Below are 57,671 nucleotides of genomic sequence, written 5' to 3'. Positions count from 1 at the left end.
GTTCGCCGCGGATGATCTCGCGGCGCAGTTGGTCGGCCAGGCGCTCGCCCAGGGACGCGTGCCGCACGGTCTGCCTCATGCGCTTTCCCTTCCCCTCGCATGATCGATGTCCGTCCCATTCTGCCGCGCCGCCCGGTCGCGCTCGACGCGCGCGAGACCGATTTCATGCCTAGTACCCTGAGGGCGTCGAAAGGAATCGCATGAGCATCGCCGTCGTGGGCAGCGCGAACATGGATCTGGTCGTGCGGCAGCCCCGTCCCGTGCGCCCGGGGGAGACCATGTCTGGCACGGACTTCTCCACGGGGGCGGGTGGCAAGGGCCTCAATCAGGCGGTCGCATGCGCGCGCGCCGGCGGCAGGGTGCAGTTCATCGGCGCCGTCGGCGCGGACGACTTCGGCGCGCGGCTGGAAGCGACACTGCGCGCGGAGGGCGTCGACGTCTCACTGCTGCGGTGCGTCGCCGCGCCCACGGGCATCGCCGCGATCACCGTCACCGACGACGGGGAGAACTCGATCGTGGTCGTGCCGGGTGCCAACGCCGACGCCGAGTTCTCCGACGCCGACCTGGCGGCGATCCGTTCGGCCTCCCATTTGGTCGTACAGCTGGAGCGCCCGGTCGACCTGCTCGTGCAGACGATGCGCGCGGCGCGCGAAGCCGGCACGACGACGGTGCTGACGCCGGCGCCGGTGCGCACGGACCTCGACGACCTCGTCGCGCTGAGCGACGTCCTCGTGCCCAACGAGGGCGAGGCCATGCAGCTGAGCGGCGCCCCCGACGCCGAGCAGGCGGCGATCGCGCTCAGCGGGCTCGCGGGCACCGTGGTCGTGACGCTGGGCGCCCGCGGGGCCCTCGTCGCACGCGGCGGGGCGATCGTCGCGCGCGTGGCGCCGCGCTTCGTGCAGCCGGTCGACACGACCGCGGCGGGGGACACGTTCGTGGGGGTGATGGTCGCCTGGCTCGCCGCGGGCGAGCCGTGGGAGGCGGCGCTGGAGGCCGCCACGGTCGCGGCCTCGCTCGCGGTGACGCGGCGGGGTGCGGCCGAGTCGATGCCGCGGCATGACGATATCGTGCACGTCCTGCGACAGGCCTGAGGCGACGGGGCGCGCATGGCGACCATCTACGACGTGGCGAAACTGGCCGGGGTGTCCCCGGCGACGGTGTCGCGTGTGTTCAACGGAGCCAGCGTCTCGGAGGAGAAGGCGGCCGCCGTGCGCCAGGCGGCAGCCGAGCTCAAATTCGTCCCGAACCGCACGGCCCGGTCACTGCGCCGGCAGAGTTCCGAGGTGATCGCGCTGGTGATCCCCGACATCGAGAACCCGTACTTCACCGAGATGGCCCGCGGCGTGGAGGATGTGGCCTCCGAGGCCGGCTACTCCGTCGTGCTGTGCAATTCCGACGCCCGGATCGACAAGGAGCAGGCCTACCTGCGCATCGCGATCCTCGAGCAGATGTCAGGGGTCATCCTCGCCGCATCCTCCGATCGCACCGATCTCGAGGACCTCCTCAGGGCGGGCCGGCCGGTGGTCGCCGTGGATCGCGGGACGAGTTATGACATCGACCGTGTGGTGATGGCGAATCGCGACGCCGGACGCGCCGCGACGCAGCAACTGATCGACGCCGGCTGCACGCGCATCGCGCACATCGCCGGCCCGGAGCACATCGAGACGGCGGCCGAGCGCGTCGGCGGCTGGCGCGACGCCCTGGAGGCGCACGGGATGCCGGTCCCTACCGAGCTGCTGCGCTTCTCGTCCTTCCGCGTGGACGGTGGCCGCGAGGCGATGGCGGAGCTGCTCGCCCTGCCTGAGCCCCCGGACGCGGTGGTCGCGGGCAACAACCTCCTGGGCGTCGGTGCGCTCCAGGTGCTCACCGAGCGGGGGTTGACCCCGCCCGCCGTCGGTGTCAGCGTGATCGGTTCCCTGCCGTTCACGACGTTGTCGCCGGATGTCGTGACCGTGGTGCGGCTGCCGGCGCGGGACATGGGGATCACCGCGGCGCGGATGCTGCTGGAGCGGATCGGCGGCGTCGACGAGCCCGCGCGCACGGTCACGCTGCAGGGTGAACTGCAGCCGGCCATCGCGCGCTGAGCTGCCCGGCCGGACCTCGGCCGGCTCTGCGCAATTGCGCATGAAATCGATTTCGCGTAACCTGATCGCCGACCGGCCGATCCGTGTGTGCGCGGTCTTCGATCGAGGAGGATGCCCGTGCGGTGCACCATCGGCGTCGATGTCGGCACGTCCAGCAGCAAGGGCGTGCTCGTCGACGAGAGCGGCTCGATCCTGGCCCAGGCGACGCGCGGCCACGAGGTGAGCCGCCCCCGCACCGGCTGGGTCGAGATGGACGGCGCGGTGTGGTGGGAGGAGTTCGTCTCGATCACGCGCGAACTCCTCGCCGAGGTTCCCGACGCCGAGGTGACCGGGGTCGGGGTGAGCGGCATGGGGCCGTGCGTCCTGCTCGGCGACGCCGACGGCACCCCGGTGCGCCCCGCGATCCTGTACGGCGTGGACACCCGCGCGGGCGCGCAGATCACTGCGATGACCGACGAGCTCGGAGTCCCGGAGCTCACCCGCGTAGGCGGATCCGTGCTCACCTCCCAGGCCGGCGGCCCCAAGATCGTCTGGATTCGCGAGGAGGATCCGGAGGCCTGGGCGCGCGCCCGGCGGCTGTTCATGCCCGCGTCGTTCCTCGCGCTCCGCCTCACCGGCGCGTACGTGCTCGACCACCAGTCCGCCAGCCAGGTCTCGCCGCTCTACGACATCGAGGCAGAGCGCTGGCATGCGCCGTGGTGGGAGCGCTTCGCGGCGCCCCTGGAGGCGCCCGCGCTGCAGTGGGCCGGCGACATCGCCGGCACGGTGACCGCGGCCGCTGCCGCGCAGACCGGCATCCCGGAGGGCGTGCCGGTGATCACCGGCACGATCGACGCCTGGACCGAGGCTGTCAGCGTCGGCGCGCACGGGGCGGGCGATCTCATGCTGATGTACGGCACGACGATGTTCCTGGTCGCGACGGTCGAGGAGACCCTGCGCACCCCGTCGATGTGGACGACCGCCGGTGCCTTCGCCGGCACCCGCAACCTCGCGGGCGGCCTGTCGACCTCCGGCGCGCTCACCGCCTGGCTCAAGGACGTCACCGGATCCGACTATCCGCAGCTGCTGGCCGAGGCGGAGACGTCCGGCCCCGGCGCGCGCGGGCTCCTGATGCTGCCGTACTTCGCGGGGGAGCGCACCCCGATCCAGGATCCGGACGCACGCGGCGTCATCGCAGGGCTCACGCTCGAGCACGGCCGCGGTGACCTGTACCGGGCGGCGCTGGAGGCCACCGCACTCGGCGTGCGGCACAACGTGGAGACCATGCGCCAGGCGGGGGCGGACATCCGCCGGATCGTCGCCGTCGGCGGCGGCACGCAGGGGCGGCTGTGGCTGCAGGTGGTGTCCGATGTCACCGGCCTGGTACAGGAGGTGCCCGCGATCACGATCGGCGCGAGCTACGGCGCCGCGTTCCTCGCCGCGGGCGCCGTCGCGGACACGCCTCCGGCCATCGCCGACTGGAACCCGGTCACCGACACGATCGCACCGGATCCGGCCCTGCGCGACACCTACGACGCGCTGTTCGACCGGTACCTGCGGCTGTACGCGGGCACCGCCGACGTCGCGCACGAGCTCGCGGCCGCGCAGAAGCACACCGCGCCGGACCTCGCCCAGCCCTGACCCGGTCCGCCGCTCGGCGGCCCCGGACCCCCTCACCACGACCGGAGGACCCCATGACCTACACGCTCCCCGCCCTGGCCGCGCGCCCCGCGTCGGCCCCCAAGACCGCCTATCTGATCGCCTCGGGCGACCTGCGCGAATCCGCGAACACCGCAGGCTGGCCCACCCAGGTCGAGCTCGAGGCGGCCGTCACCCGCGTGCTGAACGATCTCGGGTGGACGGTGATCCGGGCGAATGAGGTGGATCCGGCCACGGGCCACGGCTTCATCTCCAGCCAGCGCATGGGCATAGAGGTGTTCCAGAGCATCCCGGTCGATGCTCCGCTCATCGTCGCCGAGGCGGTCTGGCAGTACTCGCACCACGTGCTCGCGGGGCTGCGCACGCACCAGGGGCCGATCCTCACGGTCGCGAACTTCGCAGGCGATTGGCCGGGTCTCGTGGGCCTGCTCGGCCTGAACGCCGGACTGACCAAGATGGGCACGCCGTATGCGACGATCTGGTCGGTCGACTTCACAGACGAGTGGTTCACCGCCGGGATCCGCGAGTGGACCGAGACCGGCCGCATCACGCACGATGCCTCGCACGTGCGCCCCCTGCCCGAGCTGCCCGACTCTGCGGAGAAGCAGCTCGGTGAGGCGCTCGCCGCCCAGCTGCTCGCGGACAAAGCCATCATCGGCGTGTTCGACGAGGGCTGCATGGGCATGTACAACGCGATCTTCGACGACGAGCTGCTGAACCGGACCGGCATCTACAAGGAGCGCCTCTCGCAGTCCGCGCTCTACGCCGAGATGCTGAACGTCGCCGACGCCGAGGCCGACGCCGCTCACGACTGGCTGATCGAGCACGGTATGACGTTCGTCTACGGCTCCGACGCCGCCACCGAGCTCACTCGGGAGCAGGTGCAGTGGCAGCTGAAGATGTACATCGCCGCGCTCCGCATCGCCGACGACTTCGGCCTGGACGCGGTCGGCATCCAGTACCAGCAGGGGCTCAAGGACCTCGTGCCGGCGTCCGATCTCGCGGAGGGGATCCTGAACTCCACCGAGCGCCCGCCCGTGACGTCGCGCGACGGATCCCGGATCCTGCACGAGGGCCGGGCCTTCCCGCACTTCAACGAGGCCGACGAGGGCGTCGCGGTCGACGCGCTCGTGACCGACCGTGTCTGGCGGGCGATGGGCCTCGTACCCGACAACACCCTGCACGATGTGCGCTGGGGCGAGGAGTTCGACGGCGAGTTCGTCTGGGTGTACGAGATCTCCGGATCCGTGCCCGCCTCGCATCTCGGAGGCTGGCAGAATGCGGAGGGCTGGCGGCAGGGACATGTCTTCTTCCCCGCGGGCGGGTCGACGATCAACGGCGTCTCGAAGCCCGGTGAAGTGGTGCTCTCGCGCGTGTTCATCGCGGACGGAGTGCTGCAGGCCGACATCTTCCGCGGAACGGTCGTCGAGCTGCCGGCGGAGGAGACGCAGCGCCGCAAGGACGCCACGAACCCGGAGTGGCCGATCGCGCATGTCGTGCTGCACGGCCAGAGCCGCGACCAGTTCATGGCCCGGCACAAGGCCAATCATGCCCAGCTGGTCTACGCCCCGGACGCGGAGACGGCGGACAAGGCGCTCGTCGCCAAGGCCGCGATGCTGGACGGGATGGGGATCAGGGTCAACCTCGTGGGGGACGTGAACGTCTGATCGGATCCGGATGACAGGGGATCCCGTCGCGCTGGTCGTCATCGACTCGGCGGCGGGATCCTCCGTGTTTCGGGCGACTTGACGCGGAAGGGAGTTCTCGGCGTAGTCTGTGCAACAAAATTGTTAACTGTCAGACGAAACGGGGGCGCGGTGAACGCACGTCCGCTGGGCATGGGTGAGCAGATCGCCCACCGGCTGCGGGTCGAGATCCTCACCGGCGGCGTCGAGGACGGGACGCACCTCGCCGAGGACGCGCTCGCCGCGCGCTTCGACGTCAGTCGCGGTCCGGTCCGCGACGCCCTGCGCCAGCTGGAGACCGAGGGGCTCGTGGAGAACCGGCGCAAGCGCCTCTACACCCGGGTGCTCGGCCTGGAGGGCATCGAGGAGCTGTACGAGCTGCGCGAGGCCCTCGAATCGCTCGCGATCCGTCTGGCGATCGCACGAGCCAGCGCGAAGGACTGGGATCGGGTGCAGGAGATCGTCGACCGCATGCGCGCGGCCGGCGAGCTCGGGGATGTGGAGATGTTCGCGGACGCCGACATGCAGTTCCACACGGCCTTTTACACGCTCTCCCGCAACCGCCGTCTCATCGAGGCCTGGCGTCCTTATCAGCACACCTTCGAGATCCTTTTCGAGATGAGCGACACTCCGGACATCCCGGCGGCGACGGCCGACCACCAGGGCTTCCTCGAGATCATCCGCACCGGCGATGCCGATGCGGCCGTGCGGCGGCTGCACCTGCACCTCACACTCGCGAAGGGGCACATCCGTGACGTGCTCCGCAAGACGGCGGATCCGTCGGACGCGGTCGCCGAGGACTGACCGGGGCGAAGCAGCGTTCGGGCGGTCGCGGCGCAGCCTTCAGGCGTTCGCGTCGGGATCAGGCGAGTTCGCCGTCGGCGACCGCGACGACGACCTTTCCGACGATAGCGGCGTCGGCGACGGCGGCGAACGCGGCTGCGACGTGCCGTAGCGGCACTACGGTGCGGACGATCTCTGCGGCCTCCGGCATCGCCTCCAGCAGCGCGAGTGCCGCGTCCAGCTCGCCGGCGAAGCGGTGGGAACCGACGACGGACAGCTCCTTCGTCACGATGCCGGAAAGAGCGACGGGGCGGGGATCGCGCGGCAGCATCCCGAGCTGCACGATCGTGCCGCCCGCTCGTGCGGCGGCGACCGCGGCCTCCAGCGCGGCGGGCACCCCGCTGGCCTCGAGGGCGAGGTCCGCGGAGACGGCGACGGAGTCGCGCGACACGTCGACAGCGGCGTCCGCTCCCAGCTCCTGGGCGAGCGCGAGCGCGGCGGGGCGCACGTCGGACACGGTGATCCGGCCGGCCCCGGCGGCGCGGAGGGCCAGCAACCCGAGTAGGCCGATGGGACCGGCGCCGCAGATCAGCGCGTCCTTGCCGCGCACGTCGCCCGCTCGGGAGAGCGCGTGCAGCACGACCGCGGTGGGCTCGGCCAGCACCGCGGCCCGCAGTGGCAGCCTGTCGGGCAGGACCCGCAGCTGCTCGGTGCGCACCGACAGGTACTCCTGCAGTCCGCCGTCGGTGTGCGGGCTGGTGGAAGCCGAGCCGAGGAACGATGCTGGCTCGTCGCGCCAGCGGGCGGACACGGCGTCCTCGCCCGGACCCGGTGACGGCCACGCCGGATGCACGGCGACGCGCGTCCCGACGCGCAGCGACGCGGGGGTCGGATCCGCGTCCAGCTCGACAACCGTGCCTGTCACCTCGTGGCCGAGGATGAGGGGTGCGCGCACGACGAAATCGCCGTTGGCGCCCTTGGAGAAGTAGCTCAGGTCGGAGCCGCAGAGGCCGACCGCCTCGACGCGGATGAGGGCCTGCCCGGGGACGCGGAGCGGACGTGCCCTCGTGGTCAATTCGATGGCGCCGACCCCGGTGAGCGTGGCAGCGAGCATGTTTCCCCGATTCTCCGGATCCGGCTTGACGATGGCCACAGTCTGCCATATGTTGACTGTTAACAGTTTTACAGTTCGATCAAAGGTGACGAACGGGATGATCCCGGCCCACCTTCAGGAAGGCAGCAGGATGAGCGGGACATCGGAGCCGATCGGCGCTGGACGCACGGTGATCGTCGGAGCGGTGCGATACGCCGAGCTCTGCGGACGAGGGCGGCAGCTGCTCGTCGACAACGGCTTCACTCTCGTGGAGAACGAGACGACGGTGCCCTGGGCGGCCGACGAGTTGCAGGCGCTGATCGGCGCGGCGGACGCCGCGGTCGCCGGGGTCGAAGTCTTCGACGCCGACGCCCTCGCGCGCACGGAGTCGCTGCGCATCATCTCGCGCCTCGGCGTGGGCCTCGACAACGTCGACCTGCCGTTCGCCCGCAAGCGCGGCGTCGACGTCGTGAACGTGCCGGGCGGCAATGCGGCGGCGGTCGCCGAGCTCGTGATCGGGTTCGTGCAGTCGCTGTTGCGTCGGCTGCCGCAGATGGACGATGCGGCACGCACCGGGCGCTGGGACCGATACGTCGGCCGTGAGCTCGCAGGCAAGACCGTCGGACTGATCGGCTTCGGCGCGATCGCCCGCGTCCTGACGAAGCGTCTTTCGGGTTTCGACGTGACGGTCAAGGCGCACGACCCCTATGCCGACCCGACCGTCGCCGTCGAACTCGGCGTCGAGCTGGTCTCGCTGGAGGAGGCTGTGGCCGACGCCGACGTGGTCAGCGTGCACGTGCCGCACCTGCCCAGCACCCACCACCTCGTCGACGATGCTCTGATCGCCCGGATGCGCCGCGGCGTGATCCTGGTCAACACCAGCCGTGGCGGCCTGGTCGACGAGGCGGCGCTCGTGCGCGGCCTCGACTCCGGCCACGTGGGCGGCGCCGCCCTCGACGTGTTCGAGGTGGAGCCGGTCGATCCTGCGAACCCGCTGTTCGGGCGGGAGAACGTCGTCACCGCGCCGCACGCGGGGGCCGACACCCTCGAGGCGTACGACCGCATCGGCCTTGCCACCGCACAGGCCATCGTCGACGTCTTCTCCGGCCGCCGGCCGGTCAACATCGCCAACTGACCCACCCTCTGCATCAGCACCCTAGAAAGGAACAACGATGTTCAGCAGCACACGTGCCAAGCGCATCGCGCTCGCCGCCCCCATCGCCGGCGCGCTCGTCATCTCCCTCGCCGCCTGCGGCGGCGCCTCCGGGACCAGCGCCGGCTCGGACAAGGCCGGCGACGGCAAGAAGGTCACAGACCTGACCATCATCGCCGCCAACAGCCCCTGGACCGCGGGCTTGAAGACGCTCGCCGCCGATTACAAGAAGGAGACCGGCGTCACTGTCAACATCCAGGCCTACGGCAACGAGCAGCTCAACGACACTCTCAAAGTCAAGCTCAACGCCAAGTCCTCCGACTTCGACATCCTCGGATACCAGGTGCAGGACGTGATGCGCGAGTTCTCCCGCAACGGGTGGCTCGAGGACATGACCAAGGACGTGACCTCCGACTCGTCCTGGAACTGGAAGGACTTCCAGCCTGCGGCACGCGACGCCGTGCAGCTGGACGGCAAGGTCTACGGCGTGCCCGTGATGACCGAGCGTCAGATCGTGTACTACCGGACGGATCTGCTCAAGGCTGCGGGCCTCGAGGCGCCGAAGACGCTCGAAGAGCTCGAGGCGGACGTCGCCAAGCTGAACGATCCGGCGAACGGCGTCTACGGGATCGCGATGCGCGGCTCGCGCGTGCCGCTGGTCACGCAGCTGTCGTCGTTCCTGTACAGCTACGGCGCGGACTTCCAGGACAAGAAGGGCAAGGCCTCGCTCGACACCCCGCAGGCGATCAAGGCGATCCAGCTCTACGGTGACCTGCTGCACAAGTACGGCCCTCCCGGATCCACCAACATGGGCTGGGTCGAGGCGTCGGCGATCTTCGCGCAGGGCAAGGCGGCGTTCTACATCGACGCCGACAGCCAGGCCTACACGTTCCTGGACAAGCAGAAGTCCTCGGTCGTCGACACGGTGGGCTTCGCGCAGTTCCCCGCGGGACCTGCCGGCTCGAAGTTCTACAACATCGTGCCGCAGACCATCGGCATCAATGCGTTCTCGACCAAGAAGGCGGCGGCCTGGGACTTCATCAAGTGGGTCAGCAACGAGAAGAACTCGAAGTGGCTGCTCTCCAAGGCCACGGTGCCGGTCGCGCGCCAGTCGGCGTGGGATGACAGCACCGCCGCGGCGAGCTTCCCGGCGGGGATCGTGAAGATCATCCGGACCGTCTCCGATCACGGCGTCGGCCACGACCGTCCGCAGCTCGAGCAGGTTGCGGCCGCCCGTGACATCGTCGGCGGTCCGGTCGTGACCGCCATCGAGGGCGGCGACGTCAAGGCGGACGCGAAGTCCGCCAACAGCAAGTTCCAGGACCTGCTGAACTCCGAGAAGTAGAAGCCGGTCGGGCTCCTGCGCGGCGTCGTCCGCGCGGGAGCCCAACCGTCGAGGCACGCCGGGAGGGCGAAGATGTCGAGTACCGCGCTGAAGCGCACCGGGCGCGCCGCGCCCCGTCGCACACCCCTGGACTGGGTCGACGCGAAGCTGAAGTGGATCCTGATCGCGCCGTCGATCGTGTTCATCGGGGCGCTCATCGCGTTCCCGATCGGGTACACGATCTTCCTTTCGCTCACCAACGCACAGGGCGCGGTGACGCGTCCTTTCGCCTTCGTCGGGTTCGCGAACTATGCCCACTACCTCGGCGACCTCGAGCGGTTCTGGCCGGCCGTGTGGCGCACCGCCTACTTCACCGTGACCGCTCTGGTGATCGAGCTCGTGCTGGGGCTCGGCGTCGCGCTGCTGCTGCGCAAGACGTTCCGCGGCCAGGGTCTCGTGCGGGTCCTCATCCTGCTGCCGCTGGTCGCCACGCCCGTCGCGGTCGGCATGATGTGGCTGGTCATCTTCGAGCCCACGATCGGGTTCGCCAACGCGCTGATGAAGATGATGGGCCTGCCCGCTCAGGGTTGGCTGTCCGACAAGGGCACGGCGCTGAACACCCTGATCTTCATCGACGTGTGGCAGTGGACGCCGATGGTGATCCTCATCCTCCTCGCCGGCCTGTCCACGCTCCCGGAGGAGCCGGATGAGGCCGCCCGCGTGGACGGCGCCAACGCCTGGCAGCGCTTCGTGCACATCACCCTGCCGCAGCTGTCGCCCGTGATCGCCGCCGCGGCGATGCTCCGCGCGATCGACGCGCTGAAGACCTTCGACATCATCTACGCCACCAAGGGGCGCGGCGGCGGATCCAATCACGAGGCGGAGACGCTGAACATCCTCGCCTACGGCGACGCGTTCGAGTACTCCCGGTACGGCCGTGCCGCCGCTCTGCTGATGCTGTTCTTCCTCCTCATCATCCTCGTCCTGCTCGTCCTGGCGATCCTGCGCAAGAAGGCGGCGAAACTGTGAACACCTCTGCGAACACCCTTGCCCGTCGCCGGCGTCGCCCCGCGACGATCCTCGGCGGGTGGACACGCGCGATCGGGATCGTCCTGGTCGTGCTGGCCTTCCTCGCCCCTCTGGTCTGGATGCTGCTGGCGAGCTTCAAGACCACTCGGGACGTCATCGACCCGAGCAGGACCTTCTCATTCGCGCCGACGCTGGCGAACTTCACCACCGTGTTCGACACGCAGGCGTTCGGGCCGATCATCGTGAACAGCGTGATCGTCGGCGCCGGGGCCACGGCGTTCGCCCTCGTGATCGGCGTGCCCGCGGCATACGGGATCGCGCGCTACCGGGTGAAGAGCACCACCGCCTTCCTGCTCATGGCACGCGTCATCCCCGGGGTGAGCCTGCTGATCCCGTGGTACTTCCTGTTCGCGCAGCTGCAGCTCGTCGGCACGTACACGGTGCTGATCCTCACGCACATCTTCGTGACCATGCCCCTGGTGGTGGCGATCATGTCGAGCTTCTTCGAGGGCATCCCGGAGGAGCTCGAGGAGGCCGCGCAGATCGACGGCGCCAGCCGCATCGGCGCGTTCCTGCGGGTCGTGCTGCCGCTGTCGGTGCCGGGGATCGCGACGGCGACGATCCTGTCGTTCATCTTCAGCTGGAACAACTTCCTGTTCGCGCTCGTGCTCTCCGACCAGTACACCCGGACGCTTCCCGTCGCGATCGTCAACTTCACCAGTTACGCGGCCGTGGACTGGGGCGGGCTGATGGCCGCGGCCGTGGTCATCACGGTCCCCGTCATGATCATCGCCCTGCTCGCGCAGCGCTACGTCGTCAGCGGGCTCACCGCCGGCGCCACGAAGGGATGACCGCCTTGTCCACCAAGCTCATCAACGCGCCCGAGGACTTCGTCGACGAGGTCATCGACGGCATCCTTGGGGCGCACGGTGACGGTCTGCGGGCGGCCTCCGGCGACGCCAGGGCGATCGTCCGCACGGCGCTGCCGGCCGGCACGGTGGGGATCGTGACGGGTGGCGGATCCGGGCATCTCCCGCTCTTCCTCGGCTACGTCGGCACCGGACTCTGCTCAGGCGTCGCCGTCGGCAACGTGTTCTCCTCGCCGTCGCCGGAGCAGATCCACGCGGCGACGGTCGCCTCCGACACCGGAGCGGGAGTGCTCTACCTCTACGGGAACTACGGGGGCGACGTGTTCAACTTCGACCTCGCTGCCGACCTCGCGGCGCTCGACGGGATCCGCACCGCTACGGTGCTCGGGGCCGACGACGTGGCAAGCGCGCCGCGGGAGAAGGCGCGGTCGCGCCGCGGCGTCGCGGGGATCTTCTTCGCATACAAGATCGCCGGGGCCTCCGCCGCCCGTGGCGACGACCTGGACACGGTCGCCTCCCTCGCGCAGCGGGCCGCGGATCGCACCGGGACGATGGGCGTGGGGCTCGCCCCCACCGTGCTGCCCACGACCGGCAAGCCCTCGTTCGACCTTGCGGAGGGGCAGATGGAGATCGGCGTCGGCATCCACGGCGAGCCGGGCCGACGAACGGGCCCGATCGCGCCGGCCGACGCCGTCGCCGACGAACTCGTGCAGACGATCGTGGCAGACCTGGGGATCGAGCGCGGCGCCCGCGTCGCCGTGCTCGTGAACGGCCTCGGGGCGACCCCGCTCGAAGAGCTCTACCTGCTGAGCCGCCGCACCCGGCAGCTGCTGGACGAGCGCGAGGTGCGGATCCATCGCGCCTATGTCGGCGAGTTCGCGACGAGCCTGGAGATGGCGGGCGCGTCGATCAGCATCCTCGCGCTGGATGACGAGCTGGCCGCCCTGCTGGACGCACCGGCGGACTCGCCGTTCTTCGCGCAGGGCGGGGTCGCCCCCGAGGCGGTGACTGCGGCCGCTCCCGTCCACGAGACCGGGGATCCGCAGACCACGCCGTCCGCCGACTCCGCGGCCGACTCCGGAACAGCCGTCGCGACAGCGGAGGCGACCGCGGCCGGCGCCGCCCTGGCCGCGGCGATCACGGCTGTGGCGCCGCGCTGGGCGGCGCACGCCGACGAGCTCCGCGACCTGGACGCCGCGCTCGGCGACGGCGACCTCGGCATCACAGTGTCGTCGGGGGTGGCGGCGATCCTCGTCGCGCTGGACGGCGTGACGGCGACCGACATCGCCGACCCCGTGCTGCGGGCCGGTCGCGCCTTCGCGACGGCCAACCCCTCCACGTTCGCCGCACTCGTCGGCGGCGGCCTGCTCGCCGCCGGCGGCAGCCTGCAGGGCCACGGGCCTCTCGACCGCGCCGCGCTGGTCGCGGCGATGCGCGCACTCGCCGCAAGGATCGCCGAGCGCGGCAAGGCGCAGGCCGGCGACAAGACCGTGCTGGACGCCCTGCTGCCGTCGATCGACGCGCTCGCCGCAGCGGACGCCGATCCGCGCGCCGCGGTCGCCGCGATGCGCGCCGCGGCCTGGGCGGGCGTGCGCGGCACCACGGAGCTGGTGTCGCAGCGCGGCCGCGCCGCCTGGGTCGGCGAGCGCAGCGCCGGTCGGCCCGACCCCGGGGCGACGGCGTACGCCCGGCTGCTGGACGAGGTCGCCGCCTGGTTGGACGAGACGGCATGACCCGGGTCGCGTGGATCGTCGGCGGCGGGTCCGGCATCGGCCGTGGCGCGGCGGTCGCCCTGGCGTCGCCGGAGACCCTCCTCGTCGTCTCTGGGCGTCGAGCGGACGAGCTCGCGGGCACGGTCGACGCTGTCCGCGCCGCGGGCGGGGTGGCGCACGCGCTGCCGCTGGACGTGTCGGATCCGGACGCCGTGCGGCGCGCGGAGGAGCGGATCTGTGCGGAGCACGGTCCGGTACGGCTGCTCGTGTACAGCGCCGGCACCAACGTCCCCAACCGCTTCTGGGAGGACACCACCCCGGAGGACTTCGCGCGCGTCGTCGACGTCAACCTCACCGGAGCGATGCGGACCGTGCACGCCGTGCTCCCCGGCATGCGCGAGGCCGGCGACGGTCTCGTCGTGCTGGTGTCCTCCTGGGCGGGCTGGCGGTTCGCCCCGGGCGTCGGCGCGGGCTACTCCACGAGCAAGTCCGCCCTCGGCGCCCTCGCGGAGACGATCAACGCCCAGGAACGGCTGAACGGCGTGCGGGCGACGCACTTCTGCCCTGGCGAGGTGGCCACCGAGATCCTGGACACCCGCCCGCAGCCACCGAGCCCGGCGGAACGCGCCCTCATGCTCACGGCCGACGACATCGGAACCGCAATCCGCTGGATCGCCGACCTCCCCGCACGCATCTGCATGAACGAGATCGTGCTCACGCCGACGAGCAACACGTCGTATGCGTGACCTCTTCCATCCCTGAAACCCCATCGAACACCCCTGGAGCTCCCATGTCCCGTCGTGACATCATCACCGCCGTTCCCGTCGCCTTCGCCGCGGACGGCGCACTCGACCTGGAGGGATCGCGCGAGATCCTCCGTTTCGTCGCGCAGTCCGGCAACGAGGGCGCGTTCGTGCTCGGCACGACCGGCGAGTTCCCTGCGCTCTCCTACGAAGAGCGCGTCGCGCTGACCCGGGCGAGCGTCGAGGAGCTCGGCAGCAGCATGCGCGTGATCGTGCACGTCGGTGCGCCCAGCCTGTACGAGGTGCTGCGGCTCATCGCCTCGGTGCGCGAGGCCGGCGCCACCGAGATCGCCGTGATCACGCCCTACTACCTCGCGGCGAGCGACGAGGGCCTGTACGAGTTCTACCAGCAGGTCTCGGCGGCGTCCGAGGGCCTGGACGTCTACGTGTACGTGTTCCGCGCGCGCACCGGGAACTTCGTCTCCGCCGAGCTCATGGCCCGGCTCGCCCAGCTGCCGAACATCGTCGGCGCGAAGATCAGCGACGAGCCGCTGAGCCAGATCGCCGCATACCGTGCCGTCGTCGCGGACGAGTTCCTCCTCTACACCGGTAGTGACCGCGACCTCGCCACGGCGGCCGAGGTCGGTGCGCAGGGTGTGGTCTCGGGGATCTCCTCGGTGCTGCCCAAGCCGTTCCGCGCGCTGCGCGACGCGGCCGAGTCCGGGGACGCCAACCGCATCGCCGACGCGCAGGTGGGCGTGGACGCGGCCGTCGACGCGATCCGGGGGGACATGGCGCGCATGAAGGCCGCGTACGCGCTGCTCGGCGTGGCGGCGGGTACGGTGCGGATGGCGATCGACGCCCCCGACGCCGACGGGCTCGCCGAGGTCGAGAACGCGGTGCGCACGCTGAGCTGATCCGGGGATCCCTCGGTCGTCCCCATCACCTACTACGCCCCGGCATACCTGCTCGGCGATCCCACCCCTGCTCGGCGATCCCACCCCTGCTCGCTGGTCGCGACACGCCCTCATTCGGCCGGTGTGGCGACGATTCGCGACCAGCGAGCAGGGGTGCGGCAGGGCGAGGGTGCCGCCGGGTCAGGCCGGCGGCAGCCGCAGCACGGGGCCGGATTCGCCGACGGACAGGTCGTCGGCGGTGCGCAGGGTGCGGGCGAGGTCGTCGACGTCCCGGATCACCGTGCCGAACCGCTCGCGGTCGGCGCACACCGCCTGCAGCGTGATCAGGTGGGTGCCGGTGTCCCAGGTGTAGGTCGCGAACGGCGGCGTGGATGCCCGCCCGTTCGCACCGGGCGGCGGCAGCGGCACGACGAGCCGCTCGCCCGTGCCGAGGTAGGGGTTCGCGAACTCCTCGGTGTCGTCGTACTCCATCGGCATCATCGCGCGCGCCGTGCGCAGCTGCGGGGTGAGCTCCTGCGCGCTCGCCATCGCGACGATGAGCTCGGGCTCGGCCTTCCAGGTCCACACGAGCACGCGGCCGTCGGCCCGGCGCATGAGGAACGGGGCCGCCTGGCTCAGCGCCCACGCGCCGAAGCCGGATCCGGGCCGTGCCTCGGCGCCGAACGCCGCGCCGGCCTGGCCGAGCAGCATCCGGATCGCCGCCTTGCGTTGGCGGCGTCCCTTGAAGCCCAGGGAACCGGTCACGGGGATCCAGCGTTCCGGGTCGGCGTCGGCGATCAGGCGCATGATCCGAGGGTACGGCGTGAACGTGGGCGCCGGCCGTGCACGGCCTCTGCGGATCCCGATTGATATGTACGTACGGTCTACTATTTGGTTGGGAAAGCGTATACCGTGGTCGTCGAATCCCCTTCCCCGAACGATCCGGAGGCCGATGATGTCCCCTCTCGACATGAACCGCCGTGCGCTGCTCGGACTGCTGGGCGCCGGCGCGCTCGTCGTCGCAGCCGGCGAATCCGCCAGTGCCGGCACCCGCCAGGGCGCCCGCACGACGACCGGCGGTGCGCTCGCCATGGGCCTGAGCCCGTTCGCCGCGACCGACGATCCGCTCTCCGTGCTCATCGCGCGCCGTCGGGTGATGCTCGCCGGCGACGGCAGTGCGGCGTCCGTGCCCGAGCTCGCCGGCGTGCTGAGCGGCATGAGCACGAAGGCCACCGACTCCTGGAACGCGATGGTCCGTCCCGCGGCGACCCCCGGCATCTGGGCCGACCTGCCCCTCGCGGGCGTCAGCGGCACGCTCCTCTCCGGGAACATGGGCGTCACGTTCAACCGGATCTTCGACCTCGCCCTCGCGTATTCGACCGCCGGCTGCGCGCAGCACGGCGACGCCGCGCTCGCCGCCGACCTCGTCGACGCACTCACCTGGCTCAGCGCGAACGTCTACAAGGCCGGCGCGTCGCCGGTCGGCAACTGGTGGTTCTGGGAGATCGGCGTGCCCCGCAAGGCCGCCGACATCTGCGTCCTGCTGCACGACGTCGTCCCGGCCGACCTGCGCACGGCGCTGATGGCGGCGGCCCGCTACTTCACCCCCGACCCGAACTGGCGCGGCCGCGGCACGAGCTTCGCCGAGACCGGCGCGAACCGCACCGACAAGGCGCTGTCGTGCGCGCTGCGCGGGATTCTCGACTCCCGTACCGACGAGATCGCACTCGCCCGCGACGCGCTCAGCGACACGGTCCGCGCCGGCCGCAACAGCGTGTTCGGCTATGTCACGAGCGGCGACGGCTTCTACGCCGACGGATCCTTCGTGCAGCACACGTACCTGCCGTACGTCGGCACGTACGGCGTGGTCACCCTCGGCGGCATCGCCGAGATCCTGAGCCTGCTCGGCGGCAGCGACTGGGACGTGACGGATCCGAAGAAGTCCGTGATCCTGGACGCCGTCGAAGCGACCTACGCGCCGTTCGTCTGGAACGGCCGGATGATGGAGGCCGTCCGCGGCCGCGCCGTCTCGCGCCAGGGCGAGCCCGACTTCGTCGACGGCGCCTCCGCGATCACCGCGATCCTGCTGCTCGCCCCGGGCGCGGGCGAGCCGTACCGCAGTCGCTACCTGTCGCTCGTGAAGGGCTGGCTGCTGCGCTGCACCGACGAGAAGCTGTACGGCCTGCCCACCCAGACCGTCGCCAAGTCGCTCCTGGTCACGTCGGCCCTCGCCGACTCCTCGATCACCCCGGCGGACGCCCCGGTGTACACCAGGGCGTTCGGCGACCAGGACCGCCTCGTGCACCACCGCCCGAACTTCAGCGCCGTGGTCAACCTCTCCTCGAAGCGGATCGGCCGCTACGAGTGGGGCAACAAGGAGAACAATCTCGGCTGGTATCAGGGCGACGGCCTGACCTTCTTCTACAGCTCGGCGGATCCGGCGCAGTACAGCGCCGACTTCTGGCCCACGATCGACCCGTACCGGCTGCCCGGAACGACCGTCACGGCGGCGCCGCGGGCGAACGGCGCGGCGGACGGCACCGGGATCCCGCGCGCGTTCCAGGCGTTCGGCGGCGGCCTCGCGCTCGAGGAGCGCTGGGGCATCCAGGGCATGGATCACCTGAACTTCGACAAGAGCCTGAGCGCCCGCAAGTCCTGGTTCTTCCTCGACGACAAGGTCGTCTGCCTCGGCGCGGCGATCACCTCGGCGTCCGGCTTCGACGTCTACACGACCGTCGACAACCGGTCGTTCGCGCCGGGGACCGTGCCGAACGTGCGCACCGACAACCGCAACCGGGTGCTCACCGCCGCCGACGGCGCGATCACCGTCAAGCGCAACGCGCACATCATGGGCCACGGCGGCTACGTCTTCCTCCGGGGCGAGAACGTCAGCGGCACGATCGACGTGCAGGTCGTGCCCCGCTCGGGCGACTGGCACAGCATCAACTCCGGATCCGACACGGGCGGGACGACCGACGTCAAGAACCGCGACTACGTCACCGTCACCCACCACCACGGCAAGGATCCGTCCGGCGGCGGCTACGCGTACATGGTGCTTCCGAACGTGGACCACTCGGTCACCTTCACCGAGTCCGACGCGCCGACCGTCGAGGTCCTGGCGAACAACGCGCAGGCCCAGGCGATCCGGGTCGCGAGCCTCGGCCTGACGCTCGCGAACTTCTTCCAGGCGACGCCGGCCGGCCAGACGCCGGCGTCGGGCGCCGCGGTGACCGGGCCGTGCTCGCTCGCGGTGCACACCGACTCCGGCCGCACCACGGTCGCGCTGTCCGACCCGAGCCGCACGCAGACGACGGCGCAGGTCGTGCTCGCCGGCGTCGCGGAGACGACGGTGATCGAGGGCGACGACGGCGTGCGGGTGGTGTCGACGTCGCCGCTGACCCTCGAGTTCGCACTCGACGGCCACGGGCATGCGAAGCGGGTCGTGCTCGGCGCCTGAGGCGTCGGCGAACGGGCGGCCCGGTCGATACCGGGCCGCCCGTCCGCGTCTCGAACTCAGGAGGAATCGGTCGGATCCGCGGAGAACCGGCGGGGTAGGGCGACATGGACTGAGTCCGGGACGGAAGGCCGTACCGGATCCGCCTCCGAAGGAAGTTCAGCCCCCTCCGGTAGAGTGGCGTCCGCCCGATCCAGGCCACCTCCGCGGCGCAGAACGAGCGGCCCGCGGCCCAGCAAAGGCAGCAAATCACGTGACTTCCCCCGGCGATCATCGCCCTTCGGACGCCCCCGAGCCCTCGACCGCCGACACCACCGGTGCCGACGGCGCCCCGGAGGGATCCGTCGCACCCGAGACGGACGGATCCGGATCCGCCCCGGCGAAGCGCCCGCTCACGATCGTCATCGGCGCAGACACCTTCTGGCCCGACGTCAACGGTGCGGCCCGGTTCACCGAGCGTCTCGCGGCCGGGCTCGTGCAGCGCGGGCACGACGTGCACGTCGTCGCCCCGAACCAGGCGTACCGCTCCGTCAAGCCCCGCATCGAGGTGATCGAGGGCGAGGCCATGACGCTGCACCGCCTGCCGTCGGTGCGCTGGGCGCCGCACGACTGGCTGCGGTTCATCTGGCCGTGGCGCTCCAAGCACTACGCGCGGAAGGTGCTCGACGAGGTCAGGCCCGACGTCGTGCACATCCAGTCGCACATCATCATCGGCCGCGGACTGTCCCGCATCGCGCACCAGCGCGGGATCCCGGTGATCGCGACCAACCACGTCATGGCCGAGAACATCCTCGACCACACCACGATGCCGAAGTTCATCGACGACATCATGCTGCACCTCGCCTGGGCCGACGCCAAGCGCACCTTCGACCTCACCCGCGCGGTGACCACGCCCACGCGCCGCGCCGCCGACTTCCTCGAGCGCACGGTCGACGTCGAGGGCGTCATCCCGATCAGCTGCGGCATCGACCGGACCCAGTACACGCCGGTCGTCGCGCCGCGGGAGAAGAACCGGATCGTGTTCGTCGGCCGGCTCACCGCCGAGAAGCAGGTCGACGTGATCCTGCGTGCGATGACGAAGCTCGATCCCGCCCTCGACGTCAGCTTCGACATCGTCGGCGGCGGCGACCAGCGCAAGATGCTGGAGGGGCTCACCCACCAGCTGGGGCTGCAGGACCGGGTCACGTTCCACGGCCGGATCTCCGACGCCGAGCTGCGAGGGCTGCTCTCGCGCGCGTCGCTGTTCGTGATCGCCTCGGTCGCCGAGCTGCAGTCGATCGCGACCATGGAGGCCATGGCCTCGGCGCTGCCGATCGTCGCGGCGGACGCCGTCGCGCTGCCGCACCTCGTGCACGACGGGCAGAACGGCTACCTGTTCGAGCCCGGCAACGTGGCCGAGCTCGCCGCGCGGCTCACCGACGTGCTCACAGCGGATCCGGCGGAGTACGAGCGGATGCAGCGCGCCTCCCTGGACGGGGTCGCCGTGCACGACATCAACCGCACCCTCGACACCTTCGAGGCGCTGTACCGCGGCGAAGCCCTGCCGGACTGAGAGGGCCGGACTGATGCACGTCGTCTTCTTCGGCGACCAGCACGCGGAGTCGCTGGGCGGGGCCCAGGTCTCGATGCGGCTGCAGCGGAAGTACCTCGAGCGCGCAGGGCACACGGTCACGATCGTCGCGCCGCGGATGCACTCGCACCGCCATGCAAGCGCGGCCGACCCCGGCTACCTCGATCTGCCGTCGATCCCGATCACGGCCGACCGCGAGTACGCGATGACCTGGCCGAGCCGGCGCACCGACCTCTTCCTCGACCGTGCGCTCGCGGGCCGCCCGCCCGTCGACGTCGTGCACGTGCAGGCCGACTTCTGGGGCGCGTTCATCGGGCACCGGTTCGCGCACCGGCACGGCATCCCCGCCGTGCACACCATGCACAACCGGGTCGACGTCGGGATCGCCGCGGTCACGCCGCTGCACCGGCCCGTGCTCGGCGCGCTGAACGCCTGGCGGCGCACGGCGCTGCGCGGGATCGGCGAGCAGCCCCGCGGCAACGACGGCTGGGCGTACCTCGCCGGGATCGCCGCCGAGTCGCGGGCCGTGACGGCCCCCTCGGGCCATTTCGCGCGCCGGCTCGAGCAGCACGGCGTGTTCGGATCCGTCGACGTGGTCTGGAACGGCATCGACGACGAGGTGCGCGAGAAGGTCCTGGCGGCGGCCCCCCTTCGACAGGCTCACGGAGCGGAGCGCTCGCCCGGCCGCCCGCGCTTCGTCTGGCTGGGCCGGATGAGCCCGGAGAAGCGGCTGCTGCCGTTTCTCGAGGCCGTGGTCGCGAGCGACATCGACGCCGACGTGGAGATCGTCGGCGGCGGGGCTCAGCGGCGCGCGGCCGAGCGGATCGCGGCGCGCGCCGGGCGGCCCCGGATCCACTTCGCCGGCCGGATCGGGTACGCCGACGTGCTCGCCCGGATCGCCGCCGCCGATGCGGTCGTGCAGACCTCGATCGGCTTCGAGACGCAGGGGATGACCCCGTTCGAGGCCGCCACGCTGGGCACCCCGACGGTCGTCAGCGACCCCGACATCGCGGCCGAGCTGCGCGGCGGGCTGTGGGCCGTGCCGGATGCGGCGGCCGACGAGAAGGCCCGGGTCGCCGCGCTCGCGGAGACCCTGCGGATCGCGGCCGCCGACATCGGGGCCGGCCGCGCGCCGGAACCGGATCCGCAGGTCGCAGCGGATTTCCGCCAGTCCTCGCGGACCGCAGCCATGCTCGGGATCTACGAGCGCGCCCTCGGCCGCTGACCGCGGATCCGCCCCGCGTTCAGCCGAGGAGGGCCGAGGTGAGCGCGTCCTCGACGTCGGCGCGGGAGACCGTCGGCGCCTCGACGAGCATCGTTCCGAACGTCCGAGGATCCCAGTCGAGCCCGAGCGCGGCGTTGGCCTCGGTGAGCACGGCGACGAAGCGGTCGACGGGGCCGAACGCGATCATCCCGCTGAGCAGGCGCGCGCCGCGGACCCCGCGCTGCGAGGTGCCGATGAGCTTCACGGACCCGCGGGCGTTGATGCTGTACTCGCCGGGGCAGTACTCGCCGGGCACCTCGCCCAGCCGGGCGTCGACGCCGAGCCCGCGCAGGGCGTCGGCGATGGTGTTGCCCGCCCGCGCGAAGAACGCGGAAGGGCCGGGGTGCGCGTCGTCGCGGTCGACGAGGTCGAACACGAGGCACGTCTCGTCGTAGGCGACGGCGCGGCCTCCGGTCGGGCGGATCGCGGGCCCGAACCCGAGCCGGTGCGCGGCGGCCACGGCGAGGTCGTAGCCCGGCATCCGGCTCTCGCGCCGGGTCAGTGCGAGCGTCGGTGCCGGTGCGTACAGGCGCAGCAGTCGCTCTGGTCCGTCGCCGGCTGCGACCAGGCGCAGCAGCTCGACCGATCGCTCGAGGTCGTCGGCGAGCGGGGCGGTCTGCCGGATCACGTGTCCGGGGACCCGGGCGAGGCGGTCGGAGGATGTGCCGGGCATCGGTTCAGCCCCAGCGTGCGGGGGAGGGGAGCGTGTGCCCGCGCACGTCGACCCCGACGGCGGTGACCTCGGCCGTGCAGTACAGCAGCGACTGCGTCGGGTAGCCGTGCGGGCGGTTGTCCCGGATGATCGCCCGATCGTCCGCCGGATCCAGCTCGGCGCTCTCCGCGAGCAGCGAGATCCACGCCTCCGGCCAGTCCTCGGACGGCGTCGGGTGCGCGCGGAACTCCGGCAGCCACCGCGCGATGCGGGCGGTCTCCGGATCGTCGAGGACGCTGTGCGCGATCATGTGCACGCCCGGGGGCACCTGCTGCTCCCGCAGCTCGACGCCGTCCCAGGACAGCACGCGGGCGCCGTCGGCGGAGACCTCGAGCAGGTTGAAGCCGTGCATCGGCAGGGGCGCGCTCGGCGGGCGCCCGGCGACGGACTCCAGAGCCAGGGCGCCGCGCGACACCACCCGGTCCTCGGGGAGGTCGAGCACGTCGGCGCGGTTGAGCAGCACCGCGAGCCGGGGCGACGCCGACGGTCCCTGTGCTCCGACGGGCGCGGCAACGGCTCGAAGGGCCGCCATCCAGGCGCCTCCGGCCCGGCGGTCCCGGATCCCGATCACGCCGGGGTAGCGGTCCGGCCACCAGGCGCCGAGCCCGTCCCATTCGCGTTGCGGATCCTCGTCCCGGACCGCGAGCAGCCGCGCTCCCGCCTCACCGACCTCGATCACGACCGTGCACACGCGACTCAGTCTAGGGAGCCGCCGGGGCCCGGGATCCGTCCGTCCGGCGACCGGCGCGAACCGGGTCCGGCCCCGAACGGCGGCGCGGTCGGGCAGAATCGAAGGATGGATATTGTCGTGGGCGTCTCCGGCGGCATCGCGGCGTACAAGTCGGTGCAGCTCGTGCGGCTCCTCATCAAGGCGGGGCACGCGGTCACCGTCGTCCCCACGGAGGACGCGCTGCGCTTCGTCGGCGCCCCCACCTGGGAGGCGATCAGCCGCAACCCGGTGACCACGAGCGTGCACGACGACGTCGCCAAGGTGCGCCATGTCGCGCTCGGCCAGGGCGCCGACCTCGTCGTCGTCGCGCCCGCCACGGCCAACACGATCGCCCGGATGGCGGCCGGCATCGCCGACAACCTCCTCGGCACCACGCTCCTCGCGACCACCGCGCCTGTACTCATCGCCCCGGCCATGCACGCCGAGATGTGGGCGCACCCGGCGACGCAGGCGAACATCCGCACCCTCGTCGCACGCGGCGTGCACCTGATCGGCCCGGACGACGGCGAGCTCGCGGGCGGCGACAGCGGCCCCGGCCGGATGAGCGAGCCCGAGCGGATCGCCGAGGCCGCGCTGAGCCTCCTCGCCCCGCAGGACCTCGCCGGCCGCCGGATCGCCGTGTCGGCGGGCGGCACCCGGGAGCCGATCGACCCGGTCCGCTATCTCGGCAACCGCTCCAGCGGGCGGCAGGGGGCGGCGATCGCCCGCGCGGCCGCCGATCGCGGGGCCGAGGTCGACCTCGTCGCCGCGAACGTGTCGGCCGAAGTGCTCGCCGTCGCCCGGCATCCGCGGATCCGGATCCGCCCGGTCGGCACCGCGGCCCAGCTGAGCGACGCGATGAAGGCGATCGCCGCGACGGCCGACGTCGTCGTGATGGCGGCCGCCGTCGCCGACTACCGGCCCGCCGAGGCCGCGGAGCAGAAGCTCACCAAGGAGGACGGCCCGCTCGAGCGCATCGAGCTCCTCGAGAACGAGGACGTGCTGGCCGCGCTCGCCGCCTCCCGCCGTGCCGGCGGCGCCCCGGACGGGCAGGTCCTCGTCGGCTTCGCGGCGGAGACGGCGACGGATCCGGAGGCCCGGCGCGAGCGGGCGCGCCGCAAGCGCGAGCGCAAGGGCGTGGACCTGCTCGCGGTGAACCTCGCCGATGCGGAGAACGGCTTCGAGCGCACCGACAACGCGATCGAGATCATCGGCCCGGACGGATCCGTCGTCGCCGCGGCCTCGGGCACCAAGGGCGAGGTCGCGACCGCGCTCTGGGACGCGGTGGCGGTGCTGAGGATCGGTCCCTGAGCCCCGCCGGCGGCTCGCACATCGTCCCGAGGGGTCTGGTGTCCGCGGAAAAGCGGCGGTAGACTTTTCGGAATGTAGAAATCTAGTTTCACAGAATGGAAAATCCATGAACGTTCCCCTGCCCTCCTCGACCACGCGCGAGATCGCGCCGGAGCTGGCGCGCTCATGGCTCCTGGTCGCGGCGACGCGGCCGGAGACGTTCGACGACGCCGCGGCGTCGCACGCCGACGCGGTCGTGCTCGACGTGGAGGACGCGGTCGACGCGAGCCACAAGGACTCCGCGCGCGAGGACGTCGTGCGCTGGCTCGGCGCGGGCAATCGCGGCTGGGTGCGCATCAACGACGCGACGAGCGAGTGGTGGTCCGCGGACCTCGAGGCGCTGCGCTCGGCGCAGGGCCTGCTCGGCGTGATGCTCGCCAAGACCGAGTTCGGCAAGCAGGTCACCGACACCTACCACCGGCTCGGCGCCCGGGTGCCCGTCGTGGCGCTCGTGGAGTCCGCGGTCGGCATCGAGAACGCGACCGAGATCGCCCGGGCCGACGGCGCCTTCCGCCTCGCGTTCGGCAGCGGCGACTTCCGCCGCGACACCGGCATGTCCGCCGACCGCGAGGCCATGGCCTACCCCCGCGCGCGCCTGGTCATCTCCAGCCGTGCCGGCGGCCTGCCGGGCCCCATCGACGGCCCGACGGTCGGATCCAGCCACCCGATCCTGCGCGAGCAGTCCGCGATCACGGTGGCGATGGGCATGACCGGCAAGCTCTGCCTGTCGCCGGACCAGACCCCCGTCGTGAACGAGGTCATCAGCCCCACCCGCACCGACGTCGAGTGGGCGTTCGAGTTCCTCGAGGACTTCGAGGCCCGCGGCCGCATCGTCCGCGACGGGAGCGACCTTCCCCGCCTCGGCCGCGCCCGCAAGATCATGCAGCTCGCGGAGGCGTTCAACGTCCTCCCCGCGGGCCGCTGACACGCGGAGCCCGCCACCCCAGAGCTTCCCCCACCGATCCCATCCGAAACGGAGACATCATGAGCACTCGTCTCGCCCCCGGCGACGCCGCCCCGGAGTTCGCCCTCGACGACGCCGACGGAGTCCGCACCGCCCTCGCCGACTACCGCGGCAAGAACGTCGTCGTGTACTTCTACCCGAAGGCCGCCACGCCCGGCTGCACGACCGAGGCCTGCGACTTCCGCGACAACCTGTCCTCGCTCGCCGCCGCCGGCTACGCCGTGATCGGCGTCTCGCCGGACGAGGTCGCCGACATCCGCGCCTTCTCCGACGCCGAGGGCCTCACCTTCCCGCTGCTCGCCGACTCCGACGCGGCCATCGCGCGCGCCTGGGGCGTCTGGGGCGAGAAGACCGTGGGCGACCGCACCTTCGACGGCGTCATCCGCTCGACCTTCGTGCTCGACGGCGAGGGCGTCGTGCAGCGCGCCGAGTACGGTGTCGAGGCGACCGGCCACGTCGCCCGCCTGCGCGCCGAGCTCGGCGTCTGAGCGGCCCGCCGCCGCTCTGCCGCGCCTCCCGCACCGCGGGATCCGAAAACGCACGTCCGGAGTCGTCCGGGCGTGCGTTTTCGCTGTTCTCAGGGCAGGATCGGGGGCAACGAGATCCGGGGCGGACCGTGCCACCACGACCCGGATCTTCGCCTCCGCCGAGAAAGTTTGCGGCGGAGGCTTGACTTTCCTTGACCGGGTGGGCACACTACTTACACATGCTGAAATAACAGTTCCGGCATACGGAAGACAATCTCCTCCCCCTGAGCAGTACCGGAGGATCCGTATAGCCTTACGCGCCGGATGCCAGCATGTCTTGAGGATCGAAGATGTTGCTCAAGGAGTTCAACTCCACAAGCCGCGACGAAGCCGCGGCGACTGTTAAGCCCGCTCTCGACATCGCCCGCTGGATCGACGCGATCGTAGACGGACGCCCGTACGCCAGCGTCGATGCGCTCACCGCAGCCGCTCTCGACGCCGCCGCCCCGCTCAGCGAGGCCGAACTCGACGGGGCCCTCGCGCATCACCCGCGGATCGGCGCGAAGGTCGACGGCACGAGCGCCGAGGCCGCGCACTCCCGCAGGGAGCAGCCCAGCGTCGACGACGCCGCGCGCGCCGCCCTCGCCGAGGGCAACCGCGCGTACGAGGCCAGGTTCGACCGGGTCTACCTCGTCCGGGCCGCCGGCCGCAGCGCCGAGGAGATCCTCGCCCTGCTGCAGCAGCGCCTGGGCAACACCGACGAGCAGGAACTCGCCGTCGTCGACCAGCAGCTGCGCGAGATCGCGGCGCTGCGTCTGAGCGCGGCCATCGAGACCGGAGAAAACGCATGAGCGTCTCCCACGTGACCACCCACATCCTGGACACATCGATCGGGCGCCCGGCGCCCGGCGTCGCCGTCGAGCTCGAGGCCCGAGTCGGCGATGGATGGGTCGGGATCGGTACGGGCCTCACCGATGCTGACGGGCGGGTGAAAGAGCTGGGCCCCGAGCGGCTGGAGAGCGGTGCATACCGACTCCGGTTCGACACGGCGGCCTACTTCGCCGGCATCGACACGGACACCTTCTTCCCGGAGGTGGTGTTGACCTTCCAGGTCGACGCTGAGCAGGCGCACTATCACGTGCCGCTGCTGCTCAGCCCGTTCGCCTATTCCACTTACCGAGGAAGCTGAGTACGAAAATGACCAACATCATTCTGGGCAAGAACCAGTACGGCAAGGCCGAGAACCGCGTCGTCCGCATCACCCGCGACTCGCCCCGTCACGAGATCGAGGACCTGAACGTCACCTCGCAGCTGCGCGGCGACTTCGCCAGCGCGCACTTCGACGGCAACAACGAGCACGTCGTCGCCACCGACACGCAGAAGAACACCGTGTACGCCTTCGCCAAGGACGGCATCGGCAGCCCGGAGGACTTCCTGCTGCGCCTCGGCCGGCACTTCACCGGCGAGTTCGACTGGGTGACCGGCGGCCGCTGGGAGGCGGAGCAGTACACCTGGCTGCGCATCGAGGGCGACAACGGCGAGCACGACCACTCGTTCGTGCGCGGCGGCACCGAGACCCGCACCGCCGTGGTGCAGATCGACGGCGACGACACCACGATCATCGCGGGCCTGCAGGACCTCACCGTCCTGAAGTCCACGCAGAGCGGCTTCGTCGGCTACCCGCGCGACAAGTACACCACCCTGCCCGAGACCGAGGACCGCATCCTCGCCACCTCCGTCACGGCCAAGTGGCGCTACAACCGCAACGACCTCGACTTCAACGAGGTCTACGCGGACGTGCGCCGCCTGCTGCTCGCGGGCTTCTCGCGCAACTACTCCTACGCGCTGCAGCACACGCTCAAGGAGATGGCCGAAGCCGTCCTCGAGGCGCACCCGGAGATCGACGAGATCCGCTTCTCGACGCCGAACAAGCACCACTTCGTCGTGGACCTGTCGCCGTTCGGCCTGGAGAACCCTAACGAGGTGTTCTTCGCCGCGGACCGTCCCTACGGCCTGATCGAGGCGTCGTTCCTGCGCGACGGCGCCGACGCCGACCACCGCTCGTGGGACGGCATCGCCGGATTCTGCTGAGTCCGGTCACAGACCCCGCGGCCCGTCGCACGGCCGCGGAATCCAGACCGGTCGCTCCCCGTCGATAGCGGGGGAGCGGCCTCGGGTGGGCCCGGTTCGGGGGAAACGGGCCCACCTCTCTTTCCTCACCCCTTCTTTCGTCGCGCCCGGAAACGCGCACCACCGTCCCGAGAGGGATCCGCCCCAGCGTCGGGGCGACATGGACGAGGAGGTCCACCACACATGTCCGCCACCAAGAGCCGCGCAGCAAAGCCGGCATCCACCCGCCCCGAAGACGAGAAGCTCCCCGTCGGCACCGCCTTCGCCTTCGGTCTGCAGCACGTCCTGACCATGTACGGGGGCATCATCGCCCCGCCGCTGATCATTGGCTCCGCCGCCGGCATCCCGGCCACCCAGCTCGGCGTGCTGATCGCCGCCTGCCTCTTCATGGGAGGCCTCGCCACCCTTCTGCAGACGCTCGGCATCCCCTTCTTCGGATCCCAGCTCCCGCTCGTGCAGGGCGTCTCCTTCGCCGGCGTCGCGACCATGCTCGCGATCATCAACAGCGGCGGCGGGATCGCCGGCGTCTTCGGATCCGTGATCGTCGCGTCCCTGATCGGACTCGTGATCGCACCGTTCTTCGCCCAGATCGTGCGGTTCTTCCCGCCGGTCGTCACGGGCGTCGTGATCACCACGATCGGCCTGTCCCTGGTCCCGGTCGCGTCGCGCTGGATCACCGGCGCCAACCCCAAGGCGCCCGACTTCGCGGACCCCGTGGGCGTCGGCATCGCCGCCTTCACGCTGCTCGTCATCATGGTCCTCAGCAAGGTCGGCAACGCGACCATCTCGCGGCTCTCGATCCTGCTCGCGATGATCGTGGGGACGCTGTTCTCCGTCGCGATCGGCAAGGCCGACTTCTCCAAGGTCTTCACCGGCCCGATCTTCGCCTTCCCGACCCCGTTCGCGTTCGGCCTGCCGACGTTCAACATCGCCGGCATCGTGTCGATGCTGATCGTGGTGCTCGTCATCCTCACCGAGACCACGGCCGACATCCTCGCCGTCGCGGAGATCACCGGATCCAAGGTCGACCGCAAGCGCATCGCCGCGGGTCTGCGCGCCGACATGCTCTCCAGCGCCGTCTCTCCGGTGTTCAACTCGTTCACCCAGAGCGCGTTCGCCCAGAACGTCGGCCTGGTCGCCGTCACCAAGATCAAGAGCCGCTACGCGGTGGCCGCCGGAGGTGTCGTGCTCATCGTCCTCGGTCTCTTCCCGGTCCTCGGCCGGATCGTGGCCGCGGTCCCGACCGCCGTCCTGGGAGGCGCGGGCCTCGTGCTGTTCGGCACGGTGACCGCGAGCGGCATCCGCACCCTCGCGAAGGTGAAGTACGAGGGCAACATGAACCTGATCATCGTCGCGGCGTCGATCTCGTTCGGCGTGCTGCCCGAGGTGAACAGCAGCGTCTACAGCCACTTCCCGACCTGGTTCCAGGTCATCTTCAACTCGGGCATCAGCTCGGCCGCGATCATGGCGATCGTGCTGAACCTCGTGTTCAACCACTTCACGAAGGGCACCCCGGAGAACCCCTCGGTGTTCGCGGCGAGCCCGGTGCGGGTCGTCAAGACCGACGTCATCCGCGTCCTCCGCGAGGGGGATCGCTACGAGGGCGGCAAGCTCGTGAACGCGGACGGCGAGACCGTCCTCGTCGAGGACGAGGAGCCGGCGCACGGATCAGGGCACTGATCCGCTCCTCCCGCCGCGCTGCGGGGAAGAGATGACCGATGCGGGGTCCGGCGTGCCGGGCCCCGCTTCCGTCGTCATCGCGGTGCGCGTGCCGCCCCGGGCCGGGAAGTCTTGACAAGAACGCCCCGGGGGAGGACACTAGTTACGCAATCTGAAATAGTTATTCCACAATCTGGAAACGAGTGAAGAAGATCCGCACGATCCCCGGGGGAGCGGGTCCGGGACGAGGAGGTCCGCAGATGTTCGCGAACCCCCGCATCGCCTCAGCCGCGGCCGCCGAAGGGCATCCCGCTCGCCGTGATGACGAGCGAGCCGATGTTCGCCTCGGCCGGCAGATCCGCCATGAACAGCACCGTCCGTGCCGCGTCGTCGAGCGCGAAGGTGGGCTCCACGCGCCGGCTGCCGTCCGCCTGCAGCGCGCCGGATCCGACGCCGAGCGTGGACATGATCTCGGTGCGCGTGTTGCCGATGTCGATCTGACCGCAGGAGATGCCGTGCGGCCGCCCGTCCAGATCGATCGACTTCGTCAGCCCGGTGATCGCGTGCTTGCTCACCGAGTACGCCACGGACTGCGGGCGCGGCACATGCGCGGAGATGGATCCGTTGTTGATGATGCGTCCGCCCTGCGGCTCCTGTGCGCGCATCGTGCGCATCGCGGCCCGCGCGCACAGCAGCGCCCCGGTCACGTTGACGGCGAGGGTGCGCTCCCAGTCGTCCAGCTCGATGTCCGCGGCGGAGACCGCGGGGCCGAACGCGCCGGCGTTGTTGAACAGCACGTCCACCCGGCCCCACTCCTGCACGACGCGCGCGAACAGGGCGTCCACCTCCGCCTCGACCGTCACGTCGGTCGGCACGACGAGAGCGTCCGCATGCCCGCCCGCCGTCTCCCGCAGCGCGTCCTCGCGCCGCCCGGCCAGCGCCACGCGGTAGCCGGAGTCCAGCATCGCGCGCGCCACGGCGCGTCCGATCCCCGAACCCGCACCCGTCACCACGGCGATGCGTCCGCCCATCGTCTTCCTCCCGAGTCTGACCCGCTGCCGTCGTCGGCAGTCACCTACATCTAACAGAAAGGCCGAAGATGCACGAACCTCGCACCTCCGCCGCCCCGGGGTCCGCCACCGCGGACTTCGACCCCGAAGAGACCGCCGAGTGGCTCGAGTCCCTCGACGCCCTGATCGCCGAACGCGGCGCCGAGCGCGGCGAGCACATCGTCCGCTCGCTCGTCTCGCGCGCCGGCGTCGACTCCGAGCCGCGGGCGACGACGGACTACGTCAACACGATCTCCGCCGACGACGAACCCGCCTACCCGGGCGACGAGGAGCTCGAGCGCCGCTACCGCGCCTGGATGCGCTGGAACGCCGCGATCCTCGTGCACCGCGCGCAGCGCCCCGGCATCGGCGTCGGCGGCCACATCTCCACCTACGCGGGTGCGGCCACCCTGTACGAGGTCGGCTTCAACCACTTCTTCCGCGCCAAGGACCACCCGGGCGGCGGCGACCAGGTCTTCTTCCAGGGCCACGCCTCCCCGGGCATGTACGCCCGCGCCTTCATGGAGGGCCGCCTCAGCGAGGAGGACCTCGACGGCTTCCGCCAGGAGAAGTCCCGCGAGGGTCACGCGCTGAGCTCCTACCCGCACCCGCGCCTCATGCCGGAGTTCTGGGAGTTCCCGACCGTGTCCATGGGCATCGGCCCGATGAACGCGATCTACCAGGCGCAGTCCAACCGCTACCTGCACAACCGCGGCCTGAAGGACACCAGCGACCAGCACGTCTGGGCGTTCCTCGGTGACGGCGAGATGGACGAGCCGGAGAGCCGCGGCCTGCTGCAGCTCGCCGCGAACGACGGCCTGGACAACCTCACCTTCGTGGTCAACTGCAACCTGCAGCGCCTCGACGGCCCCGTCCGCGGCAACGGCAAGATCATCCAGGAGCTCGAGGGCTTCTTCCGCGGTGCCGGCTGGAACGTCATCAAGGTCGTCTGGGGCCGGGAGTGGGACGACCTGCTCGCCCGCGACGAGTCCGGCGCCCTGCTCGACATCATGAACACGACCGTCGACGGCGACTACCAGACGTACAAGGCCGAGTCCGGCGCGTTCATCCGGGAGAACTTCTTCGGCCGGGACCCGCGCGCTCTCGCGCTCGCGGAGAGCCTCAGCGACGACGAGATCTGGGGCCTCAAGCGCGGCGGCCACGACTACCGCAAGGTCTTCGCGGCGTACCAGCGCTCGCTCGAGCACAACGGCAAGCCCACGGTCATCCTGGTCAAGACGGTCAAGGGCTACGGCCTCGGCCCGCGCTTCGAGGCGCGCAACGCGACGCACCAGATGAAGAAGCTCACGCTGCAGGACCTCAAGGACTTCCGTGACCACCTGCGCGTGCCGATCAGCGACGAGCAGCTCGAGGCGAACCCCTACGAGCCGCCGTACTACCACCCCGGCGCCGACGCCCCGGAGATCCGGTACATGCAGGAGCGCCGCCAGGCGCTCGGCGGATACCTCCCCGAGCGCCGTCCGAACGCCTCCGGCGAGATCGCCCTGCCCGACGCGAAGGCGTACGAGGTGGCGGCGCGCGGATCCGGCAAGCAGCAGGCCGCCACGACCATGGCGTTCGTCCGCGTGCTGAAGGACCTCATGCGCGCCCCCGAGTTCGGCAAGCGGATCGTCCCGATCATCCCGGACGAGGCGCGCACCTTCGGTATGGACGCGTTCTTCCCGACCGCGAAGATCTACAACCCGAACGGGCAGAACTACCTGGCCGTCGACCGCGACATCGTGCTCTCGTACAAGGAGTCCGAGGCGGGGCAGATCCTGCACGTCGGCATCAACGAGGCCGGATCCATCGCCGCGTTCACCGCCGCGGGCACCGCGTACGCCACCCACGGCGTGCCGCTCGTTCCGGTCTACGTGTTCTACTCGATGTTCGGCTTCCAGCGCACCGGCGACTCCCTGTGGGCGGCCGCCGACCAGATGGCGCGCGGCTTCCTGATCTCCGCGACCGCGGGCCGCACCACCCTGACTGGTGAGGGTCTGCAGCACGCGGACGGCCACTCGCCGCTGCTCGCGGCGACGAACGCGGCCGTGGTCACCTACGACCCCGCGTTCGGCTACGAGATCGGGCACATCATGCGCGCCGGCCTCGAGCGGATGTACGGGCCGGACTCGACCGACCGCAACCACATCTACAACCTCATGGTCTACAACGAGCCGATCGTGCAGCCGGCCGAGCCGGAGAACGTGGACGTCGCCGGCATCCTCGGCGGCATCCACAGGATCGCTCCGGTCGACGCCCCCCGCGCGCACCTGCTCGCCTCGGGCATCGGCGTGACGTGGGCGCAGGAGGCCCAGCGCCTGCTCCAGGAGGACTGGGGCGTGTCGGCCGACATCTGGTCGGTCACCAGCTGGACCGAGCTGCGCCGCGACGCGGTGGCCGCCGAGGAGGAGGCGTTCCTGCACCCCGAGCGCGAGCGCCGCGTGCCGTTCCTCGAGCAGCAGCTCGCGGACGCGCACGGCCCGATCGTCGCCGTCAGCGACTACGCGAAGGACCTGCCGGACCAGATCCGCCAGTTCGTCCCGAACGACTGGGCCACCCTCGGTGCGGACGGCTTCGGCTTCTCGGACACCCGCGCCGCCGCCCGCCGGTTCTTCAAGATCGACGGCCCGTCCGTGGTCGTGCGCACGCTGCAGCTTCTCGCGAAGCGCGGCGAGATCGACGCCTCCGTCCCGGTCCAGGCGGCCGAGCGGTATCGTCTGCTCGACGTGAACGCCGGCACGAGCGGCACCGACGCGGAGTAAGCGCTGCGTGGGGTTGCGTGTCCCCTCAGAGGTCGCGCAACCCCGCTCAGAGGTCGCGCGACCCGCTCAGAGATGGAAAACGCCGCCCCCACCGTTCCGGGGGCGGCGTTTTCCATCTCCCGGTGTCGGCCACTGACAGGTGGAGATGGATTTCGCCGCCCGGAGCGCGTCGGGAGAGGCGGAATCCATCTCTGCCGCGAGGCCGTACGATGGCGCGATGGTCCTGCACAGGGCACCGGATCCGTCGATCGTGCACGGATTCCGGGATCCCTGCCCCGCGCGCGAAGCGGGTCCCAGAGGATCGGGGGATGCACCATCGGATCCCGCTCCCGCCCGCCCTCGGCGACCCGTTCACCCTGGCCGAGGCGGCCGCCGCCGGGATCCGCCGGGGCCGGGCCGATGCGGCGGATCTGCATCGGCCGTTCCGCGGGGTGCGCGCCGCGGCCGCCCCGACGACGTTCGCGGAGCTCGTGGCCTGCGGGGCGCGTCGTCTGAAGCCGCGGCAGCGTTTCGTCGGCAGGACAGCCGTGCGCCTGTGGGGGCTGCCGTTCCCGCAGCGCTGGACCATCGCCGAGCCGCTGGATGTGGCCGTGCCCCCGGACGCGACGCCGCCGAAGACCGCGGGCGTCCGCGGGCGTCGCCTGAACGAGCATCATGCCGACACCTGGCGGATCAGATCCGTTCCGGTCGTGGATCCGATCGCCGCCGTGTTCAGTTGCGCGGGCGCGCTGACCCTCGTCGACGCCGTGGTGCTGCTGGACGCGCTCCTCACGGCTGCCGACAACTACCCGGGTCTGCTCCGGGCCCGTCCGATCGCCCGGGCCGACGACGTGCGGGACCGGCTGCAGCAGTGGGCGCGCTTTCCCGGCCGCGGCACGGTCCGCGAGGCCCTCGCGCTCGCCCGTGCCGGCGTGGAGTCCCCGAAGGAGACCGAGACGCGACTGCTCCTCGTCGGCGCGGGGCTTGCGGAGCCCGTCGTGCAGCACGAGGTGCGTGAGGGCGGTCGGCTCCTCGCCCGCATCGACCTCGCCTACCCGCAGTGGCGGATCGCGATCGAGTACGAGGGCGACGGCCATCGCACCGACGCGGAGCAGTGGCGGCGCGACATCCGGCGCCAGCGGGATCTCGAGGATCGCGGGTGGCTGGTGATCCGGATCACCCAGCTCGATCTGGACGAGCCCGTCGCGCTGCTCGACCGCGTTCGCCGGGCGATCGCGGCGCGGCAGGGCTGATCCGCGGTTCCTGGCACGCTCCCCCAGAGATGGAAAACGCCGCTCCCGCGGGTCCGGGGGCGGCGTTTTCCATCTTCACCCGCACCGACGCGGGGTTCAGAGATGGGTTTCGCATCTCGCGCCGGCCTGAGAGCGGCGAAAACCATCTCCGGACCCGCAGGGCGAGCCCGGGCTGGGCCATGCCCGCGCCGGCCCGGGAGCGGCGAAAACCATCTCCGAACCCGCAGGGCAAGCCCGGGCCGTGCCGGGCCGTGCCGAGGCCGGGGCGGGGCCTCAGGCCTCCAGGTCGGCGGCGATCGCCGCGGCGGCCTCCTGCAGGCGGGGGACGGCGCGCAGCGCGAACTCCTCCGTCACGCGGGCGATCGGGCCGGAGACCGAGACCGCGGTCGGGGTGGGCGCGTTCGGCACGGCCATGGCGTAGCAGCGCACGCCGATCTCCTGCTCCTGCTCGTCGATCGAGTAGCCGCGCTCGCGGATCCGGTCGAGCTCGGCGATGAGTTCGTCGACGGTGCCGATGCTGAACGAGGTCGGCGTGGCCATGCCGGTGCGGCCGACGATGCCGCGCACCACGTCGTCGTCGAGCTGGGCGAGGATCGCCTTGCCGACGCCGGTGTCGTGCACGTTCGCCCGGCGGCCGACCTCGGTGAACATGCGCATCGAGTGCTGCGAGGGGACCTGCGCGACGTAGACGACCATGTCGCCGTCGAGCACGGCCATGTTGGCGCTCTCGCCCAGGGCGTCGACGAGCTGCTTGAGCTGCGGGCGGGCGAGCGCGCCGAACTGGCGGGACGCGCCCTCGCCGATCCGGATCAGCCGCGGGCCGAGAGCGTAGCGGCGGTTCGGCAGCTGGCGGGCGTAGCCGAGCGCCACGAGGGTGCGCAGCAGCCGGTGGATCGTGGGCAGCGGGAGGTCGGTCGACGAGGACAGCTCGCTCAGGGTGACGTCACCCCCGGCGTCGGTGATCAGCTCGAGGAGCTCGAACACGCGCTCCACCGACTGGACACCCGATCCCGATCCCTTGTTGGCCTTCGGATTCTCCGCCATCCTGGTACTCCCATCCCTCATCGTTATTCCATCATGCGAGAGCCGTGCTCCGGAAATCTCAGAGAGACTTCGGAACCGGGTTGCGCAATACTTCCACGATGGAGATAATAGTGTCCACAATACGAAAATTGTAAGAGAAACTCTCACTGCACATCTGCGCCCGAGCTCCTCCGCCCGGGTCGCCTCGACGAGGAGGAATCATGGCGAATCCCGGACCCGGTAACTCGATCACCCTGCGCATCGATGCGCCGTCCAACTTCAGCGTCACCAGCGAGCTCGCGGCGACGGCCGCCGCCGCCGGTGCGGTGATCACGGCGCTCGACGTCGTCGAGTCGCACCCGACGACCATCGTCGTCGACCTGACCTGCAACACCACGGGCGAGGAGCACGCCGACGAGGTCCGTGCCGCGATCGACGCTCTCGAAGGCGTGAGCGTCCGCCTGGTCAGCGACCGCACGTTCCTGATGCACCTCGGCGGCAAGCTCGAGGTCGTGCCCAGCGTCCCGCTGCGCAACCGCGACGACCTCTCCCGCGCGTACACCCCGGGCGTCGCCCGCGTCTGCCTCGCGATCGCCGAGGACAAGAGCAAGGCCCGCAAGCTCACCGTCAAGCGCAACACGATCGCGGTCGTCACCGACGGCACGGCCGTCCTCGGCCTCGGCGACATCGGCCCCGAGGCCGCGCTGCCGGTCATGGAGGGCAAGGCCGCTCTGTTCAAGCAGTTCGCCAACGTGGACGCCTGGCCGGTCTGCCTCGACACCAAGGACACCGAGGAGATCATCAAGATCGTCAAGGCCATCGCCCCGGTCTACGGCGGCGTGAACCTCGAGGACATCGCGGCGCCGCGCTGCTTCGAGATCGAGGCCCGCCTGCGCGAGGAGCTCGACATCCCGGTCTTCCACGACGACCAGCACGGCACCGCGATCGTCACCCTCGCGGCCCTCCGCAACGCGCTCAAGGTCGTCGGCAAGACGATCGGCGACGTCCGGATCGTCGTGTCGGGCGTGGGCGCCGCGGGCAACGCGATCGTCCAGCTGCTGCTCGCCGAGGGCGCGGTCGACATCGTCGCCTGCGGGCGCAACGGCGCGATCAACCGCGACGAGGAGTACACCGACGCTCACCGCATCGAGCTCGCGGAGACCACGAACCCGCGCAACTTCAAGGGCACGCTGAAGGAGGCCGTGGTCGACGCCGACGTGTTCATCGGCGTGAGCGGCCCGAACGTGCTCGACGAGGCCGACATCGCCGCCATGGCCGACGACGCGATCGTGTTCGCGATGGCGAACCCGACTCCGGAGATCGACCCGGTGATCGCGTCCAAGCACGCCGCCGTCGTCGCCACCGGCCGCAGCGACTTCCCCAACCAGATCAACAACGTGCTGGCCTTCCCCGGCTTCTTCCGGGGGCTCCTCGACGCGGGCGTGTCGGACATCACGCCGCCTATGCTGGTCGCAGCCGCCGGGGCGATCGCCGAGCGCGTGGCCGACGACGAGCTCAACGCGAGCTTCATCATCCCGAGCGTGTTCGATCCCCAGGTGGCCGGCGCGGTCGCGGACGCGATCGTGCGCGTCGTCGAGTCCAGCAAGGAGTGAGCCGCATGGCCGCAGGCACCCTGGGCGAGGACGACTTCGCCGACATCGACGCCCGGCTCTCCGGCACCGACACGCTGCTCGCCACCTCGTACCCGGGTGACGACGGCAGCCGTCAGCCCGTGCACACGCTGTACGTGCCGGCCGACCGGTTCACCCCGGATCTGCCGGCCCGGTTCGGCGCCGAAGCGGCCGAGGCCGTCGCCGTCGCCGGCGGCACCGCGGTCCTCGCGGCGGCCGTCGGACTCGGCCATCTCGCTGACGAGCTCACGCCGCTCGTCGACGCGAAGCTCGAGCGCGAGCCCATCGAGGACCTGCGCCTGGACTTCGAGGACGGCTACGGCAGGCGCCCTGACGAGGAGGAGGACGCGGACGCGATCCTCGCCGCCGAGCGGGTCGCCGCGGCTGTCGCCGCCGGCGTCGCGCCGCCGTTCATCGGGATCCGGTTCAAGTGCTTCGAGGCGCCCACGCGCCGCCGCGGCATCCGCACGCTCGACCTGTTCCTGACCACCCTGGTCGCCCACGGCCCGCTGCCCGACGGGCTCGTGCTGACGCTGCCGAAGGTCACCACGGTCGAGCAGGTCGAGGCGATGGTCCTGCTCTGCGAGCGGTTCGAGGAGCGCCTCGGGCTGCCCGCCGGCCGGCTGCGCTTCGAGGTGCAGATGGAGACGCCGCAGCTGATCATCGCGGCGGACGGATCCGTCCCGGTCGCGACGCTGCTGCACCACGCGGACGGACGCGTCTCGGCGCTGCACTACGGCACCTACGACTACAGTGCCTCGCTGCAGATCGCGGCCGCGTACCAGTCGATGGAGCACCCGGCCGCGGACTACGCGAAGCAGGTCATGCAGGTCGCCGTCGCGGAGACCGGTGTGCGGATCTCCGACGGATCCACGAACGTGATCCCGGTCGGCGACCCGGATCACGTGCGCAAGGCCTGGGCGCTGCACGCCCGTCTGGTGCGCCGCTCGCTCGAGCGCGGCTACTACCAGGGCTGGGACCTGCACGCCGCGCAGCTGCCCACCCGGTACCTGGCGACGTACGCGTTCTACCGCGAGGGCTTCGCGGCCGCCGCCAAGCGCCTGGACAACTACCTGCACGGCAGCGACGCGACGATCATGGACGAGCCGGCGACGGCCCGCGCCCTGGCTCGCTTCGTCGTGCGCGGCCTGGAGTGCGGTGCGCTCACGGCCGACGAGGTCCGCGCCTCCACGGGATCCGAGCCCGCCGAGCTCGTGCGCCTCGCCCACCCGAAGCTCGTCACGTCCGAGAAGGAGAACTCATGAGCTACTACACCCCTGCGGGCGGACTGCCGCCGCAGACCGACCTGCTCACCGACCGCGCCATCGTCAAGCTGGCGTACACGGTGATCCCCAAGGGCGTGCTGCGCGACATCGTCACGTCGAGCCTCCCGGGCTTCACGAACACCCGCGCGTGGATCATCGCCAAGCCCACCCCGAGCTCGGCGCAGACCTTCTCGCAGCTGATCGTGGAGATCGCCCCGGGCGGCGCCGCCGCGAAGCCCGAGGTCGAGGCGGGCGTCGAGGGCGTCGTGTTCGTCACGACGGGCAGGCTCACGCTCACGCTCGAGGGCGAGACGCACGTGCTCGAAGAGGGCGGCTACGCCTTCCTCGCACCGGGGTCGAACTGGTCGCTCGCGAACGAGGGCGACGAGATCACCAGCTTCCACTGGATCCGCAAGGCGTACGAGTGGATCGAGGGCGTCGACGCCCCCGCGTCCTTCGTCACCCGCGACCAGGACATCGAGCCGACCCCGATGGTCGGCACCGACGCCTGGCTGACCACGCGCTTCGCCGACTCGAACGACATGGCGCACGACATGCAGGTGAACATCGTCACCTTCAAGCCGGGCGGATCCATCCCGTTCGCCGAGACGCACGTCATGGAGCACGGCCTGTTCGTGCTCGAGGGCAAGGCGGTGTACCGCCTGAACGACGACTGGGTCGAGGTCGAGGCCGGCGACTACATGCTGCTGCGCGCGTTCTGCCCGCAGGCCTGCTACGCGGGCGGCCCCGGCGACTTCCGCTACCTGCTGTACAAGGACATGAACCGGCAGATCAAGCTGACCTGAGGCCATGATCCCGACGAGCGCCGCCCGCATGCGTGGGCGGCGCTCGCCGTTTTTCCGGGATTCGGGGCCGCTGCGCGGGAGGGGAGGGATCCCACGGCCCGTTGACATCCCCGACACCTCCGCCTAAACTTTCATTAATCAAAAACTTTTTTCCACATTCCGAAATCAAGGACGATCCCATGAGCTACACCGTCAACGCTTCGATCCTGCTGACCGACCTGCCGATCCTCGAGCGCCCGGCTGCCGCGAAGGCCGCCGGTTTCGACGCCGTGGAGTTCTGGTGGCCCTTCGCCGAGGCCGTGCCCGCCCAGGCCGACGTCGACGCCTTCGTCTCCGCGATCCAGGACGCCGGCGTGCAGCTGACCGGCCTCAACTTCTTCGCCGGCGACATGGGCGCGGGCGACCGGGGCCTGGTGAGCTGGGTCGGCCGCGAGGACGAGTTCCGCGCCAACGTCGACGTCGTCGTCTCGATCGGCGAGCGCCTCGGCACCAAGGCGTTCAACGCGCTCTACGGCAACCGCCTCGAGGGCGTGGACCCGCAGGCCCAGGACGACCTGGCCGTGAAGAACCTCGCGATCGCCGGCCGTGCGGTCGCCGCCCTCGGCGGCATCGTGCTGCTCGAGCCGGTCTCCGGCATGGAGACCTACCCGCTGAAGACCGCCGCCGACGCGCTGGCGATCATCGAGCGCGTCAAGAACGAGGAGGGCGTCGACAACGTCAAGCTCCTCGCCGACTTCTACCACCTCGCCGTGAACGGCGACGACGTCGCGGCGGTCGTCGCGGGCCACGCCGGCGAGTTCGGCCACATCCAGATCGCCGACGCCCCCGGCCGCGGCGAGCCCGGCACCGGCGACCTGCCGATCGCGCAGTGGATCGCCGCCGCCCAGGCCGGCGGCTACGCCGGCGTCATCGGACTCGAGTACAAGGCGACGCAGGCGGATCCCTTCGCCTGGACCCGCGCCTGATCCCCCTCTCTCCCGAAGGAGCTAAGACATGACCAGCATCGCATTCATCGGCCTCGGCATCATGGGCCTGCCCATGGCGAAGAACCTCGTCACCGCCGGCTACGACGTGACCGGCTTCAACCGCAGCCCCGAGGCGATCGAGAAGCTCGTCGCCGCGGGCGGCAAGGGCGCGACCAGCATCGCCGACGCCGTCAAGGACGCGGACGTCGTCATCACCATGGTCCCGGACTCCCCGGACGTGGCCGGGGTCGTGCAGGGCGAGGCCGGCGTGTTCGCCAACGCCAAGGCCGGCGCGCTGTGGATCGACAACTCCTCGATCCGCCCGGACGTCGCCAAGGACCTCGCGGCCGAGGCCGTCGCCGCCGGCTTCGGCGCGGTCGACGCCCCCGTCTCGGGTGGCGAGCAGGGCGCCATCGACGCCGTCCTCTCGATCATGGTCGGCGGATCCGAGGCCGACTTCGCCAAGGCCGAGCCGGTCCTCAACGCGATCGGCAAGACCATCGTGCACGTCGGCCCCTCGGGCGCCGGCCAGACCGTGAAGGCCGCCAACCAGCTCATCGTCGCCGTCAACATCCAGGCGCTCGCCGAGGCGGTCGTCTTCCTCGAGGCGTTCGGCGTCGACACCGCCGCCGCGCTCAAGGTGCTCGGAGGCGGCCTCGCCGGCTCCAAGGTCCTCGATCAGAAGGGCCAGAAGATGCTCGACCGCAACTTCGACCCCGGATTCCGCCTGGCCCTGCACAACAAGGACCTCGGCATCGTCACCGCCGCCGCCCGCTCCGTCGGGGTCACCGTCCCGCTCGGTGCGGCTGTCGCCCAGCTCGTGAACGCGCTCGTCGCCCGCGGCGACGGCGGCCTGGACCACTCCGGCCTGTTCAAGCTCACCAACGAGCTCTCCGGCAACTGACCCACTCTTCCCACACACGATCTCCAAGGAGACAACCATGACTCGAATGCGCGCAGTCGACGCCATCGTGCAGATCCTGATCAAGGAGGGCGCCGACGAGGCGTTCGGCCTTCCCGGCGCTGCGATCAACCCCCTCTACTCCGCGATGCGCGCCAACGGCGGCATCCGGCACACCCTCGCCCGTCACGTCGAGGGCGCCTCGCACATGGCCGACGGCTACAGCCGCACCGGTGACGGCCGCATCGGCGTGTGCCTGGGCACCTCGGGCCCCGCCGGCACCGACATGATCACCGGCCTCTATGCCGCGATCGCCGACTCCATCCCGATGCTCTGCATCACCGGCCAGGCGCCGGTCGCGAAGCTCGACAAGGAGGACTTCCAGGCCGTCGACATCGCCTCGATCGCGAAGCCGGTCACCAAGTTCGCGAAGACCGTCCTCGAGGGCGCGCAGGTTCCCGGCGTCTTCCAGTCCGCGTTCCAGATCATGCGCTCCGGCCGTCCCGGCCCGGTCCTGATCGACCTGCCGTTCGACGTCCAGATGACGGAGATCGAGTTCGACATCGACACCTACGAGCCGCTCCCGGTGGCCAAGCCCGTCGCGACCCGCGCGCAGGCCGAGAAGGTGCTCGACATGCTGGTGGCCTCGAAGCACCCGGCGATCATCGCGGGTGGCGGCATCGTGAACTCCGGCGCCTCCGACAAGCTCGTCGAGCTCGCCGAGACCCTCGGCGTGCCCGTGTTCCCGACCCTGATGGGCTGGGGCGTGCTGGCCGACGACCACCCGCTCGCCGCGGGCCTGGTCGGCATCCAGACCTCGCAGCGCTACGGCAACGCGAGCTTCCTCGAGTCCGACTTCGTGCTCGGCATCGGCAACCGCTGGGCGAACCGCCACACCGGCGGCCTGGACACCTACCGCAAGGGCCGCACCTTCGTGCACGTCGACATCGAGCCCACCCAGATCGGCCGCGTGTTCGCGCCCGACTACGGTGTGGTCTCCGACGCCGGCGCGTTCATCGACGCCCTGCTCGAGGCCGCCCGCGACCGCGTCGCGGACCTGCCCGACTACAACGCCTGGGCCGAGTCGTGCCGCGACCGCAAGGCACGCCTGCAGCGCAAGACCAACTTCGACAACGTGCCGATGAAGCCGCACCGCGTCTACCAGGAGATGCTGACCGCGTTCGACCGCGACACCACCTTCGTCACCACGATCGGCCTCTCCCAGATCGCCGGCGCGCAGCTGCTGCACGTCTACGGCCCGCGCAAGTGGATCAACGCCGGCCAGGCCGGCCCGCTGGGCTGGACCGGCCCCGCGGCCCTCGGCGTCGTGCGCGGCAAGCCGGGCGAGCAGGTCGTCGCGCTCTCGGGCGACTACGACTTCCAGTTCATGATCGAGGAGCTCGCCGTGGGCGCGCAGCACAAGCTGCCGTACATCCACGTCGTGGTGAACAACAGCTACCTGGGTCTGATCCGCCAGTCGCAGCGCGGCTTCGAGATGGACTACGAGGTCTCGCTCGCGTTCGACAACGTGAACACCCCGCAGGACTCGTCCTCGATCGCCACCGGCTACGGCGTCGACCACGTCAAGGTCGCCGAGGGCCTGGGCTGCAAGGCGCTGCGCGTCGAGCGTCCCGAGGACCTCGCCGCCGGTTTCGCGGAGGCCCAGCGCCTGCGCGACGAGTTCCAGGTGCCGGTGGTCGTCGAGGTCATCCTCGAGCGCGTCACCAACATCGCCATGGGCGCCGACCTCGACACGATGAACGAGTTCGAGGACCTCGCGACGTCGGCCGCCGACGCTCCCGAGGCCATCTACGCCCTGCTCGACTGAGTCCTGCCAAGGTAGACGCATGCGCATCCTGATCGCCTCGGACAAGTTCAAGGGCTCGGCAACGGGCCCCGAGGTCGCCACCTCCCTCGCGGAGGGGATCTCGGCGATCGCGCCGGGGACCGTCATCGACACGGTCCCCGTCGCGGACGGCGGTGAGGGGACGGTCGACGCCGCCCTCGCCGCCGGGTTCGAGGCGGTCACGGTGCCGGTCACCGGCCCGACCGGATCGCCGGTCGCCGCGCGCTTCGCGGTGCGCGGGGACCAGGCCATCATCGAGATGGCCGCGGCGAGCGGCCTGGACGTGCTCCCCGGAGGCGTCAAGGACGGTCTCGGCGCCACCAGCCGCGGCACGGGCGAGCTCATCCTCGCCGCGCTGGACCGCGGCGCCACGCGCATCGCGCTCGGCGTCGGCGGCAGCGCCAACACCGACGGCGGCGCCGGCATGCTGCAGGCGCTCGGCGTCTCGCTGCGGGACGAGTCCGGTCGGGAGATCCCCGGCGGCGGCGGCCCGCTCGCGACCGTGGCCACCGTGGACGTGTCCGGACTGGATCCGCGCCTCGCCGGCGTCGAGGTCGTCCTCGCCAGCGACGTGGACAACCCCCTGCTCGGCGAGCGCGGGGCGCCCGCCGTGTTCGGGCCGCAGAAGGGGCTCGGCCCCGAGGACGTGCCGGTGGTGGACCAGGCGCTCGCCCTCTTCGCCGGCCTGCTCGAGCGGCAGCCCGGGATCCGGCCGTCGATCGACGCGCCGGGAGCCGGTGCGGCCGGCGGCGTCGGCTACGCCGCCCTCGCCGCGCTCGGCGCGCACCGCGAGCCCGGCGTCGAGGTCGTGCAGGAGCTGACCGGCCTCGCCGAGCGCCTCGTCGGCGCCGACCTCGTCATCACCGGCGAGGGCAGCCTCGACGACCAGAGCCTGGGCGGCAAGACGCCGCTCGGCGTGGCCGCCGCGGCCCGTGCCGCCGGCGTCCCCGTGGTCGCCGTGTGCGGCCGTTCCACCCTGGGCTCCGAGGCGGTCGCCGCCGCAGGGTTCGCCCGGGTCTACGCGCTCGCCGAGCTGGAGCCGGACCCCGCGGTGAGCATGGCCGAGGCTCCACGCCTGCTCGTCGAGGTGGGCCGCCGCATCGGCGCCGAGCTCGATGACCTCGTCACGCCGGTCGTCGAGTCACCCGGTCGTTGAGCCCGTCGAAGCGTCTCCGCGCGCCTGGGCAGGTCCCCCGTCCCCGTGGCCGTGCCGAATGGCGACGGCGTAAGATCTGAGCCTTGTGAGCGATTCCGAAGGCGAGGCCAGCCCGATGACGGAGCGTCCTCGGCTGAAGGATGTCGCCGAGCGCGCCGGGGTCTCGCAGACGACGGCTTCGCACGCGTTCAGCGGGCGCCGCCCGGTGAGCGCCGCAACCAAGGCCGCGGTGCTCAAGGCCGCGTTCGACCTCGGCTTCGTGATGGAGGGCGGCACCGGTCAGCGCACCGTCGGTCTGCTGCTGCGGCCGCCGGAGGCCATCCCCGGATTCGCCTCCGGCTCCGATACCTTCACCTCCGTCGCCGGTGCGGTGCTGGTGGCCCTGCTGGGTGCCGGGTTCTCGGTCTCCTCCTTCCTCACCCTCGATGACATCGGCGCCCAGGTCGGCCGGCTCGACGCCTTCGTGCTGCTGCATCCCCGCCGTGGCGACGAGGTGCTCCGTGCTCTGATCCAGCGGGGAATCCCGACCGTGACGCTGGATCCGGATCCGGGTGACGCGGAGTTCCCGTGGTGGATCGGCACCGACTACGCCGCCAACGCACGGACGCTGCTCGATCACCTGCTCACGGCGGGCGCCCGGCGCCCGGCACTCATCGTGGGTTCGACGCAGAACACGTACATGGAGTCGATCGCCGGCGTCTACGTCCAGGAGATGCGCTCGCGCGGCCTGCCCGTGCTGGTGCGGGAGGTGGAACCGGTGCGCGCGCAGCAGGGCGGCGCGGCCGCGGCCGAGTCGCTCCTGCGCATCCCGACGCCACCCGATGCCTTCCTCACGTCCACCGACCTGTTCGCGGTGGGGGCGATAGACGCGGTCCAGGCGCGAGGTCTCCGGGTGCCCGACGACGTCCTCGTGGCGAACATGATGGACAGCGTCATCGCGGAGCTCGCCGTGGTGCCGATCACGGCGATGAAGGCCAACATGCAGGTCTGGGCTTCTCAGCTGACGCGGTTGCTGCAGCGTCGGCTGAGCAGCGGCGCCCCGCTCACGTCGCACCTGCTCCTCGAGTTCGAACTGGTGCAGCGCGCGTCGACTCGACGGCGGAGCCCGCAGGGCTGAACCGGCCCGGGAGCCGGGATGCGCGCGCCTCTGCAGGGGCGACCGCGCGTGCCGAAGACGCCGGTGTGTGGAAGCCGGTCCAAATTGTGCAAACGATGTTGCGGCGTCCGCGACGGCGCGCGACAGTTATCACTGTACGAATTTCATCTTTCACATTGTGAAATCGAGTGTCGACGGCAGAGACGCCGTCGAGAGGGGTTCAAATCACGATGACGTCCACCGATTACGTCCACGTCGCGAGTCGCGGCTCCGAGGGACTCGCGGAGGCGCCTTCCGGCGTCTTCGCGGTGCAGGCGGGGATCAGCCCGCGCCTGTACAACAACGACCTCGCGCCGACGAACCGCGAGAGCCGGCACTGGAGCGCCTACAGCATCTTCACCCTCTGGGCGAACGATGTGCACAGCCTCGGCAACTACGCCTTCGCGATCGGGCTGTTCGCCCTCGGCCTGTCCGGCGGCGCGATCCTCGGCGCCCTCGCCTTCGGCGCGCTGTTCCTGTTCCTGCTGCTGACCCTGTCCGGGTTCATGGGCGAGAAGACCGGCGTGCCGTTCCCGGTGATGAGCCGGATCGCGTTCGGCGTGCACGGCGCGCAGATCCCCGCCCTGCTGCGCGGCGGCGTCGCGATCGCCTGGTTCGGGATCCAGACGTTCCTCGCCTCGCAGGTCCTGCAGGTCGTGCTGCTCGCGGTCTTCCCGGGCGTCAGGGGGCTGCAGAGCGGATCCTTCCTCGGCCTGTCGCCGCTCGGCTGGATCACGTTCGTGGCGCTCTGGGTCATCCAGGTCGTCATCGTCAGCTTCGGCATGGAGATGATCCGCAAATACGAGGCCTTCGCCGGCCCGATCATCCTCGCCACCTTCGTCGCCCTCGCCGTGTGGGTGCTCGTGCAGTCCGGCTTCCGGATCGACTGGGCGCCGACGAAGGCGTCCCAGGGCGGCGACGTGTGGCTGAAGATGCTCGGCGGCGCATCCCTGTGGGTCTCGATCTACGGCACGTTCGTGCTGAACTTCTGCGACTTCACCCGCGGCGCCCGCTCGCGCAAGGCCATCGTGAAGGGCAACTTCTGGGGCATCCCGATCAACATGCTGTTCTTCGGCGTGATCGTCGTCGTCCTCACCGGCGGCACCTTCACCCTGCACGGCAAGGTCATCACCTCGCCCGCCGAGGTCGTCGCGGCGATCCCGAACACGTTCCTGCTCGTGCTCGCCTCGCTCGCGCTGATCGCACTGACGATCGCGGTGAATCTGATGGCGAACTTCGTCGCCCCGACCTACGCGCTGAACAACCTGTTCCCGCGGCACCTGAACTTCCGTCGCGCGGCGCTCATCTCGGCCGTCATCGGCATCGTGATCACCCCGTGGAACATGTACAACTCCCCGGTCGTGATCAACGTGTTCCTCGGCGGCCTGGGCGCCCTGCTCGGCCCGCTGTTCGGCATCATCATGGTCGACTACTGGCTGGTGAAGAAGCAGCGGATCAACGTCCCGGAGCTCTACTCCGACACGGTCACCTCGGAATACGCCTACCGCCGGGGCTTCAACCCGCGGGCCGTGACTACGCTGGTGATCGCGGGGGCGCTGTCTCTGGCATTCACGTTCCTTCCGGTCTTCGATGCCGTCCGCGACTTCTCGTGGTTCGTGGCCGCGGGATCCGCAGCGATCATCTACGCGTTGATCGCCGACCGCCGCGGTCCGTTCCACGACGTGGACGGCGCCGAGATCGCCGTCGCCGCCACGCACTGACACGCCGAACAAGGAGCAAGAAGAGATGCGCATTCTCGTCGCGAACGTGAACACCACCGAGACCATGACCGAGGGCATCGCCGAGGCGGCCCGCGCCGCCGCTTCGCCGGGCACCGAGATCATCGGCCTCACGCCGGACTTCGGCGCGGACTCGTGCGAGGGCAACTTCGAGAGCTACCTCGCCGCGATCGCGGTCATGGACAAGGTCGTCCGCTACGAGGGCGAGTACGACGCCGTGATCCAGGCCGGCTACGGCGAGCACGGCCGCGAGGGTCTGCAGGAGCTGCTGAACGTCCCCGTGGTCGACATCACGGAGGCGGCGGCCTCCACGGCGATGTTCCTCGGCCGGTCGTACTCGGTCGTCACCACGCTCGACCGCACGGTGCCGCTCATCGAGGACCGCCTGATCCTCGGCGGCCTGCACGACCGCTGCGCCTCCGTGCGCTCGTCCGGGATGGGCGTGCTCGAACTCGAGTCCGACCCGGAGCGCGCCGTCGAGGCGATCGCCCGCGAGGCGCAGAAGGCGGTCGAGATCGACAAGGCTGAGGTCATCGTGCTCGGCTGCGGCGGCATGGCCGAGCTGAAGGACCGCGTCGTCGAGCTGTGCGGCGTGCCCGTCGTGGACGGCGTGCAGGCGGCCGTCGCGGTCGCCGAGGGGCTGGTCCGGCTGGGCCTGACCACCTCCAAGGTGCGCACCTACGCCACCCCGCGCCCGAAGCGGATCACCGGCTTCCCGTCCGTCCGCTGACCCGGGCGCCCACCGAACCATCCATCACACCGTCAGAGAACAGCCGGCACAGCCGCCGGCAGAAGGGAACCGCGACATGTCGCAGGAGACCGAAAAGTACGACCTCGTCCTCCGGGGCGAGCGGGTGCTCACCGCCGAGGGCATCGGCGCCCGCGAGGTGGGCGTCAAGGACGGCGTGATCGCCGCCGTCGAGCCGCTGGGCGCGGGCCTCGCGGGCGAGCGCGTCGTCGAGATCGCCGCCGACGAGATCCTGCTCCCCGGCCTCGTCGACTCGCATGTGCACGTCAACGAGCCGGGCCGCACCGAGTGGGAGGGCTTCGCCTCCGCCACCCGCGCCGCCGCGGCCGGCGGCGTCACCACGATCGTGGACATGCCGCTGAACAGCATCCCCCCGACCGTGGACGTGGACGCGCTCGAGGTCAAGCGCGGTGTCGCGCGCGACCAGGCGCACGTCGACGTGGGCTTCTGGGGCGGCGCGGTGCCGGGCAACACGGCGCAGCTGCGCCCGCTGCACGAGGCCGGCGTCTTCGGCTTCAAGTGCTTCCTGCTGGACAGCGGCGTGCCGGAGTTCCCGCCGCTCAGCCTCGACGAGATCGAGACCGACCTCGCCGAGCTGAAGCAGTACGACTCGCTGCTCATCGTGCACGCCGAGGACCCGCACGTCATCGAGGAGGCTCCGCAGCCCGACGGCCCGGTGTACGCGAACTTCCTCGCCTCCCGTCCCCGCTCCGCCGAGGACACCGGGATCAAGGACGTCATCGACCGCGCTCGCAGCACCGGCGCCCGCGCGCACATCCTGCACCTGTCCTCCTCGGACGCGCTGGGCGAGATCCGTGACGCCAAGGCGGAGGGCGTCCGGCTCACGGTCGAGACCTGCCCGCACTACCTCGTGCTCAAGGCCGAGGAGATCCCGGACGGCGCGACCGCGTTCAAGTGCTGCCCGCCGATCCGCGAGTCCGGCAACCAGGACCTGCTCTGGGAGGGCATCGCCGACGGCACGATCGACCTCATCGTCTCGGACCACTCGCCGGCGACGGTCGAGCTGAAGCACCCCGAGGGTGGCGGCTTCGACGTCGCGTGGGGCGGCATCTCGTCGCTGCAGCTGGGCCTGGCCCTGGTCTGGACCGAGGCCCGCAAGCGCGGCATCGCCCTCGAGCGCATCGTCGAGCTGATGTCGGCCGCGCCCGCCGCGCTGACCGGCCTGCAGCGCAAGGGCCGCCTCGAGGTGGGCAAGGACGCGGACTTCGCCGTGTTCGCCCCGGACGAGGCGTTCACCGTCGACATCGCGAACCTGCGGCACAAGAACCCGGTCTCGGCCTACGCCGGCCGTGAGCTCACCGGTGCGGTCCGCGCCGCGTACCTGCGCGGCGAGGTCATCGACGGTGTCGCGCCGCGCGGCCGCCTGCTCGCGCACGGCGTCGACTGACCCGATCCGCTCGCACGCGAATGCCGGTCCCCAGTGCGGGGGCCGGCATTCGGCGTCTCAGGGCCCGGTCGTTTGCGTGAGCGGAGCGCGAGCAAACGCATTCGCTCCGTGCGGGTCTTCGCGAGACGGAGCACGGTCAGCCGTCGTCCGCCTGACGTTCAGATGCAGATCGGGTCGCCGAGGTCGAGGCTCTTGCCGTTGAGGGTGATCGAGCCCACGGCGCAGAGACGGGTCTGCGGCGACGGCCGCACCACGAGCGTCGTGTAGGCGCTCTGCACGCCCGGCTCGGTGGCGCTCTGCCGATCCGGTCCGTAGGGCGCGGTCTCCGGGTAGATCGCGATCGTCACGGAGTTGCCCTCGGCCCTGCCGTCGTACCGGGTCACGCGACCCCATCCGGCGTAGCACTTGTTCGACCAGATGATCTCGAGCTTCGTGTCGTTCGACCGGTTGTCGGCCGCGACGACCTTGGCGTCGTTCACACACGGGGTCTGTGCCGGATCCACGCCGTTGGTGACGTTGATCTGCGCATGCGGGCTCACCGGCGCGGCGAGGATGTCCTTCTTGGTCTGCGCGATGGTGTCTGCGCGGACCTCGTCGACGAGGCTCGCGGCGATGGCGTAGCTGATTCCGCCGCTGATGACGATTCCGACGACGAACGCCGCGGCCGCCAGCAGGATCGCGGTGCGGGGCCGGATCCAGCGTGCGACTGCGGGGGTCGTGACCGGCGGGTCGGCATCCTCCGCCGTCGATTCGGCGCTTTCCTCGGGCGATCCGGTCAGGTTGGCGAGGCGGTCGCGGCGGGCGATCCACTCGGCGGGGTCGGCGTCCAGCGCGCGCACGATCCGGTTGACGGTTCGGGCGGTGGGGAGCCGCTTGCCGCGGAACGCGTCGGAGATGACCGTCTTCGAGATCGATGTGGCGTGCTGAAGGCTGAACAGGGTCGGGCTGGCAGCACGCAGGCGCAAGGATCTCAGATCTGCGGCGAAGCGCTGGATGGAATCCGCTTCCGAGTGCGGGCCGGAGTCCTCAGCGGGGTGCGGAACGTCTGATTCGGGAGTGCTGCTGGTCATCGGACTGTCCTGGGGAAGGGGCGGAGGTGGCGCTGGATCGGCGCGGCGGGGAGGAGCGGATATCCATGTTGTACCACTCGCGGGTAGCCATGTTCGGTCCCATTCCGCTCGCTGTGTCCCGCGCCTGCGCACACCGGGACCCTCCGGTCGGCTGAGGGCTCGTCATCGGGGCCGTTCCAGGACTCCTGGCGCACCGGGTTCCGGAGCCCCGATCCGGATGTTCCGGATCGGAAATTCCGCATGTTTCCGCACCCTTTTCGGCGATGGCGGGCTTCGGACGGCGGATAGTGTTCCGCACAGGAGCTCCGGAATCGCGGCGTCACCGCGGAAGGAGCGGGGGAGCGCGCGTCTCGCGCATGGGGGATATTCCCCATCGCGGTTCGGCGTGCGTTCCGGTTCTGTCGGAGGTGGCACGTCGCGGTGGGCGGCGTGGCAGAGGTCTGGGGGGTTCGAGGTGGTATCGGTGTCGAGGCTCTTCCGCGTGCTCAGGGAGCGGCGCGCGATGCTCGCCTCGGGGGCGACACTGACCGCCGCGGCAGTCACCATCTCGACGCTCGCGGTTCTCTATCAGGGAATCCCCACGGCCGACCTGCGGCTGGACGACGGCGGGGTGTGGGTCACCAAGTCGAACGACCTGCTCGTCGGTCACCTGAACTACCCGTCGCGCCTGCTCGACGGGGCGCTGCGCACCACGGCCCCCGACTACGACGTGCTGCAGGACGGCAACCGCGTCGTCGTGGTCGACCGTGCCAACGGGGTTCTCTCTCCGATCGATCCCGCCTCGAATCAGTTCACCGGGCAGCAGGCGATGCCAGGTGGATCGACGGTCGTCCTCGGCGGTGCGGAGATGGGCGTGTTGGGCGGCGGCAGGCTCTACGCCGTCGCGACCGACCGCGTCGTCGGCGCGCGCTTCGACAAGAAGGGCTCGCTCGCCACGGTGGGCGACGGCGGCGTGGTCGCGATCGCCCACGACGGGTCTTTCCTGTACGCCGTGGCTCCCGCGCAGAAGAAGCTCGTCACCGTCGACACGGCGTCGAGCACGGTGCGCACGGAAACGCTGGACGGACTGGCCGCGGATGCACAGGTGCAATTGGCGGCCGTCGGCGACATTCCGGTCGTGTTCGACGCCCGCCACGGCGTGCTCGTCGAGAACGGGCGCACGATCTCGATCCCGAAGTCGTCGGGCGCTCGTCTGCAGCAGACGTCCGCCGATGGCGACGCCGCCTACCTCGCCACCGGATCCGCGCTGATCCGTCAACCGCTCGACGGGTCGGCCGCGCAGATCCTGCGCTCGGACGATGCCGGTGGCGCCCCGTCCCCGCCAGTGTGGCTGAACGGCTGCGCCTACGCGGTGTGGGGCAACGGCGCCTACGTGCGCCGATGCGACGGGCAGCCGACCGTGAACGTCAAGCTCGACATGCCGGCCGCGGCGACCCCGGTCCTCCGGGTCAACCGTCGCGTGGTCGTCGTCAACGACACCCGCGGCGGAATGGTCTGGGTGGTCAGCACCAAGGCTCAGCTCGTGCAGAACTGGGACGACGTCGTCCCTCCGCCCGACGACAAGCAGCAGCAGGACCAGAGCGAAGAACAGCAGCAACAGCTCGAGCTGCCCAAGCGCAGCGCCGAGAACCACAAGCCGACCGCGCGTGACGACTCGTACGGGGTGCGCCCCGGCCGGACGTCGGTGCTGAGGGTCACTGAGAACGACACGGACCCCGACGGCGATCTGCTGTCGGCTTCCCTCGTGGGCGCACCGCCCTCAGGGATGACGGTGACTCCGGTCCTCGGCGGTGCGGCATTGCAGGTCGCGGTGCCGGCGGCGGCCACCGGTACGGCGAGCTTCCGATACCAGGTCGACGACGGACGCGGCGGCACCGACCAGGCGACGGTCACGCTGACCATCCATCCGCTCTCCGAGAACTCCCCGCCCGTGCTGGAGAGTCCGCAGACGATCCAGGTCGAGGCCGGCGCGAGCATCACGTACGACGCACTACAGGGCTGGAAGGACCCGGACGGCGACGACCTGTTCCTGCAGCACGCGGAAGTCGCCGGCGGCGATGTCGTCACCACGCGCACCAACGGCGTGATGGAGTTCCGCGCGGCGAGCGGTGCCACCGGAATCAAGGACGTCGCGCTCACGGTCTCGGACGGCCAGGCAAGCACGACCGGAGTGCTCAAGGTCGACGTGCGGCCGAAGGGCTCGCTCGCCCCGATCGCGAACGCCGATCACTACACCGCCACGGCGGGCACCCCCATCACCCTCTCGCCGCTCGACAACGACATCAGCCGATCGGGGGAGCCGTTGCGCCTCGCCCGCAACGACTACGCACCGGGTGCGAAGATCACCCCGAACTACACCGCGAACACCCTGACGTTCGAAGCGGACGCGCAAGGTACGTACTACGTGCAGTACCTCGTGACCTCGGGCGCCGAATCGGCCGCCGGTCTCATCCGCATCGATGTCGCGCCGGCCGGCGGGAACGGGCATCCGCCCATCGCCGTGCGCGACACGGCCCTGCTGCCGACCGGTCGCAACGTGCTCGTCGACGTGCTCGCGAACGACGAGGATCCGGGCGGAGGGGTGCTCGTCGTGCAGAGCGTGCACGTTCCCCCGGGTTCCCCGGTGTCGGCCGAGGTGCTCGACCACTCCGTCGTGCGGGTGACCGATATCGGCGGCCTGCACCAGCCGATGACGATCGGCTACACCATCTCGGACGGCCTGCAGAGCGCCGAGGGCGAGATCCTCGTCGTGCCTGTACCGCTGCCGGCGACGCTGCGTCCGCCGGTGAGCGTTCCGGACAACGCTGTCGTCCGCGTCGGCGACGTGGTCTCTGTCGACGTGCTCGCCAACGACTACTCGCCCGACAACGACACCCTGACGCTGCTGCCCGACCTCGTCGACACGAAGATCGGCGACGGGGCGGCGTTCGTCGACGGCAGCCGTGTGCGCTTCCAGGCCGGATCCAAGCCGGGCCCCGCCTACATCACATACCAGGTGACCGACAGTCAGGGGAACAGGGTCGCTGGCTATCTCACGGTGCAGGTGCTCGCCGCCGATGCGGCGACGAACTCCGCGCCCCTGCCCAAGCCGGTGATCGCACGTGCGATCGCGGGAACGACCGTGCGGATCCCGATCCCGCTCGACGGCATCGATCCGGACGGCGACTCCGTCGAACTCGTCGGTACGTCCTCGAGCCCGTCGCTGGGCCGGGTGACCGTGGGCGATGCCTGGCTGACCTACACCGCCTACGACACGTCACAGGGGCGCGACTCGTTCACGTACGTCGTGCGCGACCGCCTCGGCGCGACCGCGGAGAGCACGGTGACCGTGGGCGTCGCGCCCCCCGGCGCCGACAATCAGGCACCGTACGCGGTCAAGGACGTCGTGGACGTGCGCCCGGGGCGCACCATCGCGGTGCCCGTGATGGCCAACGACAGCGATCCTGACGGGGATCAGATCTCGCTCGTGACGAGCGGGCTCACGGTGCCGTCCGGGATCAAGGCCTCCATCGCCGGCGGTCGTGTCGTCGTCACAGCCCCGGCTCAGCCGGGTCAGTACACGCTGACCTACACGATCGCCGACGTGTACGGCGCGACGGCGCAGGCGCCGCTCCTGTTGAACGTCTCGAGCGACGCGCCGCTGAAGCCGCCGATCGCCCGCGACGACCACGTGCCGGCTTCGGCCGTGATGCGATCGGACAGCGTCAAGGTCTCGGTGCTGCAGAACGACGAGAACCCGGACGGCACCACCGACCAGCTGACCGTCACCGCGTTCTCGCCGAACGCGAAGGTGCTGGCGGGCGGGATCGTCGAGGTGAAGGTCGCCGCGGATCCGCAGGTCATCCGATACGAGGACACCGACCAGGACGGTCTCACTGCGCAGGCGTTCATCTTCGTGCCCGGGACCAAGGACGCCGTGCCGACGGTCACGGACACCACGCCGATCGTCGTGAAGAGCGGCGAGAGCGTCTCGATCGTTCTCGCCGACCACGTGATGGTCCGCAGCGGCCGTACCCCGCGCATCGCCGTGGCGGATTCGCTCCGTGCGGGTCATGCCGACGGGGCGCCGCTCCTGAAGGATGCCGAGCATCTGCAGTACACCTCGGCGAAGGGCTACTTCGGGCCCGACGCCGTGGGCGTGCGGGTCACCGACGGCACGGGCCCGGACGATCCGCAGGGCCTGTCCGCGTACGTGACCATCCCGATCCTGGTGCAGCCCCTGGAGAACCAGTCGCCCACGCTGCGCAACGCCGCCGTCAGCCTCGCTCCGGGGGAAGCAGGCCTGACGCTCGACCTGAAGAGGCTCACAACCGATCCCGACGAGGGAGATCTGGATCGCATGAGCTACGCGATCGAAGGCTCGGCGCCGAACGGCATCGACGCCTCGATCTCCGGCAGTGCGCTGACGGTGAAGGCGGCCTCCGACCTGAAGCCCGGGGCGACGTTGTCGTTCAAGGTCACCGCGGACGACGGCAAGAGCAAGCCGGGCGAGGGCGTCGTCACGATCTCGATCGTCACGACGCAGCGGCCGATGCCGGTCGCGAACGACGACCTCGTGCCTGACGCCAAGCAGGGCGTGGCGAGCGTTGTGGACGTCCTCGCGAACGACTTCAACCCGTTCCAGGGCGAGAAGCCGCTCACGATCGTCTCGGTGCACGTCGACACCCCCGGATCCCACACGGCGACGATCCAGGACGGCAAGGTGTCCGTGACACCCGCGTCCGACTTCTTCGGCACGCTCATCGTGACCTACCGGATCGCGGATGCGACGAACTCGCCGGATCGTCAGGCTGAGGCCAAGATCGTGCTCACCGTGCGCGGCAAGCCAGGTGCGCCCGGCGTGCCGACCGTGACCTCGATCCAGGACCGCACGGTCGTGCTGTCGTGGGCGCCGCCGTCGAACAACGGCTCGCCGATCACCGGTTACGTCGTGACCTCGCAGAACGGCTACTCGAAGAACTGCGCCTCGACGACCTGCACACTGGACGGGCTGACGAACAACGTCGTGTACCGCTTCCAGGTGGTCGCGGTGAACGCGATCGGCTCGTCCGACCCGTCGCCGACGTCGGCGGATGCACGCCCCGACGCACGGCCCGACATGCCGGCCGCGCCGACGCTGGCCTTCGGTGACAAGAAGCTCGCGGTCTCGTGGACGACGCCGAACTCGAACGGCTCGCCGGTCACGAACTACGACCTGCAGATCACGCCGCAGCTCGGTGCAGCAGCGGACAAGCTCGGCGTCTCGGGCAACAGTCTCAGCTGGGACGGCCTGCAGAACGGCGTCTCCTACCAGGTGCGGATCCGCGCGCACAACCTCGCACCCGACCCCTCCGACTGGAGCGCGTGGTCGGCGCCCATGGTGCCCGCCGGCGTGCCCGACGCGCCCGGGCAGCCGCAGGCCTCGTTCGCGCCCTCGGTGGGGAGCCAGGCGCAGTTGGACGTGACCTGGCAGGCGGTCACCACGCCGAGGAACAATGGCGACGAGGTCGCGACCTACACGGTCACCGCGACAGGCGGCGACGGGCAGTCGCGTCAGCAGACCGTTTCCGGCTCGACGACGTCGGCGAAGTTCTCGGTAGGCACGAGCACGAGTGGCTACACCTTCACGGTGGTAGCGACGAACAAGGCGGGGTCGTCGGCGCCCAGCCCAGCATCGGCGCCGATGCAGGCCGCGAACGCGCCCGATGCGCCCGTCTCGGTCCAGATCGCCGCGACCGGAACGGCGGGGCAGTTCAGCGTCACCATCACTCCGGGCGCCTGGAACGGCAACGCGCCGAATGAGGTCAGCTGGTACTGGAACTCGGGGCAGATCGCCGTCTCGTCCGCATCACAGACGCAGGTGGTCGGAACCGTGAACGGCGCACCGAACGGTCAGACGCAGACCATCAGCGTGCATGGTGTGTCTGCGGTCTCGCAGACCGCCGGTCCCGCCACCACGAGCAACGCGGGAAAGCCCTGGGGGCCGTTGCTGGGCTACACGCCGAACTCGTCGGTGAACGGCAGCCAGGTCTGTTTCAGCTGGGACGTCTCCGGGGCGCTCGACGGGCAGACGCTCACGTCGCTCACGTACTCGGCGCAGGGCGGTCAGTCCGGTGCGGGCGGCGTCACCGGCAGCGCGTGCTCCGGATCGGCGTACTACACGACGTTCGGGTTCACGATGACGGTGAACACGGCCGAAGGGAAGTCTGCGACGTACACCGCGAACGGGAGCACGGGAGCGAACCCCGGGCGCTGGGTGAATCTGGCAAAGGGGAACCAGTACGTCGGCGGCGTGACGACGGGATCCTGCACAGCAGCAGCGCCGGGCTGCTACTACTTCCACGTCACGGCGGGTGGATTCCAACCGAACAGCCAAGTGACGGTCGGCTGCTACAACGACACCTCCGGAAGTCCCTGGAAGACGGTGCAGGTGGGAGTCGATGGTGGTGGATCCATCGACACCCAGCTTTGCCCGATCGGTTCCGCGTACCCGACGAACTCCTGGCGAGGCCCGTACCAGGTCGTGATCACCGACCCGTACGGCTCCAAACCTTCCAACACCACGAGCTGGTAACGCAAAGGAATGTCATGACACTCACCCAAGAACAGGCCACCTGGTTCTCCCAGACGTTCTCGCAGCTCGCGCAGAACATCGGGCAGGCCGTGCTCGGCAAGCAGGAGGTGATCCGGCTCGTGCTCACGGCGCTCGTCGCCGAGGGGCACGTGCTGCTCGAGGACGCGCCGGGAACCGGCAAGACGCAGCTCGCCAAGGCGCTCGCGGCGACCGTGCAGGGCTCGCACGCGCGGATCCAGTTCACGCCCGACCTGCTGCCGAGCGACGTGACCGGCATCACGATCTACGACCAGCAGCAGCACCGCTTCGAATTCCACAAGGGCCCGATCTTCGCATCGATCGTGCTCGCGGACGAGATCAACCGGGCGTCACCGAAGACCCAGTCGGCGCTGCTCGAAGTCATGGAGGAGGGCCGGATCACCGTCGACGGCACCTCGCACGAGGCCGGCCGCCCGTTCATGGTCATCGCGACGCAGAACCCGATCGAGCAGGCCGGCACGTACAAGCTGCCCGAGGCGCAGCTGGACCGGTTCCTGATCAAGACGTCGATCGGCTACCCGGATCTCGCGGCCGCCGCCGAGGTGCTGCGCGGATCCCACACGAAGAACCGTGCCGCCGCCCTGCAGCCGATGATCACCACGAGCGCGGTGACCGACCTCTCGGACCTGCTGGCGACCGTGCACGTGGACGACGCGCTGCTGCACTACGTCGCCCAGCTTGCCGAAGAGACCCGACGTGATCCGAACACGCGTCTGGGGGTTTCCGTGCGCGGCGCGGTCGCCATGATGCGCGCCGCGAAGATCTGGGCCGCCGCCGAGGGCCGCACGTACGTCATCCCGGACGACATCAAGGCGCTTGCTGGGCCCGTGTGGGCCCACCGAATCGTCATGGATCCCGATGCCGAGTTCTCGGGGGCCAGTGCCGAGGGGGTCGTCGCCCGGGTGCTTGCCGACGTCGCCGCTCCGCAGTCCAGGGTGAGCGTGGCATGACCGTCGATGCTCCCGCCGCCTCGCGTACGGCGTTCTCCGACACGAGGGGAGCCCGGGCGGTCGCACGTGCGCGCGCGTGGGCGGGAGCGTCCGCAGGTCCGATCC

46 protein-coding genes (2 of these 46 only partly in view) are annotated in these 57,671 nt (G+C 70.7%); 38 read left to right on the top strand and 8 right to left on the bottom strand.

Annotation, left to right across the window (positions count from 1 at the left end):
* A protein-coding gene (locus RBR11_RS06205) for a GntR family transcriptional regulator (protein ID WP_308488449.1) crosses the window boundary here: on the bottom strand, positions 1 to 79 show its 5' portion. 596 nt of this gene lie to the left of the window's left edge; 79 of the gene's 675 nt are visible here — the first part of the coding sequence; its start codon is at positions 77 to 79; the stop codon falls past the left edge of the window.
* A 121-nt stretch (positions 80 to 200) separates the two neighbouring features.
* Here RBR11_RS06205 and RBR11_RS06200 point away from each other — a divergent pair, with 121 nt between their 5' ends.
* The 5 genes from RBR11_RS06200 to RBR11_RS06180 all read left to right on the top strand — a co-directional run bounded on the left by RBR11_RS06200 (position 201) and on the right by RBR11_RS06180 (position 6,211).
* Positions 201 to 1,091, top strand: a complete 891-nt coding sequence (locus RBR11_RS06200) for a ribokinase (RefSeq protein WP_308488448.1) — start codon at positions 201 to 203, stop codon at positions 1,089 to 1,091.
* Positions 1,092 to 1,106: 15 nt separating this feature from the next.
* Positions 1,107 to 2,084, top strand: coding sequence for a LacI family DNA-binding transcriptional regulator (locus RBR11_RS06195; protein WP_308488447.1), 978 nt, complete (start codon positions 1,107 to 1,109; stop codon positions 2,082 to 2,084).
* Between the two features lie 111 nt (positions 2,085 to 2,195).
* Positions 2,196 to 3,704: an FGGY-family carbohydrate kinase gene (locus RBR11_RS06190; protein WP_308488446.1), complete on the top strand. Its 1,509-nt coding sequence runs from the start codon at positions 2,196 to 2,198 to the stop codon at positions 3,702 to 3,704.
* 53 nt (positions 3,705 to 3,757) lie between these two features.
* A complete protein-coding gene (locus tag RBR11_RS06185) occupies positions 3,758 to 5,389 on the top strand; it encodes a fucose isomerase (RefSeq protein ID WP_308488445.1) in 1,632 nt (543 codons plus the stop codon).
* Positions 5,390 to 5,539: 150 nt separating this feature from the next.
* A complete protein-coding gene (locus RBR11_RS06180) occupies positions 5,540 to 6,211 on the top strand; it encodes a GntR family transcriptional regulator (protein WP_308488444.1) in 672 nt (223 codons plus the stop codon).
* Positions 6,212 to 6,269: 58 nt separating this feature from the next.
* Here the strand turns inward: RBR11_RS06180 and RBR11_RS06175 are convergent, their stop codons facing one another.
* Positions 6,270 to 7,304: a zinc-binding dehydrogenase gene (locus RBR11_RS06175; protein WP_308488443.1), complete on the bottom strand. Its 1,035-nt coding sequence runs from the start codon at positions 7,302 to 7,304 to the stop codon at positions 6,270 to 6,272.
* Positions 7,305 to 7,434: 130 nt separating this feature from the next.
* Between RBR11_RS06175 and RBR11_RS06170 the strand changes: the two genes are divergently transcribed.
* The 7 genes from RBR11_RS06170 to RBR11_RS06140 all read left to right on the top strand — a co-directional run bounded on the left by RBR11_RS06170 (position 7,435) and on the right by RBR11_RS06140 (position 15,030).
* Positions 7,435 to 8,418: a phosphoglycerate dehydrogenase gene (locus RBR11_RS06170; RefSeq protein WP_308488442.1), complete on the top strand. Its 984-nt coding sequence runs from the start codon at positions 7,435 to 7,437 to the stop codon at positions 8,416 to 8,418.
* Between the two features lie 37 nt (positions 8,419 to 8,455).
* Positions 8,456 to 9,781: an ABC transporter substrate-binding protein gene (locus tag RBR11_RS06165; protein ID WP_308488441.1), complete on the top strand. Its 1,326-nt coding sequence runs from the start codon at positions 8,456 to 8,458 to the stop codon at positions 9,779 to 9,781.
* 72 nt (positions 9,782 to 9,853) lie between these two features.
* Positions 9,854 to 10,789: a carbohydrate ABC transporter permease gene (locus tag RBR11_RS06160; RefSeq protein ID WP_308488440.1), complete on the top strand. Its 936-nt coding sequence runs from the start codon at positions 9,854 to 9,856 to the stop codon at positions 10,787 to 10,789.
* Positions 10,786 to 11,640, top strand: coding sequence for a carbohydrate ABC transporter permease (locus tag RBR11_RS06155; protein ID WP_308488439.1), 855 nt, complete (start codon positions 10,786 to 10,788; stop codon positions 11,638 to 11,640). The genes RBR11_RS06160 and RBR11_RS06155 overlap by 4 nt, the downstream gene beginning before the upstream one ends.
* Positions 11,637 to 13,391, top strand: coding sequence for a dihydroxyacetone kinase family protein (locus RBR11_RS06150; protein WP_308488438.1), 1,755 nt, complete (start codon positions 11,637 to 11,639; stop codon positions 13,389 to 13,391). The genes RBR11_RS06155 and RBR11_RS06150 overlap by 4 nt, the downstream gene beginning before the upstream one ends.
* A complete protein-coding gene (locus RBR11_RS06145) occupies positions 13,388 to 14,116 on the top strand; it encodes an SDR family oxidoreductase (protein WP_308488437.1) in 729 nt (242 codons plus the stop codon). Before RBR11_RS06150 ends, RBR11_RS06145 begins: the two co-directional genes overlap by 4 nt.
* Positions 14,117 to 14,160: 44 nt before the next feature.
* Entirely contained in the window at positions 14,161 to 15,030 is an 870-nt protein-coding gene (locus RBR11_RS06140) for a dihydrodipicolinate synthase family protein (protein ID WP_308488436.1), read from the top strand.
* Between the two features lie 180 nt (positions 15,031 to 15,210).
* Here RBR11_RS06140 and RBR11_RS06135 read toward each other — a convergent pair whose 3' ends face one another.
* Complete coding sequence (locus RBR11_RS06135) at positions 15,211 to 15,816, bottom strand: hypothetical protein (RefSeq protein ID WP_308488435.1); 606 nt, start codon at positions 15,814 to 15,816, stop codon at positions 15,211 to 15,213.
* 163 nt (positions 15,817 to 15,979) lie between these two features.
* Between RBR11_RS06135 and RBR11_RS06130 the strand changes: the two genes are divergently transcribed.
* From RBR11_RS06130 to RBR11_RS06120, 3 genes are all read left to right on the top strand, one after another.
* On the top strand, positions 15,980 to 18,466 hold the full coding sequence (locus tag RBR11_RS06130) for a polysaccharide lyase 8 family protein (RefSeq protein ID WP_308488434.1): 2,487 nt from the start codon (positions 15,980 to 15,982) through the stop codon (positions 18,464 to 18,466).
* Between the two features lie 394 nt (positions 18,467 to 18,860).
* Positions 18,861 to 20,015: a glycosyltransferase gene (locus tag RBR11_RS06125; RefSeq protein WP_308488733.1), complete on the top strand. Its 1,155-nt coding sequence runs from the start codon at positions 18,861 to 18,863 to the stop codon at positions 20,013 to 20,015.
* Between the two features lie 13 nt (positions 20,016 to 20,028).
* A complete protein-coding gene (locus RBR11_RS06120; protein ID WP_308488433.1) occupies positions 20,029 to 21,258 on the top strand; it encodes a glycosyltransferase family 4 protein in 1,230 nt (409 codons plus the stop codon).
* 19 nt (positions 21,259 to 21,277) lie between these two features.
* On the opposite strand, the gene RBR11_RS06115 is transcribed toward RBR11_RS06120, so the two are convergent.
* Together RBR11_RS06115 and RBR11_RS06110 are read right to left on the bottom strand one after the other, a co-directional pair.
* Complete coding sequence (locus RBR11_RS06115; RefSeq protein ID WP_308488432.1) at positions 21,278 to 21,970, bottom strand: lipoate--protein ligase family protein; 693 nt, start codon at positions 21,968 to 21,970, stop codon at positions 21,278 to 21,280.
* A 4-nt stretch (positions 21,971 to 21,974) separates the two neighbouring features.
* Entirely contained in the window at positions 21,975 to 22,700 is a 726-nt protein-coding gene (locus RBR11_RS06110; protein ID WP_308488431.1) for an NRDE family protein, read from the bottom strand.
* Between the two features lie 105 nt (positions 22,701 to 22,805).
* Between RBR11_RS06110 and coaBC the strand changes: the two genes are divergently transcribed.
* The 7 genes from coaBC (at position 22,806) to RBR11_RS06075 (ending at position 29,309) form a co-directional block, all read left to right on the top strand.
* A complete protein-coding gene (gene coaBC / locus RBR11_RS06105) occupies positions 22,806 to 24,029 on the top strand; it encodes a bifunctional phosphopantothenoylcysteine decarboxylase/phosphopantothenate--cysteine ligase CoaBC (protein WP_308488430.1) in 1,224 nt (407 codons plus the stop codon).
* A gap of 106 nt (positions 24,030 to 24,135) precedes the next feature.
* On the top strand, positions 24,136 to 24,993 hold the full coding sequence (locus RBR11_RS06100) for an HpcH/HpaI aldolase/citrate lyase family protein (RefSeq protein WP_308488429.1): 858 nt from the start codon (positions 24,136 to 24,138) through the stop codon (positions 24,991 to 24,993).
* Between the two features lie 59 nt (positions 24,994 to 25,052).
* Complete coding sequence (bcp, locus tag RBR11_RS06095; RefSeq protein WP_308488428.1) at positions 25,053 to 25,520, top strand: thioredoxin-dependent thiol peroxidase; 468 nt, start codon at positions 25,053 to 25,055, stop codon at positions 25,518 to 25,520.
* A 329-nt stretch (positions 25,521 to 25,849) separates the two neighbouring features.
* The gene (gene uraD, locus RBR11_RS06090; RefSeq protein WP_308488427.1) at positions 25,850 to 26,350 is read left to right on the top strand and encodes a 2-oxo-4-hydroxy-4-carboxy-5-ureidoimidazoline decarboxylase; all 501 of its coding nucleotides are present in this window, start codon (positions 25,850 to 25,852) and stop codon (positions 26,348 to 26,350) included.
* Positions 26,347 to 26,688, top strand: coding sequence for a hydroxyisourate hydrolase (gene uraH / locus RBR11_RS06085; protein ID WP_308488426.1), 342 nt, complete (start codon positions 26,347 to 26,349; stop codon positions 26,686 to 26,688). The genes uraD and uraH overlap by 4 nt, the downstream gene beginning before the upstream one ends.
* A gap of 8 nt (positions 26,689 to 26,696) precedes the next feature.
* Complete coding sequence (gene pucL, locus RBR11_RS06080) at positions 26,697 to 27,590, top strand: factor-independent urate hydroxylase (RefSeq protein WP_308488425.1); 894 nt, start codon at positions 26,697 to 26,699, stop codon at positions 27,588 to 27,590.
* Between the two features lie 222 nt (positions 27,591 to 27,812).
* Positions 27,813 to 29,309, top strand: a complete 1,497-nt coding sequence (locus tag RBR11_RS06075) for a nucleobase:cation symporter-2 family protein (protein WP_308488424.1) — start codon at positions 27,813 to 27,815, stop codon at positions 29,307 to 29,309.
* Between the two features lie 263 nt (positions 29,310 to 29,572).
* Here RBR11_RS06075 and RBR11_RS06070 read toward each other — a convergent pair whose 3' ends face one another.
* A complete protein-coding gene (locus tag RBR11_RS06070) occupies positions 29,573 to 30,319 on the bottom strand; it encodes an SDR family oxidoreductase (RefSeq protein ID WP_308488423.1) in 747 nt (248 codons plus the stop codon).
* Between the two features lie 68 nt (positions 30,320 to 30,387).
* Between RBR11_RS06070 and aceE the strand changes: the two genes are divergently transcribed.
* Both aceE and RBR11_RS06060 read left to right on the top strand, forming a co-directional pair.
* A complete protein-coding gene (gene aceE, locus RBR11_RS06065; RefSeq protein WP_308488422.1) occupies positions 30,388 to 33,099 on the top strand; it encodes a pyruvate dehydrogenase (acetyl-transferring), homodimeric type in 2,712 nt (903 codons plus the stop codon).
* A 308-nt stretch (positions 33,100 to 33,407) separates the two neighbouring features.
* Positions 33,408 to 34,331, top strand: coding sequence for an endonuclease domain-containing protein (locus tag RBR11_RS06060; RefSeq protein ID WP_308488421.1), 924 nt, complete (start codon positions 33,408 to 33,410; stop codon positions 34,329 to 34,331).
* A gap of 273 nt (positions 34,332 to 34,604) precedes the next feature.
* On the opposite strand, the gene RBR11_RS06055 is transcribed toward RBR11_RS06060, so the two are convergent.
* Complete coding sequence (locus tag RBR11_RS06055; RefSeq protein ID WP_308488420.1) at positions 34,605 to 35,375, bottom strand: IclR family transcriptional regulator; 771 nt, start codon at positions 35,373 to 35,375, stop codon at positions 34,605 to 34,607.
* A gap of 200 nt (positions 35,376 to 35,575) precedes the next feature.
* Between RBR11_RS06055 and RBR11_RS06050 the strand changes: the two genes are divergently transcribed.
* From RBR11_RS06050 to allB, 11 genes are all read left to right on the top strand, one after another.
* Positions 35,576 to 36,967 (top strand): NAD-dependent malic enzyme, encoded by a 1,392-nt coding sequence (locus RBR11_RS06050; protein ID WP_308488419.1) that lies wholly within the window; start codon positions 35,576 to 35,578, stop codon positions 36,965 to 36,967.
* A gap of 5 nt (positions 36,968 to 36,972) precedes the next feature.
* Entirely contained in the window at positions 36,973 to 38,250 is a 1,278-nt protein-coding gene (locus RBR11_RS06045; RefSeq protein WP_308488418.1) for a DUF6986 family protein, read from the top strand.
* The gene (locus RBR11_RS06040) at positions 38,247 to 39,056 is read left to right on the top strand and encodes a bifunctional allantoicase/(S)-ureidoglycine aminohydrolase (protein ID WP_308488417.1); all 810 of its coding nucleotides are present in this window, start codon (positions 38,247 to 38,249) and stop codon (positions 39,054 to 39,056) included. The genes RBR11_RS06045 and RBR11_RS06040 overlap by 4 nt, the downstream gene beginning before the upstream one ends.
* A 179-nt stretch (positions 39,057 to 39,235) precedes the next feature.
* Entirely contained in the window at positions 39,236 to 40,021 is a 786-nt protein-coding gene (locus tag RBR11_RS06035; RefSeq protein WP_308488416.1) for a hydroxypyruvate isomerase family protein, read from the top strand.
* Positions 40,022 to 40,049: 28 nt separating this feature from the next.
* Positions 40,050 to 40,925, top strand: a complete 876-nt coding sequence (locus RBR11_RS06030) for a 2-hydroxy-3-oxopropionate reductase (protein ID WP_308488415.1) — start codon at positions 40,050 to 40,052, stop codon at positions 40,923 to 40,925.
* Positions 40,926 to 40,962: 37 nt separating this feature from the next.
* Positions 40,963 to 42,750 carry a glyoxylate carboligase gene (gene gcl, locus RBR11_RS06025; RefSeq protein ID WP_308488414.1) on the top strand — a complete coding sequence of 596 codons (1,788 nt, stop codon included), beginning with the start codon at positions 40,963 to 40,965 and terminating at the stop codon, positions 42,748 to 42,750.
* 19 nt (positions 42,751 to 42,769) lie between these two features.
* Positions 42,770 to 43,924, top strand: coding sequence for a glycerate kinase (locus RBR11_RS06020; protein ID WP_308488413.1), 1,155 nt, complete (start codon positions 42,770 to 42,772; stop codon positions 43,922 to 43,924).
* A 115-nt stretch (positions 43,925 to 44,039) separates the two neighbouring features.
* Positions 44,040 to 45,041 carry a LacI family DNA-binding transcriptional regulator gene (locus RBR11_RS06015; protein ID WP_308488412.1) on the top strand — a complete coding sequence of 334 codons (1,002 nt, stop codon included), beginning with the start codon at positions 44,040 to 44,042 and terminating at the stop codon, positions 45,039 to 45,041.
* A gap of 209 nt (positions 45,042 to 45,250) precedes the next feature.
* The gene (locus RBR11_RS06010; RefSeq protein ID WP_308488411.1) at positions 45,251 to 46,780 is read left to right on the top strand and encodes an NCS1 family nucleobase:cation symporter-1; all 1,530 of its coding nucleotides are present in this window, start codon (positions 45,251 to 45,253) and stop codon (positions 46,778 to 46,780) included.
* A gap of 25 nt (positions 46,781 to 46,805) precedes the next feature.
* Positions 46,806 to 47,528, top strand: a complete 723-nt coding sequence (locus tag RBR11_RS06005) for an aspartate/glutamate racemase family protein (RefSeq protein WP_308488410.1) — start codon at positions 46,806 to 46,808, stop codon at positions 47,526 to 47,528.
* Between the two features lie 76 nt (positions 47,529 to 47,604).
* Entirely contained in the window at positions 47,605 to 48,954 is a 1,350-nt protein-coding gene (gene allB, locus RBR11_RS06000; RefSeq protein WP_308488409.1) for an allantoinase AllB, read from the top strand.
* Positions 48,955 to 49,112: 158 nt separating this feature from the next.
* On the opposite strand, the gene RBR11_RS05995 is transcribed toward allB, so the two are convergent.
* Complete coding sequence (locus RBR11_RS05995; RefSeq protein WP_308488408.1) at positions 49,113 to 50,024, bottom strand: DUF2690 domain-containing protein; 912 nt, start codon at positions 50,022 to 50,024, stop codon at positions 49,113 to 49,115.
* Positions 50,025 to 50,487: 463 nt separating this feature from the next.
* Here RBR11_RS05995 and RBR11_RS05990 point away from each other — a divergent pair, with 463 nt between their 5' ends.
* The 3 genes in view from RBR11_RS05990 to RBR11_RS05980 are tightly spaced (at most 14 nt apart) and all read left to right on the top strand, a layout consistent with a single transcriptional unit that may run on beyond the window.
* On the top strand, positions 50,488 to 56,577 hold the full coding sequence (locus RBR11_RS05990; RefSeq protein WP_308488407.1) for an Ig-like domain-containing protein: 6,090 nt from the start codon (positions 50,488 to 50,490) through the stop codon (positions 56,575 to 56,577).
* Positions 56,578 to 56,591: 14 nt separating this feature from the next.
* Positions 56,592 to 57,566, top strand: a complete 975-nt coding sequence (locus RBR11_RS05985) for an AAA family ATPase (protein ID WP_308488406.1) — start codon at positions 56,592 to 56,594, stop codon at positions 57,564 to 57,566.
* A protein-coding gene (locus RBR11_RS05980) for a DUF58 domain-containing protein (protein WP_308488405.1) crosses the window boundary here: on the top strand, positions 57,563 to 57,671 show its 5' portion. Its footprint extends 1,175 nt past the window's final position; 109 of the gene's 1,284 nt are visible here — the first part of the coding sequence; the start codon lies at positions 57,563 to 57,565; the stop codon falls past the right edge of the window. The genes RBR11_RS05985 and RBR11_RS05980 overlap by 4 nt, the downstream gene beginning before the upstream one ends.

The sequence above is a fragment of the Microbacterium capsulatum genome (assembly GCF_030865425.1).
In the GTDB taxonomy this organism is placed as follows: domain Bacteria; phylum Actinomycetota; class Actinomycetes; order Actinomycetales; family Microbacteriaceae; genus Microbacterium; species Microbacterium capsulatum.
Note: the sequence above shows the minus strand (reverse complement) of the source record. Positions and strands in the feature narration are given on the sequence as shown.

What these genes read in the sequence shown, in the direction of transcription:
- RBR11_RS06200 (WP_308488448.1), top strand. Translation starts at nt 201, where the DNA reads ATGAGCATCGCCGTCGTGGGCAGCGCGAACATGGATCTGGTCGTGCGG.
- RBR11_RS06195 (WP_308488447.1), top strand. Translation starts at nt 1,107, where the DNA reads ATGGCGACCATCTACGACGTGGCGAAACTGGCCGGGGTGTCCCCGGCG.
- RBR11_RS06190 (WP_308488446.1), top strand. Translation starts at nt 2,196, where the DNA reads ATGCCCGTGCGGTGCACCATCGGCGTCGATGTCGGCACGTCCAGCAGC.
- RBR11_RS06185 (WP_308488445.1), top strand. Translation starts at nt 3,758, where the DNA reads ATGACCTACACGCTCCCCGCCCTGGCCGCGCGCCCCGCGTCGGCCCCC.
- RBR11_RS06175 (WP_308488443.1), bottom strand. Translation starts at nt 7,304, where the DNA reads ATGCTCGCTGCCACGCTCACCGGGGTCGGCGCCATCGAATTGACCACG.
- RBR11_RS06170 (WP_308488442.1), top strand. Translation starts at nt 7,435, where the DNA reads ATGAGCGGGACATCGGAGCCGATCGGCGCTGGACGCACGGTGATCGTC.
- RBR11_RS06165 (WP_308488441.1), top strand. Translation starts at nt 8,456, where the DNA reads ATGTTCAGCAGCACACGTGCCAAGCGCATCGCGCTCGCCGCCCCCATC.
- RBR11_RS06160 (WP_308488440.1), top strand. Translation starts at nt 9,854, where the DNA reads ATGTCGAGTACCGCGCTGAAGCGCACCGGGCGCGCCGCGCCCCGTCGC.
- RBR11_RS06150 (WP_308488438.1), top strand. Translation starts at nt 11,637, where the DNA reads ATGACCGCCTTGTCCACCAAGCTCATCAACGCGCCCGAGGACTTCGTC.
- RBR11_RS06145 (WP_308488437.1), top strand. Translation starts at nt 13,388, where the DNA reads ATGACCCGGGTCGCGTGGATCGTCGGCGGCGGGTCCGGCATCGGCCGT.
- RBR11_RS06140 (WP_308488436.1), top strand. Translation starts at nt 14,161, where the DNA reads ATGTCCCGTCGTGACATCATCACCGCCGTTCCCGTCGCCTTCGCCGCG.
- RBR11_RS06135 (WP_308488435.1), bottom strand. Translation starts at nt 15,816, where the DNA reads ATGCGCCTGATCGCCGACGCCGACCCGGAACGCTGGATCCCCGTGACC.
- RBR11_RS06130 (WP_308488434.1), top strand. Translation starts at nt 15,980, where the DNA reads ATGAACCGCCGTGCGCTGCTCGGACTGCTGGGCGCCGGCGCGCTCGTC.
- RBR11_RS06120 (WP_308488433.1), top strand. Translation starts at nt 20,029, where the DNA reads ATGCACGTCGTCTTCTTCGGCGACCAGCACGCGGAGTCGCTGGGCGGG.
- RBR11_RS06115 (WP_308488432.1), bottom strand. Translation starts at nt 21,970, where the DNA reads ATGCCCGGCACATCCTCCGACCGCCTCGCCCGGGTCCCCGGACACGTG.
- coaBC (WP_308488430.1), top strand. Translation starts at nt 22,806, where the DNA reads ATGGATATTGTCGTGGGCGTCTCCGGCGGCATCGCGGCGTACAAGTCG.
- RBR11_RS06100 (WP_308488429.1), top strand. Translation starts at nt 24,136, where the DNA reads ATGAACGTTCCCCTGCCCTCCTCGACCACGCGCGAGATCGCGCCGGAG.
- bcp (WP_308488428.1), top strand. Translation starts at nt 25,053, where the DNA reads ATGAGCACTCGTCTCGCCCCCGGCGACGCCGCCCCGGAGTTCGCCCTC.
- uraD (WP_308488427.1), top strand. Translation starts at nt 25,850, where the DNA reads ATGTTGCTCAAGGAGTTCAACTCCACAAGCCGCGACGAAGCCGCGGCG.
- uraH (WP_308488426.1), top strand. Translation starts at nt 26,347, where the DNA reads ATGAGCGTCTCCCACGTGACCACCCACATCCTGGACACATCGATCGGG.
- pucL (WP_308488425.1), top strand. Translation starts at nt 26,697, where the DNA reads ATGACCAACATCATTCTGGGCAAGAACCAGTACGGCAAGGCCGAGAAC.
- RBR11_RS06075 (WP_308488424.1), top strand. Translation starts at nt 27,813, where the DNA reads ATGTCCGCCACCAAGAGCCGCGCAGCAAAGCCGGCATCCACCCGCCCC.
- RBR11_RS06070 (WP_308488423.1), bottom strand. Translation starts at nt 30,319, where the DNA reads ATGGGCGGACGCATCGCCGTGGTGACGGGTGCGGGTTCGGGGATCGGA.
- aceE (WP_308488422.1), top strand. Translation starts at nt 30,388, where the DNA reads ATGCACGAACCTCGCACCTCCGCCGCCCCGGGGTCCGCCACCGCGGAC.
- RBR11_RS06060 (WP_308488421.1), top strand. Translation starts at nt 33,408, where the DNA reads ATGCACCATCGGATCCCGCTCCCGCCCGCCCTCGGCGACCCGTTCACC.
- RBR11_RS06055 (WP_308488420.1), bottom strand. Translation starts at nt 35,375, where the DNA reads ATGGCGGAGAATCCGAAGGCCAACAAGGGATCGGGATCGGGTGTCCAG.
- RBR11_RS06050 (WP_308488419.1), top strand. Translation starts at nt 35,576, where the DNA reads ATGGCGAATCCCGGACCCGGTAACTCGATCACCCTGCGCATCGATGCG.
- RBR11_RS06045 (WP_308488418.1), top strand. Translation starts at nt 36,973, where the DNA reads ATGGCCGCAGGCACCCTGGGCGAGGACGACTTCGCCGACATCGACGCC.
- RBR11_RS06040 (WP_308488417.1), top strand. Translation starts at nt 38,247, where the DNA reads ATGAGCTACTACACCCCTGCGGGCGGACTGCCGCCGCAGACCGACCTG.
- RBR11_RS06035 (WP_308488416.1), top strand. Translation starts at nt 39,236, where the DNA reads ATGAGCTACACCGTCAACGCTTCGATCCTGCTGACCGACCTGCCGATC.
- RBR11_RS06030 (WP_308488415.1), top strand. Translation starts at nt 40,050, where the DNA reads ATGACCAGCATCGCATTCATCGGCCTCGGCATCATGGGCCTGCCCATG.
- gcl (WP_308488414.1), top strand. Translation starts at nt 40,963, where the DNA reads ATGACTCGAATGCGCGCAGTCGACGCCATCGTGCAGATCCTGATCAAG.
- RBR11_RS06020 (WP_308488413.1), top strand. Translation starts at nt 42,770, where the DNA reads ATGCGCATCCTGATCGCCTCGGACAAGTTCAAGGGCTCGGCAACGGGC.
- RBR11_RS06015 (WP_308488412.1), top strand. Translation starts at nt 44,040, where the DNA reads ATGACGGAGCGTCCTCGGCTGAAGGATGTCGCCGAGCGCGCCGGGGTC.
- RBR11_RS06010 (WP_308488411.1), top strand. Translation starts at nt 45,251, where the DNA reads ATGACGTCCACCGATTACGTCCACGTCGCGAGTCGCGGCTCCGAGGGA.
- RBR11_RS06005 (WP_308488410.1), top strand. Translation starts at nt 46,806, where the DNA reads ATGCGCATTCTCGTCGCGAACGTGAACACCACCGAGACCATGACCGAG.
- allB (WP_308488409.1), top strand. Translation starts at nt 47,605, where the DNA reads ATGTCGCAGGAGACCGAAAAGTACGACCTCGTCCTCCGGGGCGAGCGG.
- RBR11_RS05995 (WP_308488408.1), bottom strand. Translation starts at nt 50,024, where the DNA reads ATGACCAGCAGCACTCCCGAATCAGACGTTCCGCACCCCGCTGAGGAC.
- RBR11_RS05985 (WP_308488406.1), top strand. Translation starts at nt 56,592, where the DNA reads ATGACACTCACCCAAGAACAGGCCACCTGGTTCTCCCAGACGTTCTCG.